Source organism: Pseudomonas sp. 39004 (genome assembly GCF_028682155.1).
GTDB classification, from domain to species: domain Bacteria; phylum Pseudomonadota; class Gammaproteobacteria; order Pseudomonadales; family Pseudomonadaceae; genus Aquipseudomonas; species Aquipseudomonas capeferrum.
On the sequence record NZ_JANIAG010000006.1, the window covers coordinates 1 to 55,042 of the forward strand.

Annotated in this window: 51 protein-coding genes (1 of these 51 cut by a window edge); 28 read left to right on the plus strand and 23 right to left on the minus strand. The window is 64.0% G+C overall.

Translation table 11 applies throughout. The features are described 5' to 3' along the window. Window positions 1-112: 112 nt before the first annotated feature. Complete coding sequence (locus NP534_RS01805) at window positions 113-745, plus strand: 2OG-Fe(II) oxygenase (RefSeq protein WP_033702087.1); 633 nt, start codon at window positions 113-115, stop codon at window positions 743-745. Beyond that, window positions 732-1,229, plus strand: coding sequence for a DUF523 domain-containing protein (locus tag NP534_RS01810; RefSeq protein ID WP_274097555.1), 498 nt, complete (start codon window positions 732-734; stop codon window positions 1,227-1,229). The genes NP534_RS01805 and NP534_RS01810 overlap by 14 nt, the downstream gene beginning before the upstream one ends. Before the next feature lie 6 nt (window positions 1,230-1,235). Here the strand turns inward: NP534_RS01810 and NP534_RS01815 are convergent, their stop codons facing one another. Continuing rightward, window positions 1,236-1,724, minus strand: a complete 489-nt coding sequence (locus NP534_RS01815) for a transporter substrate-binding domain-containing protein (protein ID WP_274097556.1) — start codon at window positions 1,722-1,724, stop codon at window positions 1,236-1,238. A gap of 199 nt (window positions 1,725-1,923) precedes the next feature. Here NP534_RS01815 and NP534_RS01820 point away from each other — a divergent pair, with 199 nt between their 5' ends. Beyond that, a complete protein-coding gene (locus tag NP534_RS01820) occupies window positions 1,924-2,403 on the plus strand; it encodes a DUF4399 domain-containing protein (protein ID WP_047582145.1) in 480 nt (159 codons plus the stop codon). 82 nt (window positions 2,404-2,485) lie between these two features. Here NP534_RS01820 and serA read toward each other — a convergent pair whose 3' ends face one another. Continuing rightward, window positions 2,486-3,715: a phosphoglycerate dehydrogenase gene (serA, locus tag NP534_RS01825; RefSeq protein ID WP_027592284.1), complete on the minus strand. Its 1,230-nt coding sequence runs from the start codon at window positions 3,713-3,715 to the stop codon at window positions 2,486-2,488. A 171-nt stretch (window positions 3,716-3,886) separates the two neighbouring features. On the opposite strand from serA, the gene NP534_RS01830 reads away from it, so the two are divergent. The 4 genes from NP534_RS01830 to NP534_RS01845 all read left to right on the plus strand — a co-directional run bounded on the left by NP534_RS01830 (window position 3,887) and on the right by NP534_RS01845 (window position 8,135). Continuing rightward, window positions 3,887-5,284, plus strand: coding sequence for an FAD-binding oxidoreductase (locus NP534_RS01830; RefSeq protein WP_274097557.1), 1,398 nt, complete (start codon window positions 3,887-3,889; stop codon window positions 5,282-5,284). Window positions 5,285-5,309: 25 nt separating this feature from the next. After that, complete coding sequence (locus NP534_RS01835) at window positions 5,310-5,975, plus strand: fumarylacetoacetate hydrolase family protein (RefSeq protein WP_274097558.1); 666 nt, start codon at window positions 5,310-5,312, stop codon at window positions 5,973-5,975. 239 nt (window positions 5,976-6,214) lie between these two features. Continuing rightward, window positions 6,215-7,141 carry an SdiA-regulated domain-containing protein gene (locus NP534_RS01840; RefSeq protein WP_274097559.1) on the plus strand — a complete coding sequence of 309 codons (927 nt, stop codon included), beginning with the start codon at window positions 6,215-6,217 and terminating at the stop codon, window positions 7,139-7,141. 91 nt (window positions 7,142-7,232) lie between these two features. Continuing rightward, window positions 7,233-8,135: an SdiA-regulated domain-containing protein gene (locus NP534_RS01845; protein WP_274097560.1), complete on the plus strand. Its 903-nt coding sequence runs from the start codon at window positions 7,233-7,235 to the stop codon at window positions 8,133-8,135. A gap of 120 nt (window positions 8,136-8,255) precedes the next feature. On the opposite strand, the gene rpiA is transcribed toward NP534_RS01845, so the two are convergent. Then, window positions 8,256-8,930, minus strand: a complete 675-nt coding sequence (gene rpiA / locus NP534_RS01850; protein WP_033702077.1) for a ribose-5-phosphate isomerase RpiA — start codon at window positions 8,928-8,930, stop codon at window positions 8,256-8,258. A 133-nt stretch (window positions 8,931-9,063) separates the two neighbouring features. On the opposite strand from rpiA, the gene ilvA reads away from it, so the two are divergent. Both ilvA and NP534_RS01860 read left to right on the plus strand, forming a co-directional pair. Then, window positions 9,064-10,578, plus strand: coding sequence for a threonine ammonia-lyase, biosynthetic (gene ilvA / locus NP534_RS01855; protein ID WP_274097561.1), 1,515 nt, complete (start codon window positions 9,064-9,066; stop codon window positions 10,576-10,578). A 44-nt stretch (window positions 10,579-10,622) separates the two neighbouring features. Beyond that, window positions 10,623-11,048, plus strand: coding sequence for a DUF2269 family protein (locus NP534_RS01860; protein WP_274097562.1), 426 nt, complete (start codon window positions 10,623-10,625; stop codon window positions 11,046-11,048). A 51-nt stretch (window positions 11,049-11,099) separates the two neighbouring features. Here the strand turns inward: NP534_RS01860 and NP534_RS01865 are convergent, their stop codons facing one another. Continuing rightward, window positions 11,100-11,756 carry an HAD family hydrolase gene (locus NP534_RS01865; RefSeq protein ID WP_274097563.1) on the minus strand — a complete coding sequence of 219 codons (657 nt, stop codon included), beginning with the start codon at window positions 11,754-11,756 and terminating at the stop codon, window positions 11,100-11,102. 141 nt (window positions 11,757-11,897) lie between these two features. On the opposite strand from NP534_RS01865, the gene NP534_RS01870 reads away from it, so the two are divergent. Continuing rightward, entirely contained in the window at window positions 11,898-12,377 is a 480-nt protein-coding gene (locus tag NP534_RS01870; RefSeq protein ID WP_003249017.1) for an RNA pyrophosphohydrolase, read from the plus strand. 22 nt (window positions 12,378-12,399) lie between these two features. Beyond that, window positions 12,400-14,679 carry a phosphoenolpyruvate--protein phosphotransferase gene (ptsP, locus tag NP534_RS01875; protein WP_274097564.1) on the plus strand — a complete coding sequence of 760 codons (2,280 nt, stop codon included), beginning with the start codon at window positions 12,400-12,402 and terminating at the stop codon, window positions 14,677-14,679. 68 nt (window positions 14,680-14,747) lie between these two features. Here the strand turns inward: ptsP and NP534_RS01880 are convergent, their stop codons facing one another. Beyond that, entirely contained in the window at window positions 14,748-15,494 is a 747-nt protein-coding gene (locus NP534_RS01880; RefSeq protein WP_274097565.1) for an NRDE family protein, read from the minus strand. Between the two features lie 130 nt (window positions 15,495-15,624). Between NP534_RS01880 and NP534_RS01885 the strand changes: the two genes are divergently transcribed. The 3 genes from NP534_RS01885 to NP534_RS01895 are packed head-to-tail and all read left to right on the plus strand — an operon-like array spanning window position 15,625 to window position 18,267. Next, the gene (locus NP534_RS01885; RefSeq protein WP_274097566.1) at window positions 15,625-16,407 is read left to right on the plus strand and encodes a sulfite exporter TauE/SafE family protein; all 783 of its coding nucleotides are present in this window, start codon (window positions 15,625-15,627) and stop codon (window positions 16,405-16,407) included. A 29-nt stretch (window positions 16,408-16,436) separates the two neighbouring features. Further along, a complete protein-coding gene (gene lgt, locus NP534_RS01890; protein WP_274097567.1) occupies window positions 16,437-17,246 on the plus strand; it encodes a prolipoprotein diacylglyceryl transferase in 810 nt (269 codons plus the stop codon). A gap of 49 nt (window positions 17,247-17,295) precedes the next feature. Next, window positions 17,296-18,267, plus strand: coding sequence for a thymidylate synthase (locus NP534_RS01895; protein WP_274097568.1), 972 nt, complete (start codon window positions 17,296-17,298; stop codon window positions 18,265-18,267). Window positions 18,268-18,306: 39 nt separating this feature from the next. Here NP534_RS01895 and cadR read toward each other — a convergent pair whose 3' ends face one another. Continuing rightward, window positions 18,307-18,750: a cadmium resistance transcriptional regulator CadR gene (gene cadR, locus NP534_RS01900; RefSeq protein ID WP_047582153.1), complete on the minus strand. Its 444-nt coding sequence runs from the start codon at window positions 18,748-18,750 to the stop codon at window positions 18,307-18,309. Window positions 18,751-18,833: 83 nt separating this feature from the next. Here cadR and NP534_RS01905 point away from each other — a divergent pair, with 83 nt between their 5' ends. The 5 genes from NP534_RS01905 to NP534_RS01925 all read left to right on the plus strand — a co-directional run bounded on the left by NP534_RS01905 (window position 18,834) and on the right by NP534_RS01925 (window position 25,872). After that, complete coding sequence (locus NP534_RS01905; RefSeq protein ID WP_274097569.1) at window positions 18,834-21,047, plus strand: heavy metal translocating P-type ATPase; 2,214 nt, start codon at window positions 18,834-18,836, stop codon at window positions 21,045-21,047. Between the two features lie 9 nt (window positions 21,048-21,056). Beyond that, a complete protein-coding gene (locus tag NP534_RS01910; RefSeq protein ID WP_033702061.1) occupies window positions 21,057-21,926 on the plus strand; it encodes a LysR family transcriptional regulator in 870 nt (289 codons plus the stop codon). Between the two features lie 117 nt (window positions 21,927-22,043). Beyond that, the gene (locus tag NP534_RS01915) at window positions 22,044-23,102 is read left to right on the plus strand and encodes a putative 2-aminoethylphosphonate ABC transporter ATP-binding protein (RefSeq protein WP_095063915.1); all 1,059 of its coding nucleotides are present in this window, start codon (window positions 22,044-22,046) and stop codon (window positions 23,100-23,102) included. 1 nt (window position 23,103) lies between these two features. After that, a complete protein-coding gene (locus tag NP534_RS01920) occupies window positions 23,104-24,828 on the plus strand; it encodes a putative 2-aminoethylphosphonate ABC transporter permease subunit (protein WP_274097570.1) in 1,725 nt (574 codons plus the stop codon). Between the two features lie 18 nt (window positions 24,829-24,846). Then, on the plus strand, window positions 24,847-25,872 hold the full coding sequence (locus tag NP534_RS01925; protein ID WP_274097571.1) for a putative 2-aminoethylphosphonate ABC transporter substrate-binding protein: 1,026 nt from the start codon (window positions 24,847-24,849) through the stop codon (window positions 25,870-25,872). Between the two features lie 99 nt (window positions 25,873-25,971). On the opposite strand, the gene NP534_RS01930 is transcribed toward NP534_RS01925, so the two are convergent. Beyond that, a complete protein-coding gene (locus NP534_RS01930) occupies window positions 25,972-27,336 on the minus strand; it encodes a GTPase/DUF3482 domain-containing protein (RefSeq protein WP_274097572.1) in 1,365 nt (454 codons plus the stop codon). Beyond that, window positions 27,329-28,720 (minus strand): DUF2868 domain-containing protein, encoded by a 1,392-nt coding sequence (locus NP534_RS01935; RefSeq protein ID WP_274097573.1) that lies wholly within the window; start codon window positions 28,718-28,720, stop codon window positions 27,329-27,331. Before NP534_RS01935 ends, NP534_RS01930 begins: the two co-directional genes overlap by 8 nt. A gap of 54 nt (window positions 28,721-28,774) precedes the next feature. Here NP534_RS01935 and NP534_RS01940 point away from each other — a divergent pair, with 54 nt between their 5' ends. Further along, on the plus strand, window positions 28,775-29,293 hold the full coding sequence (locus NP534_RS01940; RefSeq protein ID WP_274097574.1) for a dihydrofolate reductase: 519 nt from the start codon (window positions 28,775-28,777) through the stop codon (window positions 29,291-29,293). Between the two features lie 33 nt (window positions 29,294-29,326). Here NP534_RS01940 and NP534_RS01945 read toward each other — a convergent pair whose 3' ends face one another. Next, window positions 29,327-30,718 (minus strand): L-cystine transporter, encoded by a 1,392-nt coding sequence (locus tag NP534_RS01945; protein WP_274097575.1) that lies wholly within the window; start codon window positions 30,716-30,718, stop codon window positions 29,327-29,329. 240 nt (window positions 30,719-30,958) lie between these two features. Between NP534_RS01945 and NP534_RS01950 the strand changes: the two genes are divergently transcribed. Then, window positions 30,959-32,014: a haloacid dehalogenase-like hydrolase gene (locus NP534_RS01950; protein ID WP_274097576.1), complete on the plus strand. Its 1,056-nt coding sequence runs from the start codon at window positions 30,959-30,961 to the stop codon at window positions 32,012-32,014. Window positions 32,015-32,025: 11 nt separating this feature from the next. Here NP534_RS01950 and NP534_RS01955 read toward each other — a convergent pair whose 3' ends face one another. Beyond that, window positions 32,026-32,694: an FMN-dependent NADH-azoreductase gene (locus NP534_RS01955; RefSeq protein WP_274097577.1), complete on the minus strand. Its 669-nt coding sequence runs from the start codon at window positions 32,692-32,694 to the stop codon at window positions 32,026-32,028. A gap of 140 nt (window positions 32,695-32,834) precedes the next feature. On the opposite strand from NP534_RS01955, the gene NP534_RS01960 reads away from it, so the two are divergent. Continuing rightward, on the plus strand, window positions 32,835-33,695 hold the full coding sequence (locus tag NP534_RS01960) for a LysR family transcriptional regulator (protein ID WP_274097578.1): 861 nt from the start codon (window positions 32,835-32,837) through the stop codon (window positions 33,693-33,695). Window positions 33,696-33,792: 97 nt separating this feature from the next. On the opposite strand, the gene ilvD is transcribed toward NP534_RS01960, so the two are convergent. Continuing rightward, a complete protein-coding gene (gene ilvD / locus NP534_RS01965) occupies window positions 33,793-35,634 on the minus strand; it encodes a dihydroxy-acid dehydratase (RefSeq protein ID WP_033702050.1) in 1,842 nt (613 codons plus the stop codon). Between the two features lie 478 nt (window positions 35,635-36,112). On the opposite strand from ilvD, the gene mgtE reads away from it, so the two are divergent. Continuing rightward, window positions 36,113-37,168 (plus strand): magnesium transporter, encoded by a 1,056-nt coding sequence (mgtE, locus tag NP534_RS01970; RefSeq protein ID WP_274097579.1) that lies wholly within the window; start codon window positions 36,113-36,115, stop codon window positions 37,166-37,168. Window positions 37,169-37,207: 39 nt separating this feature from the next. On the opposite strand, the gene NP534_RS01975 is transcribed toward mgtE, so the two are convergent. Continuing rightward, window positions 37,208-38,404, minus strand: a complete 1,197-nt coding sequence (locus NP534_RS01975) for a class I SAM-dependent rRNA methyltransferase (RefSeq protein WP_274097580.1) — start codon at window positions 38,402-38,404, stop codon at window positions 37,208-37,210. A 191-nt stretch (window positions 38,405-38,595) separates the two neighbouring features. Between NP534_RS01975 and NP534_RS01980 the strand changes: the two genes are divergently transcribed. Together NP534_RS01980 and mutM are read left to right on the plus strand one after the other, a co-directional pair. After that, window positions 38,596-39,414 (plus strand): HDOD domain-containing protein, encoded by an 819-nt coding sequence (locus NP534_RS01980; protein WP_274097600.1) that lies wholly within the window; start codon window positions 38,596-38,598, stop codon window positions 39,412-39,414. A gap of 3 nt (window positions 39,415-39,417) precedes the next feature. Then, window positions 39,418-40,230, plus strand: a complete 813-nt coding sequence (gene mutM, locus NP534_RS01985; RefSeq protein ID WP_027592314.1) for a bifunctional DNA-formamidopyrimidine glycosylase/DNA-(apurinic or apyrimidinic site) lyase — start codon at window positions 39,418-39,420, stop codon at window positions 40,228-40,230. Between the two features lie 32 nt (window positions 40,231-40,262). On the opposite strand, the gene NP534_RS01990 is transcribed toward mutM, so the two are convergent. From NP534_RS01990 to NP534_RS02010, 5 genes are all read right to left on the minus strand, one after another. Then, complete coding sequence (locus NP534_RS01990; protein WP_027592315.1) at window positions 40,263-40,514, minus strand: YfhL family 4Fe-4S dicluster ferredoxin; 252 nt, start codon at window positions 40,512-40,514, stop codon at window positions 40,263-40,265. A gap of 109 nt (window positions 40,515-40,623) precedes the next feature. Then, window positions 40,624-41,103 carry a pantetheine-phosphate adenylyltransferase gene (gene coaD / locus NP534_RS01995; RefSeq protein WP_016489662.1) on the minus strand — a complete coding sequence of 160 codons (480 nt, stop codon included), beginning with the start codon at window positions 41,101-41,103 and terminating at the stop codon, window positions 40,624-40,626. A 111-nt stretch (window positions 41,104-41,214) separates the two neighbouring features. After that, window positions 41,215-42,813 carry a GMC family oxidoreductase gene (locus NP534_RS02000; protein WP_274097582.1) on the minus strand — a complete coding sequence of 533 codons (1,599 nt, stop codon included), beginning with the start codon at window positions 42,811-42,813 and terminating at the stop codon, window positions 41,215-41,217. Between the two features lie 20 nt (window positions 42,814-42,833). After that, window positions 42,834-43,319 (minus strand): twin-arginine translocation pathway signal protein, encoded by a 486-nt coding sequence (locus tag NP534_RS02005; protein WP_274097583.1) that lies wholly within the window; start codon window positions 43,317-43,319, stop codon window positions 42,834-42,836. Between the two features lie 9 nt (window positions 43,320-43,328). Then, on the minus strand, window positions 43,329-44,759 hold the full coding sequence (locus tag NP534_RS02010) for a coniferyl aldehyde dehydrogenase (protein ID WP_274097584.1): 1,431 nt from the start codon (window positions 44,757-44,759) through the stop codon (window positions 43,329-43,331). 151 nt (window positions 44,760-44,910) lie between these two features. Here NP534_RS02010 and NP534_RS02015 point away from each other — a divergent pair, with 151 nt between their 5' ends. Together NP534_RS02015 and NP534_RS02020 are read left to right on the plus strand one after the other, a co-directional pair. Further along, complete coding sequence (locus NP534_RS02015; protein ID WP_033702040.1) at window positions 44,911-45,576, plus strand: TetR/AcrR family transcriptional regulator; 666 nt, start codon at window positions 44,911-44,913, stop codon at window positions 45,574-45,576. 35 nt (window positions 45,577-45,611) lie between these two features. Further along, window positions 45,612-46,466, plus strand: coding sequence for a sulfurtransferase (locus NP534_RS02020; protein ID WP_274097585.1), 855 nt, complete (start codon window positions 45,612-45,614; stop codon window positions 46,464-46,466). A gap of 12 nt (window positions 46,467-46,478) precedes the next feature. Here NP534_RS02020 and NP534_RS02025 read toward each other — a convergent pair whose 3' ends face one another. From NP534_RS02025 to NP534_RS02050, 6 genes are all read right to left on the minus strand, one after another. Continuing rightward, on the minus strand, window positions 46,479-47,471 hold the full coding sequence (locus tag NP534_RS02025; protein WP_274097586.1) for a hydrolase: 993 nt from the start codon (window positions 47,469-47,471) through the stop codon (window positions 46,479-46,481). Between the two features lie 60 nt (window positions 47,472-47,531). Then, window positions 47,532-48,893 carry a M16 family metallopeptidase gene (locus tag NP534_RS02030; RefSeq protein ID WP_274097587.1) on the minus strand — a complete coding sequence of 454 codons (1,362 nt, stop codon included), beginning with the start codon at window positions 48,891-48,893 and terminating at the stop codon, window positions 47,532-47,534. Continuing rightward, window positions 48,886-50,172: a M16 family metallopeptidase gene (locus tag NP534_RS02035; RefSeq protein WP_274097588.1), complete on the minus strand. Its 1,287-nt coding sequence runs from the start codon at window positions 50,170-50,172 to the stop codon at window positions 48,886-48,888. The genes NP534_RS02030 and NP534_RS02035 overlap by 8 nt, the downstream gene beginning before the upstream one ends. 107 nt (window positions 50,173-50,279) lie before the next feature. After that, window positions 50,280-50,882, minus strand: a complete 603-nt coding sequence (rsmD, locus tag NP534_RS02040; protein ID WP_274097589.1) for a 16S rRNA (guanine(966)-N(2))-methyltransferase RsmD — start codon at window positions 50,880-50,882, stop codon at window positions 50,280-50,282. Continuing rightward, a complete protein-coding gene (locus tag NP534_RS02045) occupies window positions 50,882-52,372 on the minus strand; it encodes a M16 family metallopeptidase (RefSeq protein WP_274097590.1) in 1,491 nt (496 codons plus the stop codon). Before NP534_RS02045 ends, rsmD begins: the two co-directional genes overlap by 1 nt. Then, window positions 52,365-53,720, minus strand: a complete 1,356-nt coding sequence (locus tag NP534_RS02050; RefSeq protein WP_274097591.1) for a M16 family metallopeptidase — start codon at window positions 53,718-53,720, stop codon at window positions 52,365-52,367. The genes NP534_RS02045 and NP534_RS02050 overlap by 8 nt, the downstream gene beginning before the upstream one ends. 231 nt (window positions 53,721-53,951) lie before the next feature. Between NP534_RS02050 and ftsY the strand changes: the two genes are divergently transcribed. After that, window positions 53,952-55,042, plus strand: partial view of a signal recognition particle-docking protein FtsY gene (gene ftsY / locus NP534_RS02055; RefSeq protein ID WP_274097592.1) — the 5' portion only. The gene runs 511 nt beyond the window's last position; 1,091 of the gene's 1,602 nt are visible here — the first part of the coding sequence; the start codon lies at window positions 53,952-53,954; its stop codon lies off the right edge, out of view.

Below are 55,042 nucleotides of genomic sequence, written 5' to 3' on the forward strand. Positions count from 1 at the left end.
GTTCTCCCCTGTCGGCAGGCTGCCATTGTCCTTGTCCCAGCGTCGGTTTGTCGAGATACCCGCGCGCTTCTCAGCCAAGTGGCGCTGTGCGAGTGCAGGGCTAATGGATATGATGCGCGCCATGCACACCTCCCCTGAACACCCGATGCTTGCGGCCGTCGTCGACGATCTGGCCACCCATGGCTGGTCCCAGCAGGCGCTCTTTCTGCCTGCCGACCTGGTGCGCGCGCTGGCGGCCGAGTGCCGGCGCCGTGATGCCGAAGGCGAACTCAACCCGGCTGGGGTCGGGCGCGGGGCTTCACAGGAGGTACGCGAGGCGATCCGCGGCGACCAGATCCAGTGGATCGACCCCGGCCAGGCCGCTGCCTGCGACCAGTACCTGGCAGCCATGGACCAGCTGCGCCTGGCCATCAACCAGGGGCTGTTTCTCGGCCTGGAAGACTTCGAATGCCATTTCGCCCTGTATCCACCAGGGGCGTTCTACCGCCGTCACCTGGATCGCTTCCGTGACGATGACCGGCGCATGGTCTCGGCGGTGTTCTACCTGAACGAAGGCTGGCAGCCGCAGGATGGTGGCCAGTTGCGCATGTTCCTGGCCAATGGTGTCGAGCACGATGTGCAGCCTGTGGCCGGCTGCCTGGTGGTGTTTCTGGCGGGCGATGTGCCCCATGAGGTGTTGCCGGCCGGGCGTGAGCGCCTGTCATTGACCGGCTGGTTCCGCAGGCGTGGCAATGACCCGTTCTGAGCTGCCCAAAGTACTCGTCAGCGCTTGCCTGCTGGGGCAGCCGGTGCGCTATGACGGCCGCGCCAGTGGCCACCCGGGCCTGTTGCAGTGCTGGCAGGGCGAAGGGCGGGTGGTGCCGTTGTGCCCGGAAGTGGCCGGCGGCCTGCCGACCCCGCGCCCGCCTGCGGAGATCCCCGGCGGGCAGGGCAGCGAAGTGCTCGACGGCCAGGCACAGGTGTTGACGGTGACCGGTGAGGACGTCAGCGACGCCTTCCTGGCGGGTGCTCAACTGGCATTGGCGCTGGTGCGCCGGCACGGGATTCGGGTCGCGGTGCTCAAGTCCGGCAGCCCCTCATGCGGTAATCGCCTGACCTACGATGGCACCTTCAGTGGGGTGAAGGTGCCGGGGGAAGGGGTGACCACAGCCTTGCTGCGGCGCGAGGGGGTGCTGGTGTTCAGTGAGCTGGAGCTGGATGAAGCGCAGCAGGCGCTGGCGAACGTCTAGGCGCGGTCACTGGCCTGCAGCCGTCTCCTGCACACCCTTGAACCACTTCTGCTCAAGCTCCGCTGTGCGCCCGCTGTCCTTGAGGCGCTGCAAGGCGTTGTTCACCGCGCTCTCGAATGCCGGGTTGTCCTTCTGGAACGGGATGACCAGCTTTTTCTCGCCAAAAGGCTGGCTCAGGTCGAACGGTGTATCGGCTTTGGGCGCGTTGTCCGACGGGGTCAGGGTGATGTCGTACTTGCCGCTTTCGACACCTGGCAGCACTTCGGCCGCAGGCGTTTCGATGAACTCGGCACGCAGGTCCAGTTGCTTGGCCAACGCTTGGCCGAAGTCGATTTCAAAGCCCGTCAGGTGGTCGTTTTCCTTGAACGCATACGGCGAGTTGTCGGCCTGCACGGCAATGCGCAGTTCGCCCCGGTCGGCGATTTCGTCGATCAGCTCGGCTTGAGCCAATGGCGTGATCAGTACTGCCAGCAGTACACCTATGGTCGAACGCATGTAATGCCCCTTTTTCCTTTGGCAATTGAATAACTTTCGCCACGACTTTCTTCCTCGTCGTGGTCGAGCGCAGCCTATGACCTTGAAGCCTTGGCGAGGTTTAACCCTAACTGAAATATTTCTCTTTGTGGGCTATGGTGAACTACCGCCGCCGATCGTTTGCAGGTGGCGGTCAATAAGTGAATCACAGGAGAAGTGAATGAACAGCCTATTTTCGCGTGCTGCCGTAGCCGGTCTGCTGATGGGGGCCTCGGTGTTCGCCAGTGCCGCGGATGCCCTGAAGAGCCAGGAGCCGCCCAAGGATGCCAAGGTCTTCATCGTTTCCCCCGCCGATGGCGCAACGGTCGACAAGACCTTTACCGTGAAGTTCGGCATCGAGGGCATGGGGCTAAAACCTGCGGGTGACCAGACCCCGCATACCGGGCATCACCATTTGCTGGTGGATGTCGACAAGCAGCCGGTGGCCGACATGCCGCTGCCAACCAGCCTGATGCCGGAGAACAACGCGCCGCTGCCGGCCGGCCCGCAAGTGCTGCACTTCGGCAAGGCACAAACCGAGGCGACCATTACCCTGACGCCGGGCAAGCACACCTTGCAGCTGGTGCTGGGTGACCAGTATCACGTGCCGTTCAAGCCGAGCGTCGAATCGAAGAAGGTCACTGTCACTGTGAAAGAGTGAAAAAAGGCCTGCGCAGCAGGCCCAGGATCCAAACGAAAAAGGGAGGCCACCAGGGCCTCCCTTTTTCATGATGCAGTGAAACTTAGAACAGTACGCGGGAGCGGATGGTGCCCTTGACGTGCTGCAGTTTCTCTTGCGCCAGGTCCGAGTATTCGGCGTCGACGTCGATTACCACGTAACCCACTTTCTCGTTGGTCTGCAGGAACTGACCGGAGATGTTGATGCCGTTCTCGGCGAAGACCTTGTTGATCTCGCTGAGCACGCCCGGGATGTTTTCGTGGATGTGCAGCAGGCGGTGTTTGCCTGGGTGCGCCGGCAGGGCAACTTCCGGGAAGTTGACCGAAGACACCGAAGTACCGTTGTCGCTGTACTTGACCAGCTTCTCGGCAACTTCCAGGCCGATGTTGGCCTGGGCCTCGGCGGTGGAACCACCGATGTGCGGGGTCAGGATCACGTTGTCCAGGCCGCGCAGCGGGCTTTCGAACTCTTCGTCGTTGGAGCGCGGCTCGACCGGGAATACGTCGATGGCGGCGCCGATCAGGTGCTTGTCCTTGATCGCGGCGGCCAGGTGATCCAGCTCGACCACGGTGCCGCGGGCGGCGTTGATCAGGATCGAACCCTTCTTCATCGCGCGGATTTCCTTCTCGCCGATCATCCACTGGGTGGATGGCAGCTCAGGCACGTGCAGCGACACGATGTCGGCCAGGCCCAGCAGCTCGTGCAAGCTGGCGACCTGTACAGCGTTGCCCAGCGGCAGCTTGGTCAGCGGGTCGAAGAAGTAGACCTGCATGCCCAGGTTCTCGGCCAGGACCGACAGTTGGGTGCCGATCGAGCCGTAGCCGACGATGCCCAGCTTCTTGCCGCGGATCTCGAAGGAATTGGCCGCGCTCTTGATCCAGCCGCCACGGTGGCAGGAAGCGTTCTTCTCAGGGATGCCGCGCAGCAGCAGGATGGCTTCGGCCAGCACCAGCTCGGCCACCGAACGGGTGTTGGAGTACGGTGCGTTGAACACGGCGATACCGCGCTCGCGGGCCGCTTCCAGGTCGACCTGGTTGGTACCGATGCAGAAGCAGCCAACCGCGACCAGCTTCTTCGCACAGTCGAAGATCTCTTCGGTCAGTTGCGTGCGCGAACGGATGCCGATGAAGTGGGCATCGGCGATCTTTTCCTTCAGCTCGGCTTCCGGCAACGAACCAGTGAGGTATTCGATGTTGGTGTAGCCGGCAGCCTTGAGGGTATCGACCGCGTTCTGGTGCACACCTTCAAGAAGAAGGAACCTGATCTTGCTCTTGTCGAGAGAAGTCTTGCTCATCTGCGTAAACCTGTATCCCGGAGAAAAAATGGCGAGGGGTGATGCTAGGCGCGGCATCGGCCTTAGCATGAACAGCGGGAGGGCTATGCTAGCATACGCGACACAATCTGAGCTTATCCCGACAGGTGAAGAGTGCTCAGGGTGACTATGAATAAGTCGAGAGTTCCAGCGATGAACCACCCCGCTGTTATTGATGAACTGATGACCCTTGTCGACCCTGGCAAGGTCCTGACCGACGCGGCTTCCCTCGAAGCCTATGGCAAGGACTGGACCAAGCATTACCCGCCCGCGCCGACTGCCATTGTGTTGCCCAAGACTGTCGAGCAAGTGCAGGCGATTGTGCGCTGGGCCAATGCGCACAAGGTGGCCTTGGTGCCATCTGGTGGGCGCACCGGGCTTTCCGGTGGCGCGGTGGCCGCCAATGGTGAAGTCGTGGTCGCCTTCGACTACATGAACCAGATTCTCGATTTCAATGCCTTCGACCGCACCGTGGTCTGCCAGCCAGGGGTGATCACGCGGCAGCTGCAGGCCTATGCCGAAGAACAGGGCTTGTATTACCCGGTGGACTTCGCTTCCAGCGGCTCCAGCCAGATTGGCGGCAACATCGGTACCAATGCCGGCGGGATCAAGGTCATTCGTTACGGTATGACCCGCAACTGGGTGGCCGGGCTGAAAGTGGTCACCGGCAAGGGCGAGCTGCTGGAACTGAACAAAGACCTGATCAAGAACGCCACCGGCTACGACCTGCGCCAGCTGTTCATTGGCGCCGAGGGTACGCTGGGCTTCGTGGTCGAGGCGACCATGCGCCTGGACCGCGCCCCGCGCAACCTCACCGCGATGGTGCTGGGCACGCCGGACTTCGACTCGATCATGCCGGTGCTGCATGCCTTCCAGGGCAAGCTCGACCTGACCGCCTTCGAGTTCTTCTCCGACAAGGGCCTGGCCAAGATCATGGGCCGTGGCGACGTGCCGGCGCCGTTCGAGACCGATTGCCCGTTCTATGCGCTGCTGGAGTTCGAGGCCAGTACCGAGGAGGTCGCCAACGAAGCCTTGGCTACCTTCGAGCACTGCGTCGAGCAGGGCTGGGTGCTGGACGGGGTGATGAGCCAGAGCGAAACCCAGTTGAAGAACCTGTGGAAGCTGCGCGAGTACCTGTCCGAAACCATCTCGCACTGGACGCCGTACAAGAACGACATTTCCGTCACCGTGTCGAAAGTGCCTGCGTTCCTGCGTGATATCGACGCCATCGTCGCAGAGCATTACCCGGATTACGAAGTGGTCTGGTACGGCCATATCGGCGACGGCAACCTGCACCTCAACATCCTCAAACCCGACGCCATGAGCAAGGATGACTTCTTTGCCTCGTGCGCCAAGGTCAACAAGTGGGTGTTCGAGATCGTCCAGCGCTACAACGGCTCGATCTCCGCCGAGCATGGTGTGGGCATGACCAAGCGTGACTACTTGGGCTACAGCCGCTCGCCCGAAGAAATCGCCTGCATGAAGGCAATAAAGGCCGTCTTCGACCCTAACGGCATCATGAATCCGGGTAAGATCTTCGCACCTGAATAAAAAGCAGTATCCAGAGGAGTCGGCCATGAGTTACCAGCACCAGTACGTAGACGGCACGCGCATTCACTTCCCCTTGGGCAAGGTGGTGTGCATCGGCCGCAACTATGCCGAGCATGCCAAGGAACTGGACAACCCGATCCCCAGCGAGCCGTTGCTGTTCATCAAGCCGGGTAGCTGCGTGGTGCCGCTGGAAGGTGGTTTCAAGATCCCGACCGACCGTGGCGTTGTGCACTACGAGGCCGAAATCGCCGTGCTGATTGGCAAGCCGCTGTCGACCAAGCCGAGCGAAGAGGAGGTGCTCGACGCCATCTCCGGTTTCGCCCCGGCACTCGACCTGACCCTGCGCGATGTGCAGGCCAAACTCAAGGAAAAGGGCCTGCCGTGGGAGCTAAGCAAGAGCTTCGACGGTGCCTGCGTGCTGCCGCCGTTCGTTTCGGCGTCCAGTTTCGAGGACGTGACTGACATCCCGGTGCGCCTGACCCTCAATGGCGAAGTGGTGCAGGACGGCACCAGCGCGATGATGCTCAACCCGATCGTGCCGATCATCCAGCACATCGCTGCGCAGTTCTCGCTGCAGGCCGGTGACGTGATTCTGACCGGTACACCCGCTGGCGTAGGCCCGTTCAATGTCGGTGATGAGCTGGTGTTGGAACTGCCGGGTGTCAGCCGCTTCGAAAGCCGGGTGCTCTAACCTGGCACCGCCTTGTGTAGGAGCGGCCTTGCGTCGCGAACGGGCCGCAAAGCGGCCCCTCGATTTCAGCGTCGCCGCCAATACCCGGGGCTGCTTCGCACCCCTTTCCGACCGGTCCGGCGCCCCGGCAAGGCCGCTCCTACACACACACCGATGTAACCTGGCGGGTTTTTACCGTTTTTTCACACGGCATCTGGATAATGCGCAAACCTTCGCCCATTCACCCAGGATAACTCTGCATGGCATTGCCTTCCGGCGCCCCCGTTTCTGCAAAGCCCAAGCGACGCTTCTACCTGCGCTGGCCCTTTGGCCTGGCAGTTGCTGCGGTCATCGGCTATGGCGTCGCCGTGGCCATGCACTGGGACGACCGCGGGGCACTGTGGGTCCAGGAAAGCTTTGAAAGCACGGCCGAGCAGAGCGAGAGCGTGTGGTTGCCGGCCTACCAGGTCGATATCGACGCCAAACCCCTGCCAGGTATGGACGATGACGAAGCCTCGGACATCGCCTTCAACCCGCAAACCCGCACCCTGTTCGCCGTCATGGGCAAGAACCCGTTCCTGGTCGAGCTGAGCCTGGACGGCAATGTGCTGCGCCAGATCCCGCTGCAGGGCTGGAACAACCCGGAAGGGGTGGCGGTGATGGAGGATGGGCACCTGGCGATCGTCGACGAGCGGCTGCACGACCTGACCGTGGTCAAGGTGGATGCGCACACCACGTCGCTCAACCACGACGATTTCCCAAGCTACGACCTGGGCAAGTCGGTGAAGAGCAACAAGGGCTTCGAAGCCGTGGCCTGGGATCCTTCGCGCCAACGCCTGGTGATCGGCGAAGAGCGCCCGCCCAAGCTGTACACCTGGAGCACCGATGGCCGTAGCCCGCTCAAGGGCGATAAACAGCCGCTGCCCAGTGATGAACTCGACCTGCGCAACCTTTCGGCCCTTGGCGTCGACCCGCGTACCGGGCACATGCTGGTGCTGTCGGCAGACTCCAACATGTTGCTGGAGCTGGATGAGCAGGGCCAGCAAGTGAGCTTCATGACCTTGCTGGGTGGTTTCAACGGACTTGAAGACACCATTCCGCGTGCCGAAGGCGTGGCCATGGACGACAAGGGCAACCTGTACATGGTCAGCGAGCCGGCGCTTTTCTATCGTTTCAAGAAAAACTGACACGATCATCTGATTTTTCGGATGATGGCATTAAGCTTTAGTTCAGTTGTTCGTGGTTAGATTCGCCACCCCTTCGTCGAGTCTGCCTCAAATGCGTCGTTTTCTTCGCCTGTCACTGATCCCGGTCTTCATTGGCCTGCTCTTGCTCGGTTGGGCCGGGCAAGAGTTTCGCCTGTTCGAGCGGGGCTGGTTCAACCTCAAGACCTGGTGGCAGCCTGCCGAACAAGGCATTGGCCTGGACCGCTATCGGGTAGTGGTCGAGGCGCAGCCTGTCGAGGGGCTGGATGACGACATTTCGGCCCTGACCTACGACCCCGACCGCAAGACCCTGTTCACCGTCACCAATGCACGCTCGGAGCTGATCGAGCTGTCGCTGGACGGCCGCATCCTGCGGCGGGTGCCGCTGACCGGCTTCGGCGACCCGGAAGCGGTGGAGTACGTGGGGCCCAACAGCTATGTGATCACCGATGAGCGCCAGCAGCGGCTGATTCGCGTGCGCCTTGACGACGACACGCTGTTCCTCGATGCCGGCGATGCCGAGCAGTTGACCTTGGGCATTGGCCTGAACGGCAACAAGGGCTTCGAGGGGTTGGCTTACGACTCGGCCGGTAAGCGCTTGTTCGTGGCCAAGGAGCGTGACCCGATGCTGATCTACGAAGTGCATGGCTTCCCGCATGAAAACCCCGAGCAGCCTTATGCCGTGAATGTGGTGCAGGATCGCAAGCGTGATTCGCGGTTGTTCGTACGGGATCTGTCCAGTTTGCAGTTTGATGAACGCAGCGGCCATCTCCTGGCGTTGTCGGACGAATCGCGGCTGGTGCTGGAGCTGGACGTGAAGGGCAGGCCACTGAGCACCCTGTCATTGCGCAAGGGGTACCAGGGGTTGAAGCAGACGGTGCCGCAGGCGGAAGGGATCGCGATGGACGAGGCCGGGACCATTTACCTGGTCAGTGAGCCGAACTTGTTCTATGTGTTCAAACAGCCGGCAGATTGATTGGCCTTGAGGGCCGCTTCGCGGGGCAAAGCCCGCCCCACGGCCGCCCCGCTGGATTGAAGGGGCGGGGATCTGTGGGCGCGGCGGTGCGGCGATCGGACTTGCCCCGTGAAGGAGGGGTTACTCGGCCTTCAGGCTCTGCACGCCTTCAGCGGTGCCCAGCAGCAGCAGGTCCGCCGGACGTGCCGCGAACAGCCCGTTGGTGACCACGCCGACGATCGCATTGATCTGCGCTTCCAGCTCGACCGGGTTGGTGATCTGCAGGTTGTACACATCCAGGATCACGTTGCCGTTGTCGGTCAGCACGCCTTCGCGGTACACCGGGTCACCGCCCAGTTTGACCAGCTGGCGCGCCACGTGGCTGCGGGCCATCGGGATCACTTCGACCGGCAGCGGGAAGGCGCCCAGCACCGGCACCAGCTTGCTGGCGTCGGCAATGCAGATGAAGGTCTTGGCCACGGCCGCGACGATCTTCTCGCGGGTCAGGGCCGCGCCACCGCCCTTGATCAGGTTCAGGTGCGCGTCGCTCTCGTCGGCACCGTCCACATAGAACTCCAGCTCGCTGACGCTGTTCAGCTCGTAGACCGGGATACCATGGCCCTTCAGACGCTGGGCAGTGGCCTCGGAGCTGGCGACCGCGCCGTCGAAGGCGGTCTTGTGCTGAGCCAGGGCGTCGATGAAGAAGTTGGCGGTCGAACCGGTACCGACGCCGACGACGCTCTTTTCATCCAGCTTGGGCAGAATGAAGTCGACAGCGGCCTGGGCGACGGCCTGTTTGAGTTGGTCCTGGGTCATGCGGGCTCCGAGAGGGGCGGGGGAGGTTTCAAAGGGGCTTAGTATAACGGCTTGCGCGGCTTTGCTGTGGTCGCCCGACGTAGCGCTGGGGTAGACTCGCAGCCCTTGTCCTGCGGCCAGTGATGCTTTCCCGATGCTCGAACAGTACGTCAAGAAGATCCTCACCTCGCGCGTCTACGACGTCGCTGTCGAAACCCCGCTGCAAAGCGCCGGGCAGCTGAGCAAGCGCCTGGGCAACCAGATTTTGCTCAAGCGTGAAGACCTGCAGCCGGTGTTCTCGTTCAAGATCCGTGGGGCGTACAACAAGCTGGCGCAATTGAGCCCGGAAGAACTGGCCCGCGGTGTGGTCACCGCTTCGGCTGGCAACCATGCCCAGGGCCTGGCCCTGGCGGCCCGCGAGCTGGGCATCAAGGCCACGATCGTGATGCCCAAGACCACCCCGGAGATCAAGATCGAAGGCGTGCGTTCGCGTGGCGGCAAGGTGGTGCTGCATGGCGATTCGTTCCCCGAGGCGCTGGCCTACTCGCTGAAGCTGGTCGACGAAAAGGGCTTCGTCTATATCCACCCTTATGACGACCCGCACACCATCGCCGGCCAAGGCACCGTGGCCATGGAAATCCTGCGTCAGCACCCAGGCCGGCTGGACGCGATCTTCGTGCCGGTCGGTGGCGGCGGCCTGATCGCCGGTATCGCCGCCTACGTGAAGTACCTGCGCCCGGAAATCAAGGTGATCGGCGTCGAGCCGGACGACTCCAACTGCTTGCAGGCCGCGATGGCAGCGGGCGAGCGCGTGGTGCTGCCGCAGGTCGGGCTGTTCGCCGACGGTGTGGCGGTGGCGCAGATCGGCCAGCACACGTTCGATATCTGCCGCCTGCACGTGGATGAGGTGGTTACCGTCAGTACTGATGAGATCTGCGCAGCAATCAAGGATATCTACGACGATACCCGCTCGATCACCGAGCCTGCCGGGGCCCTGGGTGTTGCCGGCATCAAGAAGTATGTCGAGCTGTACGGTGTGTCCGGCCAGACCCTGGTCGCCATCGATTCGGGCGCCAACGTCAACTTCGATCGCCTGCGCCATGTGGCCGAGCGGGCCGAACTGGGCGAGAAGCGCGAGGCGATCATCGCCGTCACCATCCCCGAGCGCCCTGGCAGCTTCAAGGCCTTCTGCGAAGCGATCGGCAAACGCCAGATCACCGAATTCAACTACCGCAAGCACACCTCCGACGAGGCGCATATCTTCGTCGGCGTGCAGACCCACCCGGACAACGACCCGCGCGCGGTGCTGGTGCAGCAGTTGATAGAGCAGGGCTTCCCGGTCACCGACCTGACCGACAACGAACTGGCCAAGCTGCACATCCGGCACATGGTCGGTGGCCATTCGGCCGGTGCCAGTGATGAGATCGTGCTGCGCTTCGAGTTCCCGGAGCGCCCGGGTGCGTTGTTCAACTTCCTCAACAAACTGGGCGGGCGCTGGAATATCTCGATGTTCCACTACCGTAACCACGGCGCGGCCGACGGGCGTGTGGTGGCGGGGCTGCAGGTACCGGAGGACGAGCGCCACCTGGTGCCGGCGGCCTTGGCGAAGATCGGCTACCCGTATTGGGACGAAACCGAGAACCCGGCTTACCGGCTGTTTCTGGGCTGAGCGGCTAAGCTGGGGCTGACGGCCTGCACAAGGACAATCGAAACATGGAACACCTGACCACACTCAAAACCTTGCACATCCTTGCCACCGCGCTGCTGCTTCTGGGCGCGCTGGGCCTGGCGATCTGGACGGTTCGCGCCCGCAGGCTGGGTGATGTCGAGGCTTACGGCAAATTGCTGCGGCGGCCGCTGGTGTTCGTCTGGCTGGTCATGGGCCTGTGCCTGGTGAGCATGCCGTTCACGGGCTGGTGGCTGGTGCACCTGGTGGGTTGGCCGCTGGGGCAGACCTGGGTGCTGGCCTCCAGCGTCATCTATACCTTCGGGGCATTGGCGGTGTGGTGGCTGCTGGTGCGCTTGAATCGGCTGCGCAAGGCTGAGGTGGTGGGGTTGCGGTTTACCTTGGCCTTGGCGGTGTTCAGCGGGGTGTGCTTCCTGTCGATTGCCGGGCTGATGGGCGCCAAGCCGGTCTGAACCTGCCGGCCGCTTCGCAGGTATCCGCCAAGCGGCCGGCACAGAAAAACATCAATCCCTCAGCGAAATTACCGGCCACCCGCGCTGCTGCGCCTCCGCCTGCAGGTTAGGGTCCGGGTCCACCGCCACCGGGTGGGTTACCTGCTGCAGCAACGGCACGTCATTCATCGAGTCGCTATAGAAATAGCTGTCTGCCAGGTCATAGTCGTTTTCCAGCATCCAGCGCTGCAACCTCGTCACCTTCCCTTCACGGAAACACGGTATATCGGTACTGCGCCCGGTAAAGCGGCCATCACGGGTTTCGCATTCGGTCGCCAGCAGGGTGCGCACGCCCAGGCGGCGGGCAATCGGCGCGGTCACGAAACGGTTGGTGGCGGTGATGATCACCAGTTTGTCGCCCGCTTCGCGGTGCTGCTGCAGCAATGCCAGGGCCTTGGGCAGGATGATCGGCTCGATGCAGTCGCGCATGAAATCGCGGTGCCACGCGTCGAGCTGGGCCGTAGGCGTTGCCGCGAGAATCTCCATGGAAAAGGCCAGGTAGGCCTGCAGGTCCAGGGTGCCGTGCAGGTAGTCCTGGTAGAAGGCATCGTTGCGTTGTTTGTAGGCAACCGGGTCGAGGATGCCGCGCTCACACAGATAGTCACCCCAGGCATGGTCGCTGTCGCCACCGAGGAGGGTATTGTCCAGGTCGAATAAAGCCAGGCGCATCGCGTTCACTCGCATCAGCCACAGGGTAGGCCCGCAGAATACGGAGTTTTCACCTCGCTGCACATAAGCTTGGCGGGCGCGTTGCTGCGCTCGCAGGCTTTGTGGAACAATGCGGTGACATGCGTTTGCGAGGTTGCTGCCGTGATCGACCCGGATGGTTTTCGCCCCAATGTCGGGATCATTCTCACGAATGATGCCGGGCAGGTGCTATGGGCTCGACGGATCAACCAGGATGCCTGGCAATTCCCCCAGGGTGGTATCAACCCTGACGAGACGCCGGAAGATGCCCTGTACCGCGAGCTGAACGAAGAAGTTGGCCTTGAACGCGATGATGTGGAAATTCTTGCCTGCACCCGCGGCTGGTTGCGTTATCGTTTACCCCAGCGTCTGGTGCGTACGCACAGCCAGCCGCTGTGCATCGGCCAGAAACAGAAGTGGTTTCTGCTGCGTCTGGTCAGCAATGAACAAAGGGTACGGATGGACCTGACGGGCAAGCCGGAGTTCGACGGCTGGCGCTGGGTCAGCTATTGGTACCCGCTGGGCCAGGTTGTGACATTCAAGCGCGAGGTCTACCGTCGCGCCCTGAAAGAGCTAGCACCGCGTCTGCTGACGCGCGACTGACGACGGAGTTCGACCCCGAGCCATGCTCAATACGCTGCGCAAGATCGTCCAGGAAGTGAACTCCGCCAAAGATCTCAAGACGGCGTTGGGGATCATTGTCTTGCGCGTCAAGGAGGCCATGGGCAGCCAGGTCTGCTCGGTCTACCTGCTCGACCCGGAAACCAACCGCTTCGTGCTGATGGCCTCCGAGGGCCTGAACAAGCGTTCGATCGGCAAGGTCAGCATGGCCCCCAACGAGGGCCTGGTCGGCTTGGTCGGTACCCGGGAAGAGCCGCTGAACCTGGAAAACGCCGCCGATCACCCGCGTTATCGCTACTTTGCCGAAACCGGTGAAGAAAAATTCGCCTCCTTCCTGGGTGCGCCGATCATTCACCACCGTCGTGTGGTTGGGGTATTGGTCATCCAGCAGAAGGAGCGCCGCCAGTTCGATGAGGGCGAAGAAGCCTTCCTGGTTACCATGAGCGCCCAGCTCGCCGGGGTTATCGCCCACGCCGAGGCGACTGGCTCGATTCGTGGCCTGGGCCGCCAGGGCAAGGGCATCCAGGAAGCTCGCTTCGTCGGTGTGCCAGGTTCGCCAGGCGCCGCCGTGGGGCGTGCGGTGGTGATGCTGCCGCCGGCCGACCTCGAAGTGGTGCCGGACAAGGCCGTCGAAGATATCGATGCTGAACTCAAGCTGTTCCAGAATGCCCTTGAAGGCGTGCGCGCCGACATGCGCAAGCTGTCGGCCAAGCTGGCCACCCAGCTGCGCCCCGAAGAGCGCGCCTTGTTCGACGTGTACCTGATGATGCTCGAGGACGCCGCCCTGGGTGGCGAAGTGACCGAGGTCATCAAGACCGGCCAGTGGGCCCAGGGCGCGTTGCGCCAGGTGGTCGGCGAACACGTCAACCGCTTCGAACTGATGGACGACGACTACCTGCGTGAGCGGGCTTCGGACGTCAAGGACCTTGGCCGCCGACTGCTGGCCTACCTGCAGGAGGCACGCTCGCAGTCGCTGGTGTACGCCGACAACACCATCCTGGTCAGCGAAGAACTGACCCCGGCGATGCTCGGCGAAGTGCCTGAAGGCAAGCTGGTCGGCCTGGTTTCGGTACTGGGCTCGGGCAACTCCCACGTCGCTATCCTGGCCCGGGCCATGGGTATCCCCACGGTGATGGGCCTCGTCGACCTGCCTTATTCGAAGGTCGACGGCATCGAGCTGATCGTCGACGGTTACAAGGGTGAGGTGTTCACCAACCCCAGCGACGTGCTGCGCAAGCAGTACAGCGAAGTGGTCGAGGAGGAGCGCCAGCTGGCGCAGGGCCTGGATGCGCTGCGTGAGCTGCCTTGCATCACCCCCGACGGCCACCGTATGCCGCTGTGGGTCAACACCGGCCTGCTGGCCGACGTCGCACGTGCCCAGCAGCGCGGCGCTGAAGGGGTAGGCCTGTACCGCACCGAAGTGCCGTTCATGATCAACCAGCGCTTCCCCAGCGAGAAAGAGCAGCTGGCGATCTACCGTGAGCAACTGGCGGCCTTTCACCCGCTGCCGGTGACCATGCGTACCCTGGATATCGGCGGGGACAAGGCGCTGTCGTACTTCCCGATCAAGGAAGAAAACCCCTTCCTGGGTTGGCGCGGCATCCGCGTCACCCTCGACCACCCGGAAATCTTCCTGGTCCAGACCCGCGCGATGCTCAAGGCCAGCGAAGGCCTGAACAACCTGCGTATCCTGCTGCCGATGATTTCCGGCATCCATGAGCTGGAAGAAGCCCTGCACCTGATTCACCGCGCCTGGGGCGAGGTGCGTGACGAAGGCACCGATGTGCCGATGCCGCCGGTTGGGGTGATGGTCGAAATCCCCGCGGCGGTATACCAGACCAAGGAGCTGGCGCGGCAGGTGGACTTCCTGTCGGTCGGTTCCAACGACCTGACCCAATACCTGCTGGCAGTCGACCGTAACAACCCACGGGTCGCCGACCTGTACGACTACCTGCACCCGGCGGTGCTGCAGGCGCTCAATACCGTGGTGCGCGATGCCCACGGCGAGGGCAAACCGGTGAGCATCTGCGGTGAGATGGCCGGTGACCCGGCGGCGGCGGTACTGTTGATGGCCATGGGCTTCGACAGCCTGTCGATGAACGCCACCAACCTGCCCAAGGTGAAGTGGATGCTGCGCCAGATCAACATGAGCAAGGCCAAGGAACTGCTGACCGATGCCATGAGCCATGACAACCCGCAGGTTATCCACAGCTCGTTGCAGCTGGCGTTGAAGAACCTTGGGCTGGCGCGGATGATCGGGCCTGGGGCCAACAAGACCCTCTGACACCTGCAGCGGCCTCTTCGCGGGGCAAGTCGGATCGCGAATGGGCCGGTACTGGCGAAACACTTCTATCAGACCATTAGCTCAACTTCCCCCAAATGCCCACCAAAAGGCCCGAAACTGCGTTCAATCAGCCGCCTTTCACCCTGATCATCCACGATCAGCACCGTACTGGCCCGCGTCCCATAGTTCTGGCTGGCAATAAACACACTCGACAGCAGCTTCTCGGTCGCCACCCCCACGCCAGTCTCCGGCAGCTCAGCCTCAGGCGCCGTCTCGCCATCGGCCAGCAACGCCAGCAAACGCTGCGGGTCAGCTGAGCCCAGCAACCCTTCCAGGCCGTCGCGCGCCTTGACCAGCTTGGGCCACGGCGTATCCAGCCCGGCATTGGAAAGTCCGTACACCCCAGCCTCCAGCAAGCGCGGCGCCGCGTCTCGAGCGTGCAGATACCCCAGCCGCGTACCATCGCCCACCAGCAGGTTGAACCCCGAATACTGGCTGCTACGGCTGGCCACCTGGTCTAGATACGCTTCAACGCCAAGCTTACCCTGCAGAAACGCCGCCACCAGCTCACCACGGGAACGCGCACCCAGCGCCTGCCCGGGGTCGCGAATATTGGTCAGCGCAGCGAAGCGCCCCTGCGGCCCCACGCCGAGCCACGTGCCGCCGGCCTCCAGGTCACGCCCGGCATACACCCCAGGCGCATCCTCCCAGACCGCCAGGGCCTGCGTGGGGCGGGCATAGAACTCGTCGCGGTTGGCCGCCACGATCAGCGGCAGGGCATGCCCCGGCCGCCAGGCGAATACGATCAGGCACATCGGTTGGGCCTCTGTGTTTTGTGCCACTGTACCCACTGCGGCGGTGCTGATCCATCCTGTCACGAAGTTCACTAGAGCCTCGAGCCCGGCTTCCGTTACCATGCCGGATTGATTTGCTCAGGGGCAACGAATGGAGTTCGTACTCTATCTGCTGTTAGGCGCATGCGCTGGCGTGCTGGCCGGGCTGTTCGGCGTGGGCGGTGGCATCATCATCGTGCCGGTACTGGTGTTCAGCTTCACCTTGCAGGGCTTCGACCCTTCGGTATTGACCCACCTGGCAGTCGGCACTTCGCTGGCAACCATCATTTTCACCTCGATCAATGCGGTGCTCGAGCACCATCGCCGTGGTGCGGTGCAGTGGCCGATCTTCGCCTGGATGACCCTGGGCATCCTGCTCGGCGCCGGCGTTGGCGCCAAGACCGCATCCTTGATCCAAGGCCCGCTGCTGCAGAAGATCATCGGTGTGTTCGCCCTGATCATCGCCGCGCAAATGGCCCTGGACCTCAAGCCCAAGGCCAGCCGCGGCATCCCTGGCAAGCCCGCGCTGACCGCAGCAGGTGGGGTGATTGGCTGGGCTTCGGCTATCTTCGGCATCGGTGGCGGCTCGTTGACCGTGCCGTTCCTGACCTGGCGCAGCCTGCCCATGCAGCAGGCGGTGGCAACGTCCTCGGCCTGTGGCTTGCCGATTGCTCTGGCCAGTGCCCTGAGCTTCATGTGGCTGGGCTGGCACGAACAACACCTGCCGGCACACAGCCTGGGCTACGTGTACCTGCCAGCGCTGCTCGGCATTGCCGTGACCAGCATGTTTTTCGCCCGCTTCGGCGCGCGCTTGGCGCACAAGCTGTCGCCACGCCTGCTCAAGCGTCTGTTCGCCGCGCTGCTGTTCTGCGTTGGCCTCAGCTTTTTGATTTAGCTCGCTGATTTGAAACTAGAGGAATATCCATGCTGCCTTACCCGCAGATAGACCCCGTGGCCGTGGCCCTCGGGCCACTGAAAATCCACTGGTACGGCCTGATGTACCTGGTCGGTATCGGCGGCGCCTGGCTGCTCGCCTCGCGTCGGCTGAACCGCTTCGACCCCACCTGGTCCCGTGAAAAGCTGTCCGACCTGGTGTTCTGGTTGTCGATGGGGGTGATCGTCGGCGGTCGCCTGGGCTACGTGCTGTTCTATGACCTGCACGCCTACCTGGCCAACCCGACGCTGATTTTCGAGGTATGGAAGGGCGGCATGTCGTTCCATGGCGGCTTCATCGGCGTAATGCTGGCGGCGTTGTGGTTCGGCAAGCGCAACAACAAGACCTTCTTCGAGCTGATGGACTTCGTCGCGCCGATGGTACCGATCGGCCTGGGCGCCGGGCGTATCGGCAACTTCATCAATGCCGAGCTGTGGGGCAAGGCCACCGACGTGCCGTGGGCAATGGTGTTTCCGCCGTTCAGCGACCCTGCACAACTGCCACGCCACCCGTCGCAGCTGTACCAGTTCGCCCTGGAAGGCGTGGCGCTGTTCCTGATCCTCTGGCTGTATTCGCGCAAGCCGCGGCCAACCATGGCGGTCTCCGGGATGTTCGCGCTGTTCTACGGCATCTTCCGCTTCATCGTCGAATTCGTCCGGGTACCCGATGCCCAGCTGGGCTACATCGCTTGGGGCTGGCTGACCATGGGTCAGATACTCTGCATCCCGATGATTCTGGCCGGCCTCGGATTGATCTGGTGGGCTTATAATCGCAAACCCACGGCGACACCCGCCATCTGATTCCCGACGGCAGGGGCGATCCCCCTGCCGTTCTTGCTACAGGTAAGCCATGAAACAGTATCTTGACCTGGTCCGTGACGTCATCGAAAACGGTACCCTGCAGGAAAACCGCACCGGCATCCGCACCATCAGCCTGCCGGGCGCCATGCTGCGCTTCGACCTGCAGAAGGGTTTTCCAGCCATCACCACGCGCAAGCTGGCGTTCAAGTCGGCCATCGGCGAGATGGTCGGTTTTCTGCGTGGCGTGAAGAACGCCGGTGAATTCCGCGACCTGGGCTGCAAGGTCTGGGACCAGAACGCCAACGAAAACGCCCAGTGGCTGGCCAACCCGTTCCGCCAGGGGCATGACGACCTGGGTGAGATCTACGGCGTTCAGTGGCGCCAGTGGCCGGGCTACAAGCGGGTACCGCTGAGCAACCCGGCGGCCATCGAAATGGCTGAAAAGCAGGGTTTCCGCAAGATTGCCCAGGACGAGGAAGACGGCCAGGCGTTTGTCATCCTCTACAAGGCCATCGACCAGGTGCGCCAGTGCCTGGACACCATCGCCAACGACCCGGGCAGCCGGCGCATCCTGTTCCACGGCTGGAACTGCGCCCAGCTGGATGAAATGGCCCTGCCGCCGTGCCACCTGCTGTACCAGTTCCACCCGAATGCGCAGACTCGGGAAATTTCCCTGACCCTGTACATTCGCTCCAACGACCTGGGCCTGGGCACGCCGTTCAACCTCACCGAGGGCGCGGCCTTGCTGTCGCTGTTCGGCCGCCTGACCGGCTACACGCCGCGCTGGTTCACGTATTTCATTGGCGATGCCCATGTGTATGAGAACCACCTGGACATGCTCAACGAACAGCTCAAACGCGAGCCGCTGGAAGCGCCGAAGCTGGTGATCAGCGACCGCGTGCCAGCGTTTGCCGAGACCGGCAAGTATGAGCCGCAGTGGCTGGAGAAGATCGAGCCGAGTGATTTCAGCCTGGAAGGGTATGAGCACCATGCGCCGATGACGGCGCCAATGGCGGTTTAACCTTCGCAATTGCTGGGGCGCAAAGCGCCCCCAGCATGCTCAATGCCCGTGGCTTCGTCCCACATGCGAATGCTCACCTTCCGGCACCGATACCGCCCCGTTCACCTCCAGTTGCTGCAAGATCGCGCACTCATCCCCTTGCGCATTGCACCGCTGCCGCAGTTCCACCAACTGCTCCTGCAACGCCACCAACCCATCGATCCGCGCCTGCACATGGGCGATATGCTCATCGATCAACGCATTGACGCTGCCGCACGACCCTTCGGGGCTGTCGCGCAGGCGTAGCAGGCTGCGGATCTCGTCCAGGGTCATGTCCAGGGTGCGGCAGTTGCGGATAAAGGTCAGCCGCTCGACGTGGGCCTGGGTGTAGAGCCGGTAATTGCCGTCGGTGCGCGCCGGCTCTGGCAACAGCTGCTCGCGCTCGTAATAGCGGATGGTTTCCACGGCACAATCGGTGGCTTTTGCCAGTTCTCCAATCTTCATCGCGAAATCTCCAGCGGATGGCTTGACCCTATAGTGGCTACAGGGTGTTCACTTGGCAACAGGCTCACTTTAAGGATGACCCAATGAACCAGCCTGCCAGCCCCCACCACAAGCATGACCACCACGCCCACAGCTGCTGCGGTAGCACCGCCGCCCCGGCGTTGGTGCAGTTGAGCGAAAAAGCCAGCGGCGACGCACAGCTCAGCCGCTTCCGTATCGAGGCCATGGACTGCCCCACCGAGCAAACGCTGATCCAGGACAAGCTGGGCAAGTTGGCGGGCATCGAGCAGTTGGAATTCAACCTGATCAACCGCGTGCTTGGCGTGCGTCACACGCTGGACGGCACCGCCGAGATCGAACGGGCCATCGACAGCCTGGGCATGAAGGCCGAACCCCTCACTGAAGGGGACGCGGCAACGGCCGCCAGCGCCTCGCCAAGCAAGACCCGCTGGTGGCCGCTGGGGTTGTCCGCTGTTGCCGCCATTGCCGCGGAAGTGGTGCATTTCACCGGGCTGGCGCCTGAGTGGCTGGTGGCCGCGCTGGCCTTGGCGGCAATTCTGGGTTGCGGCCTGGGCACCTACAAGAAGGGCTGGATCGCCCTGAAAAACCGCAACCTCAACATCAACGCCTTGATGAGCATTGCCGTGACCGGTGCGGTGCTGATCGGCCAGTGGCCGGAAGCGGCCATGGTGATGGTGCTGTTCACGGTCGCCGAGTTGATCGAGGCGCGCTCCCTGGACCGGGCCCGCAATGCCATCAGCGGCCTGATGCAACTCACCCCCGACATGGCGACGGTACAGCAGGCCGATGGCCAGTGGCGTGAAGTGGAGGTGCGTGAGGTGGGCATCGGTGCCCAGGTGCGGGTACGGCCAGGTGAGCGCATCGGCCTGGACGGTGAAGTCACCAGCGGGCAATCCAGCGTTGATCAGGCGCCGATTACCGGTGAAAGCCTGCCTGTGGAAAAGGCCATGGGTGACAAGCTGTTCGCCGGCACCATCAACCAGGCCGGTGCCCTGGAGTACCGCGTAACTGCCGCCGCCGGGCAATCGACGCTGGCGCGCATCATCAAGGCCGTCGAGGAGGCCCAGGGCGCCCGTGCGCCCACCCAACGCTTTGTCGACCAGTTCTCGCGCATCTACACCCCGGTGGTCTTTGCCCTGGCCTTGGCCGTGGCGCTTATCCCGCCGCTGTTCCTCGCTGGCGCCTGGTTCGACTGGGTCTACCGTGCGCTGGTGCTGCTGGTAGTGGCCTGCCCGTGTGCACTGGTCATTTCTACCCCGGTTACCATCGTCAGTGGCCTGGCCGCAGCGGCGCGCAAGGGCATCCTGATCAAGGGCGGGGTTTACCTGGAGGGCGGGCGCAAGCTGGATTACCTGGCCCTCGACAAGACGGGCACCCTCACCCACGGCAAGCCGGTGCAGACCGACGCCAAGGTGCTGGAGCCTCTGTTCGAAGGCCGTGCCCAAGCCTTGGCTGCCAGCCTGGGTGAGCGTTCGGACCACCCGGTGTCGCGTGCCATTGCCCAGTTCGGCAAGGCACAAGGGCTGGCCTTGAGCGAGGTGGGCGATTTCGCCGCCCTGGCCGGGCGTGGTGTGCGCGGGGTGATCGAGGGCGAGGTCTACCACCTGGGTAATCACCGCCTGGTGGAGGAGCTGGGCCTGTGCTCGCCGGCGCTGGAGGCGCAACTGGATGCACTGGAGCGTCAGGGCAAGACCGTGGTCCTGCTACTCGACCGCAGCGGCCCGCTGGCCTTGTTCGCCGTGGCCGACACGGTCAAGCAAAGCAGTCGCCAGGCCATCGCCGAGCTGCATGAGCTGGGTATCAAGACGGTCATGCTGACCGGTGATAATCCCCATACCGCCGAAGCCATCGCCGCCCAGGTCGGCATTGATCGCGCCGAAGGCAACCTGTTGCCGGACGACAAGCTCAAGACCATCGAAGCGCTGTACAGCCAGGGCCATCGGGTGGGCATGGTCGGCGACGGTATCAACGATGCGCCGGCCCTGGCCCGTGCCGAAATCGGCTTTGCCATGGCCGCTGCTGGTACCGACACCGCCATCGAGACGGCCGATGTGGCGTTGATGGACGACGACTTGCGCAAAATCCCGGCCTTCGTCAGGCTGTCGCGCCAAAGTGCGGCGATTCTCAGGCAGAACATCATTCTGGCCCTGGGCATCAAGGCGATTTTCCTGGCGATCACCTTTGCCGGCATGGCCACCTTGTGGATGGCAGTGTTTGCCGACATGGGCGTGAGCCTGCTGGTGGTGTTCAACGGCTTGCGCCTTTTGCGCAAATAGAGGACGTGCATGCAGAGTTCCGAGCTCAAAGCCTTCTACATGGTGGCCCGCCTGGGCAGCATCACCCTGGCGGCGAAGAAGCTCGGGCTCAGCCAGCCCACGGTGACCACGCAGATCCGCAACCTCGAAGCCCAGTACGCGGTGGAGCTGTTCTACCGTGGCGGGCGGCGCCTGGTGCTGAGCGAGGAGGGCGTGCGCCTGCTGCCGATGGTCAAGGCGCTGCTGCAGCAAGAGGCCGACATCGAGTTCGAACTGCGCAACAGTGGCCAGGCCCAGGGCAGCCTGCGCATCGCGGCCACTGCGCCTTACTACATTCTCGACCTGGTGAAGATCTTCCGTGAGCGCCTGCCCCAGGTGGATGTGACGGTGGAGATCGGCAACTCGCAGCAAGTGCTGGAAATGCTCGAAGACTACCGGGTCGATATCGCTGCCTCGTCGCAACTGCTGGAGGATGCACGCCTGGTGCGCCGCGTGCTGGGCACCGACCCGCTGGTGGTGGCGGTACACCGTAACCATCCGTTGGCCCATCGCCAGGCGGTGTCCATCGACGTGGTGGCCGGGCATTGCCTGTTGATGCGCGAGCAGGGCTCGACTACGCGCAAACTGACCGAGCAGATGCTGCAGGAGGCGGGCGTCAAGGCCGCAACATTGCTGGAAATCGGCAGCCGCGAGTCGATCCGTGAGGCGGTGTTGCGCAACATCGGCATCAGTGTGATCGCCCGGCATGAAGTGCCGCACAACCCCGAATTACGGGTGTTGGTGCTGGAGGGGGCGCCGCTGATGCATGAATACCTGTACTGCCTGAAGGAGCGGCGCCAGGCGCGTTTGCCGGCAGCGTTTCTGGGGGTTGCACAAGAAGTGGCCGGGTCACAGTTCTAGGTCAGTGGTGCAGATACAAAATCTGCCTATACCACTATCGCCAGCTTTTGCCTGAACGCCACAGAACCGTCGCACAGCCTTCCTAGCATGGCCCCATCTCTTCGATGAGGCCCTGCCATGAACAACGCCACCTCGGGCGCACAAATGAAAGTGCGCAATATCCACAAGCGCTTCGGCGCCTTCACGGCGCTCAACGATGTCTCCCTGGACATCGCCGCGGGCGAGCTGGTGTGCCTGCTCGGCCCATCCGGTTGCGGCAAGACCACGTTGTTGCGCTGCATCGCCGGCCTCGAACGCCAGGACCGCGGCGAGCTGTACATCGGTGAGCGCGACATCTCCGAGCTGCCACCCCAGGCCCGGGACTACGGCATCCTGTTCCAGTCCTACGCGCTGTTTCCCAACCTCACCGTCGAAGCCAACATCGCCTACGGCCTGATGAGCAGTGGCCGTGAGCAAGCGCGCCAGCGGGTGGTTGAGATGCTCCAGCTGGTCGGCCTGTCCGGTAGCGAAAAAAAGTACCCCGGCCAGCTTTCCGGGGGCCAGCAGCAGCGTGTGGCCCTGGCGCGTGCCCTGGCGCCGGCACCTTCGTTGTTGCTGCTGGATGAGCCGATGTCGGCGCTGGACGCGCGGGTTCGTGAGCACCTGTGCACCGAACTGCGCCAACTGCAACGCCAGTTGGGTATCACCACCTTGATGGTCACCCACAACCAGGACGAGGCCATGCTGATGGCCGACCGCATCGCGGTGATGAACAACGGCCAGGTCGAGCAGTACGCCACGCCGCAGGAAATCTACGACCAGCCCGCCACGCCCTTCGTGGCCGAGTTCGTGGGCCAGGGCAACTGGCTGCCGTTTCAGCGCAGCAGTGACAACCAGGCCCAGGTCGGTGGCATGCGCATGCGCCTGACCCCCGGCTCGGCGCGGGCCAGCAGCGGCCGGCTGTTCTGCCGGCCGGAGGCGATCACCGTCAACCCGGTGGTGCACGAAGAAAACCTGTTTGCGGCCAAGGTTCGCGAGATCACGTTCCTCGGCAACCGCTGCCGCATGAGCTTCGAACTCAAAGACCTGCCCGGCCATGCATTGCTGGCCGAACTGGCCCCCGAGGCCATGCCGCGGCTGGGCTCGCAGGACATCTGGGTGGCGCTGCCACCGCAGAGCCTGCAGGTGTTTGCCTGAGATGGCCGCGCCAATGTCCCTGCCGCTGGCCCCGGCCAAGGCCACGTCCGACCGTGGCGTCGCCCTCGGTGACCGATTGTTCGTCGTCGGTGGCAAGTGGTTGCTGCTGATGTTGCTGGTGCTGGCCGTGCTGATGCCGCTGCTGGCGATCTTCTGGCGCGGCTTCAGCGGTGAGGCTGGCCAGGGTGGCGGCCTGGCGGCAGCGCGTGAGCTGTTCACCAGCGAGAGCTTTCACTGGCTGCTCGGCAATAGCCTGTCGGTAGCGCTCACCGTTGCCGCCATCGTGGTACCGCTGGCGTACCTGTTCGCCTACGCCTTGCAGCGCACCCTGATCCCGGCCAAGGGCTTGTGGCGGGGTATCTCGTTGCTGCCGCTGCTGGCGCCGTCGATGCTTCCGGCCATTGCGCTGGTCTACCTGTTTGGCAACCAGGGCCTGCTGCGCGGGCTGCTGAGCGACAACATCTACGGCTTCTGGGGGATCGTGCTGGGCGAGGCCATCTACACCTTCCCGCATGCGCTGATGATTCTGCTGTCAGCCCTGTCGCTGGCCGATGCACGCCTGTTCGACGCTGCCTCCAGCATGGGGGCCGGGCCTTGGCGGGCGTTTTCCAGCATTACCTGGCCTGCCACACGCCAGGCAGTGTTCGCGGCGTTCTGCCTGGTGTTCACCCTGACCATCACTGACTTCGGCGTCCCGGTCGTGGTCGGCGGCGACTATCAGGTGCTGGCTCTGGAAGCCTACAAAGCTGTCGTGGGCCAGCAGCAGTTTGGCCGCGGTGCACTGATCGGCATGGTCTTGCTGCTGCCGGCACTGTTGAGCTTTGCTGTCGATGCCTGGTTGCGCCGGCGCCAGGGCGAGGCCATGAGTGGGCGTGCGCAAGTGTTCGAGCCCAAGCCCTCGCGCCGCCGCGATGCCTGCTTCCTGGCCATCGTCGTGCTGGTCTGCGCGGCCCTGTTGCTGGTGATCGGCATGGCCGTGTACTCGTCGCTGGTCACGTTCTGGCCCTATAACCTCTCGCTGTCGCTCAAGCACTACATGTTCGAGGACACTGCCGGTGGCGGCTGGCTGGCTTACCGCAACAGCGTGACCATGGCGATCGGCACGGCGCTGATCGGCAGCATCGTGATCTTCAGCGGTGCCTACCTGATGGAGAAGACCCAGGGCCAACGCCTGCTCAACCAGGCGCTGCGCTTGCTCAGCTTCATCCCTATGGCGGTGCCGGGCCTGGTGCTGGGCTTGGGCTACGTGTTCTTCTTCAACCTCAGCGGCAACCCGCTGCATGTGCTGTACGGCAGCATGGGGCTGCTGGTCATCTGCACCATCGCCCATTACCTGACCACCGCGCAGATGACCGCCACCACCGCCCTGCGCCAGCTCGACGGCGAGTTCGAGGCCGCCGCGTTGTCGCTCAAGGCGCCCTTGTACCGGCACTTCCTGCGGGTGACGGTGCCGATCTGCCTGCCGGCGCTGCTGGACATCATTCGCTACCTGTTCGTCTCGGCGATGACCACTGTGTCGGCTGCGATCTTCCTGTACAGCCCCGACACCATCCTTGCCGCCGTCGCCGTGTTGAACATGGACGACGCGGGCAACGTCGGCGGTGCCGCCGCCATGTCGACCCTGATTCTGCTGACCAGTGCCAGCGCTTCACTGCTGCTGGCCGCAGCCTCGCGCGGCCTGCTGCGCCGCTCCCAAGCCTGGCGCCAACGCGCCGCGACCGCCTGACCTGTAAGGAACCCCACCATGTTCAAGCACCTTGCACTTGCCGCTGCCGTTTCTGCCGTGTTCAGCCTGCAGGCTTCTGCCGCCGAGACCCAGCTCACGGTCTATACCGCCCTGGAAGCCGAGCAGCTCAAGACCTACAAGCAGGCCTTCGAAAAGGCCAACCCGGATATCGAGATCAAGTGGGTACGCGACTCCACCGGCATCATCACCGCCAAACTGCTGGCCGAGAAAGACCGCCCGCAGGCCGATGCCGTCTGGGGCCTGGCGGCGTCCAGCCTGGCCATCCTCGACCAGAACGGCATGCTCGAAGCCTATGCGCCAAAGGACCTGGGCAAGATTTCGGCGAACTACCGCGACGCCGCCAACCCGCCGGCATGGGTGGGCATGGACGTCTGGGCCGCGACCATCTGCTTCAACACCATCGAGGCCGAAAAGCAGGGCCTGAGCAAGCCGGTAAGCTGGCAGGACCTGGCCAAGCCTGAGTACAAGGGCAAGATCGTCATGCCCAACCCGGCCTCGTCCGGTACCGGCTTCCTGGATGTCAGCGCCTGGCTGCAGACCTTTGGCGAGCCGCAGGGGTGGGCCTACATGGACGCCTTGCACCAGAACATTGGCCAGTATGTTCATTCGGGTTCCAAGCCGTGCAAGTTGGCGGCGGCGGGCGAGTTCCCGATTGGTATCTCGTTCGAATACCCTGCCGTGCAGCTCAAGCGCCAGGGGGCGCCGCTGGACATCGTGCTGCCGAAAGAGGGCCTGGGCTGGGAGATCGAGGCGACGGCAGTGATCAAGGGCACGCCAAAGGGCGATGCGGCCAGGCGGCTGGCGGATTTCTCGGCAAGCCCCGCGGCGATGGAGTTGTACAAGGAGAACTTCGCGGTGCTGGCTGCACCGGGGATTGCCAAGCCGCAGACCGAGTTGCCAGCGGATTACGAGCAGCGTCTGATCAAGAACGACTTTGCCTGGGCTTCGAAGCACCGCGACGAGATTCTTGCCGAGTGGCGCAAGCGCTATGACGGCAAGTCGGAGAAGGTGGCGCAGCAGTGAAGGGGTAGGGGCTGGAGGGGCATGCCTTGATGGGTGTGGCGCCTGGTAGATCGAGCGCCACACCTCTCAAGGCGAACACCTCCCGCCCACTCACAACACTCAAATCTGCAAAACCAACGCCTCCAACTGCTCCTGCCGTTCTGCCTGATTCACCCGTGCCCCTGGGTTCAGCGTCGACCATTGCGGATGCGCCCGCGCCTTGATCAAGGCCTCAGGCAACTTGCCCTCGCGCCAGGCCTTCTCATCCAGTTCGTCCAGGCGAATGCTGTCTTGCGCCGCATGCCCGCGGTTATCCAAAGCCACCATCAACTGCTGCTGGCGCAGCGCCAACAGCCGCAACACCGTATCGTCGACGGTCAGCTCGCGCTGGCCCTTGAGTTTGCCCATCAACCTCGACCCATAATTGCGTGCCGTCTGTAGCGCTCCGCCGGCGATGGCCCCGGCCAGGGCGGCGGCGCCAAGGGTGAGGCCGCCGACCAGCAGGTCGACCCCGGCACCCGCCGCAGCACCCGCCGCAACGCCACTGCCCAGGCGCACACCCAGCAGCTTCAAGGTCTCGGGGTTGAACAGGTCATCGCCCCAGCGCCCGTCCAACAACGGCAAATCGCTGGCATGGGCGTCCTCGCGGCGGAAGGCGTACAGCTTGAGCAGCGCCTCGACACAGCGCTGTTCACGCTGGCGCACGTCCTGGCGCAGCGCCTCGATGGCCTTGGCTTCGGCAGCAGGCTCGGGCACCACGCTGCGCCGGCAGGCGGCGCAATCGAGCAGCAGCTCGGCGATCAGGCGTTTACCGCTGTGGTGGCGGGCCTGGCGTTGCGCCTGCTGGTCGTCGATCAGCCGTTGCAGGGCAGGGCGGGCGTCTTCCAGCAACAGGGCCAGGCTTTCGTACAAACGGCGTTCGCCGTCTTCCGGCGGCGCCACGCTGTCGAACCGCACCAAGGCGTGCAAGCCAAGGCGGGCGAGGGCTTCACGCCATTCTGGCTCGCGGTGCTGGTTGCTGGCAACGAAGTTGAGCACCGGCAGCAGGGGCTTGCCACAGCTGGCCAGCACTTCCAGCTCGTCGCGGTATTTGGCCAGCACCGGTTCGCGGGCATCGATCACATACAGGCCAGCATTGCTGGCCAACAACTGGCGCAGCACCTTGGCCTCCTGCTCGAAGCGCTGGCGCGCCTCGCTGCCCTGAAGGAAGCGCGCCAGACGGGCCGGGCCGTCCAGGCGCTCGCCCGGGCGCTCCAGCCGCTCAAGGTAGTCGAGCAGGGCGATGGCGTCTTCCAGGCCGGGGGTGTCGTACAGCTCCAGCAACGGCTCGCCGTCCACCGACAGGCGCGCCCCTTCCACATGGCGCGTGGTGCTGGGGCGGTGAGACACCTCGCCAAAGCCCACATCGCGGGTCAAGGTGCGCAGCAGTGAGGTTTTGCCAACGTTGGTATGGCCGACCACGGCCAGTTTCAGCGGCTCAGTCATGGCCATGCTCCAACCAGGTCAGGGGCGAGGTGTCGGCGTGGGGCAGGCCGAGACGGTCCAGGGCTTCGTGCCAGTCGCCCAGGCGCTCGGCATCCAGGGCTTGACCTGGCGCGGCCTGCAGCAACCAGATACGGGTGGCGCCGGCATTGCGTGCCAGTTCGGCGAGCAGCGCCAGGCTGCCGCGGTCGGGGGAGCGGCGCGGGTCGCAGGCGATGGCCAGTCGCGCAGGCGGGAAGCGGCTCAGTTGTTCGAGCAGCTTGTTGCGTGACTCGCGGCTATCGAGCACACCGGCATCGGTCACGTTCCTGGGCAGGGCGGGCGGCCAGGGGCGCTGGTCGTCCAGCTCCAGGCCGACCAGCAGAGCACCGCTGCTACCGCTTTCCAGTTGGCCGGCAGCGAAGTGAGGCAAGGTTTCGGGCGCGGCATCCTGCACACCGATGCGTTCGCTGCGGGGCATCAGGCTTTCGCGCAGGGCTGCGTAGCCGGGCAGGCTGAGGTCCAGCGCCAGGCGCGCGCGGCCCTGGCGCCAGCGCCACAGGCACAACCCGGCCAACAGCAGGCGCGGCAGCAGGCCATACACCAGCACCACGCCGAGCAGCCAGCTGGCCCACGCCTGGCGCGCCAGGTCCAGGGCCGGCAGCGTGTCGCCGCTGGCGCGGATCAGGGTTTCGTCCGGCACCGCAAAGCCCAGCAGCGAAGGCAGGGCGCCGAGCACCTGCGTCAGGTGGATGAACGGTTCGGCGGCGAGCAGGGTGGTTTCCCAGACAAAGCCATAGCGCCGGGTAGCCAGCAAGACCACGAGCATACCCAGCGCTGTGCTCATCGCCAGCAGCCACAAGCCGTGCACCAGCACGCCCAGCAGCCAGCGGTTCAGGCGCTGGCGCTGCAGCAGCACCAGCAGCGCCGGCGCAAGGTGCGCGGCCTTGGCATCGCGGGCAAAGCGTTCGCTCAGCCACAGCCACAGGCGGCCCAGGCCTGCACCGTGTTCGCCGCTCAGGCCCAGGCCTATCGCCCAGCCCAGCAACATCAGCAGGTTCAACCCAAGCAGGCTGCCCAGCGCCCAGAACACATTCACCGGGCGTTGGCCGTCCCCCAGGGCCGCGAAGGCCAGGCCCGCGCCGCTGAAGGCAGCGACGATCAGCAGGGCCAGCAGTGCCAGGCGTGCGCCCTGTTTCCAGTGCCGCAGGGCAGTCGCCATGCCGTCGCGTTCGGCCAGGAACAGCGCACGGGTCTCGATACGGGCCGCCAGGTCGCCGCCGACTTGGCGGGCGCGGCGGTTGGCCTCCTGGTCTTCCAGGGGGCCGGCGTGTTCCTCGCGCAGGCGCACCGCTTCGGTGAGCCAGCGTTTGTCCAGTGGCGTCGGTCCAGTCACAAGGTCTTCCATTGCACAGGTCAGGGCAGAAGCATAACCCACGGCGGGTTTGCTATCCTCGCCAGCATGACTAGCACACTCCCTCTCAGCCTGATCGCGGCCCTCGCCGAGAACCGCGTGATCGGCATCGACAATTCCATGCCCTGGCACCTGCCGGGGGACTTCAAGTACTTCAAGGCCACGACCCTGGGCAAGCCCATCATCATGGGGCGCAAGACCTGGGACTCGCTGGGCCGGCCATTGCCGGGGCGGTTGAATATCGTGGTCAGCCGCCAGCCGGGGCTGCAACTGCCTGGCGCCGAGGTGTTTGCGTCACTGGAAGCTGCGCTGGTGCGGGCTGGCCAGTGGGCGCGCGAGCAGGGCGTCGATGAGTTGATGCTGATTGGCGGTGCGCAACTGTATGGGCAGGCGCTGGAGAAGGGGCTGGTGAGCCGCATGTACCTGACCCGTGTGGAGCTATCGCCTGAGGGCGATGCCTGGTTCCCGGCGTTCGACGAGCACCAGTGGCGACGGGTATCGAGTGAGCCGCAGGCGCCTGAAGGGGCTGGGCCGGCTTACCATTTCGACGTTTGGGAAAGGGTTTGAGAGTGTGGGGCTGCGATGCAGCCCCTAGCCATCTCAGCTATGGCTCAACTCTGCATGCTGATCATCGGCCAGCACACCTTTGTCGGTCTCTTTCAACAGCTGGCTGGTAACCACCCCAGCCGTCATCGAACCATTCACGTTCAGCGCCGTCCGCCCCATATCGATCAACGGCTCCACCGAAATCAGCAGCGCCACCAACTCGACCGGCAAGCCCATGGCCGGCAGCACGATCAGCGCGGCGAAGGTGGCACCGCCGCCAACCCCGGCAACCCCGGCCGAGCTCAGGGTGACGATGGCGACCAGGGTCGCGATCCACAGCGGGTCAAAGGTATCGATACCAACCGCCGGGGCAACCATCACCGCCAGCATCGCCGGGTACAGCCCAGCGCAACCGTTCTGGCCAATGGTGGTGCCGAACGAGGCGCTGAAGCTGGCGATCGATTGCGGCACGCCCAGGCGGCGGGTCTGTGCTTCGATATTCAGCGGGATGCTGGCTGCGCTGGAGCGGCTGGTGAAGGCGAACGTCAGCACCGGCCACACTTTGCGGAAGAAGCGCAGCGGGCTTACCCCGGTCGCAGCCAGGATGAGGGCATGCACGACGAACATCAGCCCCAGGCCGATGTACGACACCACCACGAAGCTGCCCAGCTTGAGGATGTCGTCCAGGTTGGAGCTGGCCACCACCTTGGTCATCAAGGCCAGCACGCCATAGGGGGTGAGCTTCATCACCACGCGTACCAGGCGCATCACCCAGGCCTGCAGGGTGTCGATGGCCGACAGGGCGCGCTCGCCTTTTTCGGCATCGTCCTTGATCAGTTGCAGGGCGGCCAGGCCGACGAACACGGCGAAGATCACCACGCTGATGATCGAGGTCGGCTTGGCCCGCGCCAGGTCGCCCACCGGGTTGCTGGGGATGAACGACAGCAGCAACTGCGGGATATTGAGGTCGGCGACCTTGCCCGCGTAGTCACTGTGGATCGCTTGCAGCCGGGCGCTTTCCTGCACGCCGGCCACCAGGCCGTCGGCAGTGAGGCCGAACAGGTTGGTCAGGACGATGCCGATCAGCGCGGCGATGGCCGTGGTCAGCAGCAGGGTACCGATGCTCAGCACGCTGATGCGCCCGAGCGAGGAGGCGTTGTGCAGGCGCGCCACCGCGCTGAGGATCGAAGCGAAGATCAGCGGCATGACGATCATCTGCAACAGGCCGACGTAGCCGTTGCCGACCAGGTCGAGCCAGGCGATGGTGGCTTTCAGTACCGGGTGGCCAGCGCCATAGATCGTGTGCAGGACCAAACCGAATACCACGCCCAGCACCAGGCCCAGCAGGACTTTCTTGGCCAGGCTCCATTGGGTATGGCGGGTTTGTGCCAGGCCCAGCAACAGGGCCAGGAACGCCAGCAGGTTGAGTGACAGCGGCAGGTTCATTGAAGCTCCAACAAGAACAGAAGAGGCATCGCCTCTGTGAGCGATTGCGAACGGAAATGCTAACAGCCTGAAAACAAACGAATTTATACCCAAATGGAATTTGCTTAGTCGTTAATGGAATAACTGCATGTCGCAAAAAGCAATGAACACGACGTTTCAAGCTGCCTGGGCGTCGTTGTCAGGGCTGGCGGGTGCGGCATGTTGGGCTAGCGTTGCCTTGTCATTTCAGGAGATTCGTACATGCAGCTTGCTCCGAAAGCCTTCGCCGTCGGTCTTTCCCTGCTGTTCAGTGTCCAGGCCTGGGCCACCGAACTCAAGCACTGGCCCGCCGAGGCCGCCAAACAGCTCGACAGCATGATCGCCGCCAACGCCAACAAAGGTAACTACGCGGTGTTCGACATGGATAACACCAGCTACCGCTACGACCTTGAAGAGGCGCTGCTGCCGTTCATGGAGAACCAGGGCCTGCTGACTCGCGACAAGCTCGACCCTTCGTTGAAGTTGATCCCGTTCAAGGACACGGCCGAGCACAAGGAAAGCCTGTTCAGTTACTACTACCGCCTGTGCGAAATCGACGACATGGTCTGCTACCCGTGGGTGGCCCAGGTGTTCTCGGGCTTTACCCTGAAAGAGCTGAAGGCCCAGGTCGATGCCTTGATGGCCTCGGGCAAGCCCGTGCCCAGCACCTACTTCGAGGGTGACCAGGTCAAGGCCATCGAGGTGCAGCCGCCCAAGGTCTTCGCCGGCCAGGCCGAGCTGTTCAACAAGCTGACGGAGAATGGCATCGAGGTGTATGTGATTTCTGCCGCCTCCGAAGAACTGGTACGCATGGTCGCATCCGACCCAAAGTACGGCTACAACGTGAAGCCGCAGAATGTCATTGGTGTCAGCCTGCTGCTCAAAGACCGCGCCAGCGGCCAGCTGACCACGGCGCGTAAGCAGATTGGCGCCGGCCACTATGACCCCAAGGCCAATGAAGGCCTCGAACTGACGCCGTACCTGTGGACACCGGCAACGTGGATGGCAGGCAAGCAGGCGGCGATCCTCACCTACATCGATGAATGGAAGAAACCAGTATTGGTCGGGGGCGACACGCCGACCAGCGATGGTTACATGCAGTTCCACGGCGTGGATGTGGGCAAGGGGGGCATCCACCTGTGGATAAACCGCAAGGCCAAGTACATGGACCAACTCAACGGGATGATCGCCAAGCATGCAGCCGCCCAGGCCAAGGAAGGGCTGCCGGTGATGGCTGACAAGAACTGGGTGATCGTCACGCCGGAGCAGATCCAGTAACGGGGCGCACCTTAGCCGCTGCGGCCGACGATGATGGTGCGAGCCTGTGCCTGATCGATGTTGCGCGCCAGCAAGCTCACTTCTACGAGGGCGCTGGCACGGACGCTGGCGCCCGCAGGGCTTAGCGTTTGTTCGGCCACGATGCTGTGCACCCGGTTGATGCCGACAAAGCGGAACCACGCATCGAGGAAGGGCTTTTCCAGGCCGAACGCCTGGTCGGGCGTTTGCGAGTCGGGGCCATACCCCAGCCCGCGGGTGTAGATGGCCACCGCCCGCCGCCCACCGAGCATGCCGTTCAAGCCTTGCTCGTCGAAGGTGAACAGAACACCCTTGTGCGAAATCGCGTCTATCAGGTGCTTGAGCTTGTACGGTATGCCGAAATTCCACAGCGGCACGCTGAACAGCAACGTATCCGCCCGGTGGAAGCGCTTGGCGAGCGCTGTGATCTTGGCCCATGCAGCGGTTTGCGCGGGTGAAAGCGGGGCATCGGCAAGCCCTGCGTATTTGGCTGCAAGCAGGTCGCCATCCACCTCGGGCAGCGCGCACTCCCAAGGGTCGAGGCGGTCAACCTCTACGGCTTTGCGCTCTGCCAGCGCCGACAGAAAGACTTCGGCAATCTGAGCGGAAACCGAGCGCTCTCCTCTCGGTGAGGCGCACACATACAAGACACGTTCAACCACGGGTGCTTCTCCTTGGCAGCGTTGATGACACGTCCCCTGGTGCTTGAGTGCACAGGCGGGCTGCGCAAAGTCTGATTGAGGATGATCCATTATAGAAATAACGTATGCTCGCCTCATTGAGTGAGATAGGTGATCAATCCGTGTTCGATACTGTCCTTCTGCGTAGCCTGCTTGCCGTTGCCGACAGCGGTGGTTTTACCCGTGCTGCCGAGCGGCTGCACCTGACGCAATCGGCGATCAGCGCGCACATTCGCCGGCTCGAGAGCGAAGCCGGGCACAAGTTGCTGGAGCGCACCACCCGCTCGGTCAGCCTGACGCCAGCAGGTGCGCGGTTGGCAGGCTATGCGCGTACCATCCTGGCGCTGCATGACGATGCCCGCGCAAGCCTTGGCGTGGGGCGGCGGGTTTCAGGCACGGTGCTCGTGGGCTTGAGCGAGGAGATGGTCAAGGCGCCGGTGATCGACTGCCTGCGCCGATTCTCGGTCGCTCACCCGGATACTGAGCTTGTGCTGAAAGTCGGCCTGACCGGGGAGTTGCTCCCGCTGGTGCAGTCCGGTGGGCTGGATTTTGTCCTGGGTAGCCGCTGCAACGGTGATGAGCCTGGTGAGGTGTTGTGGTCCGAGCCGCTGGTCTGGGCGAGAGGGCCGCTGGCGTTGCTTGCAGATGATGAGTCCAGCGCTGTTCCCTTGGCCGTGTTTTCTGACCAGTGCCCCTATCGGGCTGCTGCCATCGAGGCGCTGGCGCGTGCGGGGCGGCAATGGCGTATCGTCTGCCAGAGCCCAAGTGCCGGAGGCTTGATGACAGCCGTGAGCGGCGGTCTTGGGGTCACACCGGTCACTCGCACGGCCGCCCTGGCCGCAGGGCTGCTGGAAGTGCCAACGCTGCCGCCCTTGCCCCATGCGCAGTTTGTGCTGACAGCGGCGGCGAAACCGAAACGCTCGGTTGCCCTGCTGCTGGCGCAGTTGCGCCAATGTGTTGCCAGGGTCGGCACACACTCGTAAGCAAGGTAGTTGCTCTCGTCGCTCGGCGCTGGCTTTGATCCTTCAGGCATAAAAAAACCGGCGCACAGGGCGCCGGCTTTTCAAACGCTAGAAAGCCTTACAGCCCGTCGAGCATCGCCTTGTTGCGTACCGCACCCTTGTCGGCACTGGTCGCCAGCAGGGCGTAGGCCTTGAGGGCGGTGGTCACCTTGCGCGGGCGCACTTCAACAGGTTTCCAGCCTTTCTTGTCCTGCTCGACGCGGCGCTCAGCCAGTTCTTCGTCGCTGACCAGCAGGTTGATCGAACGGTTGGGGATGTCGATCAATACCTTGTCGCCGTCGCGCACCAGGCCAATGGCGCCGCCAGCGGCGGCTTCCGGCGAGGCGTGGCCAATCGACAGGCCCGAGGTACCGCCCGAGAAGCGACCGTCGGTGAGCAGGGCGCAGGCCTTGCCCAGGCCTTTGGACTTCAGGTACGACGTCGGGTAGAGCATTTCCTGCATGCCCGGGCCGCCTTTCGGGCCTTCGTAGCGAATGATCACGATATCACCGGCCTTCACTTCGTCGGCGAGGATGCCGCGCACGGCGCTGTCCTGGCTCTCGAAGATCTTGGCGCTGCCTTCGAACACGTGGATCGACTCGTCGACACCGGCGGTTTTCACCACGCAACCGTCGAGGGCGATGTTGCCGTACAGCACGGCCAGGCCGCCCTCTTGCGAGTAGGCGTGCTCGAAGCTGCGGATGCAGCCGTTTTCACGGTCGTCGTCGAGGGTTTCCCAGCGGGTCGACTGGCTGAACGCGGTCTGGGTCGGGATGCCCGCCGGGCCGGCCTTGAAGAAGGTGTGCACCGCTTCGTCGTCGGTCTGGGTGATGTCCCACTTGGCGATGGCTTCTTCCATGCTGCGGCTGTGCACGGTCGGCAGGTCGGTGTGCAGCAGGCCGCCACGGGCCAGCGAGCCGAGGATGCTGAAGATGCCGCCGGCGCGGTGCACGTCTTCCATGTGGTACTTCTGGATGTTCGGCGCCACCTTGCACAGCTGCGGCACCACGCGCGACAGGCGGTCGATGTCACGCAGGTCGAACGCCACCTCGCCTTCCTGGGCCGCGGCCAGCAGGTGCAGGATGGTGTTGGTCGAACCGCCCATGGCGATGTCGAGCATCATGGCGTTTTCGAACGCCTTGAAGTTGGCGATGCTGCGCGGCAGCACCGACGCATCGTTCTCACCGTAGTAGCGCTTGCACAGCTCGACGATGGTGCGGCCAGCCGTGAGGAACAGCTGCTCGCGGTCGGAGTGGGTGGCCAAGGTCGAACCGTTGCCCGGCAGGGCCAGGCCCAGTGCTTCGGTCAGGCAGTTCATCGAGTTGGCGGTGAACATGCCGGAGCACGAACCGCACGTCGGGCAGGCGCTGCGCTCGTATTCGGCGACCTTCTCGTCGGAAGCCGAGGAGTCGGCGGCGATGACCATTGCGTCGACCAGGTCCAGGCCGTGGCTGGCCAGCTTGGTCTTGCCCGCTTCCATCGGGCCGCCGGAAACGAAGATCACCGGGATGTTAAGGCGCAGGGCGGCCATCAGCATGCCGGGGGTGATCTTGTCGCAGTTGGAGATGCAGACGATGGCGTCGGCGCAGTGGGCGTTGACCATGTATTCCACGGCGTCGGCGATGATCTCGCGGCTAGGCAGCGAGTACAGCATGCCGTCGTGGCCCATGGCGATGCCGTCGTCGACCGCGATGGTGTTGAATTCCTTGGCCACGCCACCGGCGCGCTCGATCTCGCGGGCAACCAGCTGGCCCAGGTCCTTCAGGTGCACGTGGCCCGGGACGAACTGGGTGAACGAGTTGGCGATGGCAATGATCGGTTTCTTGAAATCTTCGTCCTTCATCCCGGTGGCGCGCCACAGGGCACGAGCGCCGGCCATGTTGCGGCCATGGGTGGAAGTCTTGGAACGATAATCAGGCATGAAGCGCTCCTGGCGGCTTAATCAGGTCACAAAAAGGGGAGTGAGCTTCTCTTGTCCTATGCGCCTTAGGCCGGTTGCCACTGGCACGGATGGGGCCGAAGACACCACGGGATCGCCGCGTGCTCGACCAGAGCTCATAAACCCGCCGGGGATGACTGGCGATGAATAGCCCGATTCTACACCGCTGGCGCGGCGAGGGAATGGCGATGTGTCTGGGCGGTGGCTTTGGCCGAATAGCCGGTAGTTTGTAGGACCCTTCCGAAACGGCGCTTCAAGGGCTGACCTGCCGGCCCAGGCTGACTATGATCCGCCCGCCGCATGTGCGGCTTCACGAGATACACCCTCAATGGACCTTCCCAGTTTCAGTTCATACCGAACTCGTAAATTGGCACTGAGCGCGTCGCCGCCAGGGCCTGCGAAGGCTTGAGCCCGTGTGGCTGAGGTTTGCAGGTGCCTGCGTCGGCGCCTGGAGAACCTCATGCAACACACTTCCGATCTCTGCGTTTCCCCCCTCGACCTGCGCCAGGCCGCCCAGGCGCGTCGCGACGACCTGCTGCACCCGCACGGCTACCGCGAAGGCACGGCCGGTTACCTGATGACCAGCGAATATTCTTGCCTCGATGCCGGCCTCACTGCCAGCCAGGCCATCGACATGTTGCGCCGCGAGGCCGCCGACGCCGAAACCATCTATCAGTCCTATGTCCTCGATGAGCAGCGCAACCTGCGCGGTACCTTGTCCCTGCGCGAGCTGATCCTGGCCGCCCCCGAGCAGCCGATCGAGCAGATCATGGTGCACAAGGTCATCTGCGTGTGTACCGCGACCCGCCAGGAGGAGGTGGCCCGCCTGATACGCCAGCACGACCTGCTGGCCGTGCCGGTGCTGGACGAGGGCGGGCGCCTGGTGGGGCTGGTGACGTGCGACGATGCGCTCGACGTGGTGGTCGATGAGGCCACCGAGGACTTCCACAAGGGCGCATCCATCACCAACCACGTGGGCAACCTGCGGGATGCCACGGTCAGCCTGTTGTACCGCAAGCGGGTGTTGTGGCTGGTGCTGCTGGTGTTCGGCAACCTGTTTTCGGGGGCGGGCATCGCCGCGTTCGAAGAGACCATTGCCGCGCATATCGTGCTGGTGTTCTTCCTGCCGCTGTTGGTGGACAGCGGTGGCAATGCCGGGGCGCAGTCGGCGACCTTGATGGTGCGGGGCCTGGCGACGGGCGAGGTGGTGATGCGTGACTGGCTGCGGATGCTGGGGCGCGAATGCGGTGTGGCGTTGGCGCTGGGGTTCACCATGGCGGTGGCGGTGGCATCGCTGGGTGCGTTGCGCGGTGGGATGGACGTGGCCATCATCGTTGCCAGCAGCATGCTGGTGATCGTGTTGCTGGGTAGCCTGATCGGCATGAGCCTGCCGTTCATGTTTACCAAGCTCAAGCTCGACCCGGCGACTGCCAGCGGGCCGCTGGTGACGTCGATTGCAGATGCGGCGGGGGTGCTGGTGTATTTCGGGATTGCTTCGTACGTGCTGGGTATCTGATGTGCCTTTGGGGCCGCAAGGCGGCCCCAGGGCAGTGCATCAGCTGTTTGGCAGCAACCGGCAGGTAATGCTCTTGATGTAGCGGGTTTCGGCAATGGCCGGGTGCACCGGGTGGTCCGGGCCTTGGCCGCCGCGCTCGAGCAGTTGCAGGTTGCGATCCAGGTGACGGGCGCTGGTCAGCAGGATGTTGTTCAGGTCATCTTCGGGCAGGTGCATGGAGCATGAGGCGCTGACCAGGATGCCGTCCTTGTTGAGCATGCGCATGGCCTGTTCGTTGAGGCGACGGTAGGCCGCTTCGCCGTTTTTCAGGTCTTTCTTGCGCTTGATGAACGCGGGTGGGTCGGCAATGATCACGTCGAAGCGCTCTTCGGCGGCCTTCAGCTCGCGCAGTGCCTCGAACACGTCACCTTCGATGCAGGTGAGTTTGTCGCTGATGCCGTTGAGTGCGGCGTTGCGCTCGACGCCGTCCAGGGCGAACGCCGAGGCATCCACACAGAACACTTCGCTGGCACCAAATGCGCCGGCCTGCACACCCCAGCCACCGATGTAGCTGAACAGGTCGAGCACGCGTTTGCCTTTGACGTATGGGGCCAGGCGCGCGCGGTTCATGCGGTGGTCATAGAACCAGCCGGTCTTCTGCCCTTCGCGTACCGGGGCCTCGAATTGCACGCCGTTTTCTTCCAGCGCAACCCAGTCCGGCACTTCGCCGTAAACGGTTTCGACGTAGCGCTGCAGGCCTTCGGCATCACGCGCAGCGGAATCGTTCTTGAACAGGATGCCGCTTGGCTTGAGCACCTGGACCAGGGCGGCGATCACGTCGTCCTTGTGCAGCTCCATGGTGGCCGAGGCCAGCTGAACCACGAGGATGTCGAAGAAACGGTCGACCACCAGGCCTGGCAGCAGGTCGGAATCGCCGTAGACCAGGCGGTAGCACGGCTTGTCGAACAGGCGCTCACGCAGCGACAGGGCGACGTTGAGGCGGTGCACCAGCAGCGACTTGTCCAGTGGCAGCTTGACGTCGCGCGACAGCAGGCGCGCGCAGATCAGGTTGTTCGGGCTCAGCGCCACGATGCCCAGCGGCTTGCCGTTGGCGGCCTCGAGGACCGCCTGCTGGCCGGCCTGCAAGCCTTGCAGCGGGGTCGCGGCGACGTCGACTTCATTGCTGTAGACCCACAGGTGGCCAGCGCGCAGGCGGCGGTCGGCATTGGCTTTGAGGCGAAGGCTGGGCAGGGACATGACGTCGCTCCGGGAAAAAAGAGCGGGAGTATACCGTGTTGGCCCTTGCTGCGGTGCTGGGTGCGACAAAGTGCTGGCCAGCCGTAAAGCCAGACGATCCGGTGTTAGAATTCGCCGTCCTCAACGAGTGTGTACGCATGTCCCAAGAACTCAGCGCCGAACAGATCCAGCAAGCCTTGCAAGGCATTACCATCCCGCCGCAACCGCAGATCATGGTTGACCTGCAGTTCGAGCAGTACATGCCTGACCCGGATCTGGAAACCATCGCCAAGCTGATTTCCCAGGACCCGGGCTTGTCCGGCGCCTTGCTCAAGCTGGTCAACTCACCGCATTTCGGCCTCTCCAACAAGATTGGCTCGATCCAGCGTGCGGTGAACCTGCTGGGCAGCCGTTCGATCATCAACCTGATCAACGCCCAGTCGATCAAAGGCGAAATGAGCGACGAAACCATCGTCACCCTGAACCGCTTCTGGGACACCGCGCAGGATGTGGCAATGACCTGCCTGACCTTGGCCAAGCGCACCGGCATGCAGTCTGCGGACGAGGCCTACACCCTTGGGCTGTTCCATGATTGCGGCGTGCCGCTGATGCTCAAGCGCTTCCCCAACTACATGGAGGTGCTGGAAGAGGCCTACGCCAAGGCCGACGGCGAAACCCGTGTGGTCGATACGGAAAACCGTGCGTTCAATACCAACCACTCGGTAGTGGGGTATTTCACCGCCAAGTCCTGGCGCCTGCCCGAGCACCTCACTGCGGCCATCGCCAACCACCACAATGCCTTGGCTGTGTTCCGCGACGAGTCTTCGCGCAATGCCCAGAGCCAGATGAAAAACCTGCTGGCGGTGCTGAAGATGGCCGAGCACATCTGCGCGTCCTACCGGGTACTGGGCAGCCAGAGCGTCGACCACGAATGGGAGGTGGTGGGGCCGCTGGTGCTCGACTACATTGGCTTGTCGGACTACGACTTCGAAAACCTCAAGCAGAATATCCGAGAGCTGGGCGGGCACTGACACATGCCGGAACTACCCGAAGTAGAAACCACCCGGCGCGGTATCGCGCCCCACCTGGAAGGCCAGCGGGTCAGCCGCGTGGTGGTGCGTGACCGGCGCCTGCGCTGGCCGATCCCCGAAGACCTGGATGTGCGCTTGTCGGGGCAGCGTATCGTCAGCGTCGAGCGGCGCGCCAAGTACCTGTTGATCAATGCCGAGGTCGGCACCTTGATCAGCCATTTGGGCATGTCGGGTAATTTGCGCCTGGTCGAGCTGGGCTTGCCGGCGGCCAAGCACGAGCATGTCGACATCGAGCTGGAGTCGGGGCTGATGCTGCGCTACACCGACCCGCGCCGTTTCGGCGCCATGCTTTGGAGCCTCGACCCGCTCAACCACGAGCTGCTGCTGCGTCTGGGGCCAGAGCCGCTGACCGACCTGTTTGACGGTGAACGCCTGTTCCAGCTGTCGCGCGGGCGCTCGATGGCGGTCAAGCCGTTCATCATGGACAACGCGATCGTGGTCGGTGTGGGCAACATCTACGCCACCGAAGCGTTGTTTGCCGCAGGCATCGATCCACGCCGGGAGGCGGGCGGTATATCGCGGGCGCGGTATCTGAAGCTGGCCATCGAGATCAAGCGGGTGCTGGCGGCGGCCATCGAGCAGGGCGGCACGACCTTGCGCGACTTCATCGGCGGGGATGGGCAGCCGGGGTACTTCCAGCAGGAACTGTTCGTCTACGGGCGGGGTGGCATGCCGTGCAAGCTGTGTGGCACGACCTTGCGCGAGGTGAAGCTTGGGCAACGGGCCAGTGTGTTCTGCCCGCGCTGCCAGCGCTGAATCGGGGCCGCTTGGCGGCCCATTCGCGGGGCTCAGGCCTTGCCAGTAATCAGACGATACTTGGCCATCAGCTGTTCTTCGGTCTCCGGGTGCGCTTCATCCAGCGGGATGCAGTCGACCGGGCAGACCTGCTGGCACTGCGGCTCGTCGTAGTGGCCCACGCACTGAGTGCACAGGTTAGGGTCGATCACGTAGATCTCTTCGCCTTGGGAGATGGCCTCGTTCGGGCACTCGGGTTCGCAGACGTCGCAGTTGATGCAATCGTCGGTGATGATCAGGGACATGGGGACTCCGGCCGGGGCTCACCGCCCGGGCATGTTCAACGCAATGGGCACAATTGTGCCGCATTCGCGCCCGCAGTGCACGCGGGCGCGATATTCAGGCGATCAGGCGTTACTTCTTGAAGCGTTCGGTCAGCGCCTCTGCCACCACGGGGTGGACGAACTTGCTGATATCGCCGCCCAATGCCGCGATTTCCCTGACCAACGTCGAGGAAATAAACGAATAGCGCTCCGAAGGCGTCAGGAACAGGCTCTCGACATCGGGGGCCAGTTGCCGGTTCATGTTCGCCAACTGGAACTCGTACTCGAAGTCGGACACCGCACGCAGGCCGCGCAAGAAGACGTTGGCGCCCTGTTCCTTGGCGAAATGCGCCAACAGGGAAGAGAAGCCGATGACTTCGACATTGGGCAGGTGCTTGGTGACCTCACGGGCCAGCGCCACCCGTTGTTCCAGCGGGAACAGCGGGTTTTTCTTGGGGCTGGCCGCCACCGCGATAATCACATGGTCGAACAGCCGCGAGGCGCGCTCGACCAGATCGCCATGGCCCTTGGTAATGGGGTCGAAAGTACCCGGGTACAACACTCGGTTCATCGCGTCATCCTGGCTGGAGTGCGTTGGGGAGTCGGATGGTAGCGCAGCGATTGCGCCCGGCCAAGTCGTGCGGCCGGCTGATGGCACTATAGACAGTGGGTGCATTTGTTGTCATGCGTTGTGTGCCAGGCGGGTGATCAGGGCATCGGTAAGCTTTGCGCTGAGGGCGTAAACCGATAATTGCGGGTTGGCGCCGATGCTGGTGGGGAAAAGCGAGCCGTCGTGAATCGACAGGTTTTCCAGCTGGTGGTGCTGGCCCAGGCTGTTGCACACCGCCTGGCGCGGGTCTTCACCGAGGGCGCAACCGCCCATCACGTGGGCGCTGCCCAGGCGTGTGCGGTACGGCGCCAGTGACAGCTCGTCGATCATCGTCAGGGCTTCGCTCAGGCTGCTGGCGTAGCGGGCATCGCCGTGCACCGGCAGCACCCGCGTGGCACCGGCGGCAAACTGGATGTGCGCCATGCTGCGGTAGGCGCGACGCAAACCGTCGCGCAGGTAATCGTTGACCGGGTAATCCAGCACCGGTGAACCATCGCCGCGCAGCTCGACGGCGCCCCCCTGGCTTTGCGGGTGGAAGCCATCGCGCAGCAACGCCAGCATCACGTGGGTGTGCGGCAGCTCGGCCATGCGCTGGGCATTGTCGTTGCCATGCCCGCCCAGCAGGGTGCTGGCCAGGGCCGGGTGCAGGGGCGGCACTTCGAGTTTGTAGCCGATCGGGCCGTCGCTGCCGCCCAACCATTGAAAATGGTCGCTGTAGATCGATTGCGGGGCGCCGTAGTAGGGGTCGATGCGCGCGTTGAAACGTGCCGCGCTGAAGTTGACCAGGTGCAGGAAAGTGCGTTTGCCCAGGCACGCGTGCGGGTCGGGAGCGTTGGAGCGCAGCAACAGCGCCGGGCTGTTGATACCGCCCCCAGCCAAAATGTAGTGCCGGGCGCGCACGCTGATCTGCTTGCCGGTGGTGTTTATCCCGTTGGCGTCCAGGGCGCTGCACTGCAACCCGGCGATGCGTTCGCCGTCGTGCTCGAAGCGCTCTGCCCGGGCCAGGTACAGCAGCTCGCCACCCTGGTCTAGGGTGGCCGGTATGCTGGTCACCAGCATCGACTGCTTGGCATTGACCGGGCAGCCCATGCCGCAATAGCCAAGGTTCCAGCAACCGCGCACATTGCGCGGTATCACCGCCCAACGATAGCCGAGCTGTTCGCAGCCACGGCGCAGCACTTCGTTGTTGGCATTTGGCGGCAAGGCCCAGGGGCTGATGCCCAGCTGCTGTTCGATGCGTTCGAACCATGGGGCTAATGCTTCGTTGCCCAAACCGCTGACCTGGTGCTCCTGGGCCCAATGGGCCAGGGTCTGTGGCGGTGTGCGAAAGCTCGAGGTCCAGTTGACCAGCGTGGTGCCGCCCACGGCGCGGCCCTGCAGAATGGTGATGGCGCCGTCCTTGCTCATCCGCCCCAAGCCCTCCTGATACAGGCTGGCGTAGGCCTCGCTTTCCAGCAGGTGGAAGTCGCTGCTGGTCTTCAGTGGGCCTTCTTCGATCAGCAATACCTTGAACCCGGCAGCGCTGAGCAACTGCGCACTGGTGGCGCCGCCAGCGCCGCTGCCGATCACGGCGATATCGGCTTGCAGGGCCAGGTCCTGCGCCAGGCGCGAGCCGTCGTGGGTGATCCAGCCGCGTTCGAGGCCTTGGCGAAACGGGTCGATTACAGGCATTGGCGGTGCTCTTGTTGTCGTCAGATCTTCGGTGGCCCAGGGTAGCCGCAGGCCGCCCAGGCTTCCGGGCGCTCGTACCAGGCCATCAGCAGCAGTTGCAGCAGCGATGCATGGCCCATGCGCAGCAGGTTCAGCGAGCTGGCCTGCCAGCGTTGCAGAAACGCGTTGATCTGCTCGGCGCTGGCTTGCTGCCAGGCGCCCCAGATACCGGTCAGGGGGCCGCGGGTCAACGGCAGGCTGAGCACGTCGAACAATTGCCGGGTGAGCTTGAGCATCTCTGGCGACAGCGCCGCCAGTTTGTGATCCAGGCTGTGCAGCACCAGCGCTTCGACGGCCTGGGTGCCGGCAAGCACTACCGGGATCAGCGCGTTCAGCAGGTGCAGGTCGTCGTCGCGCAGCGCCCGATAGCCAGTTGCGGGCGACTGCGCCGTGCAGCCGACCAGGCTGGTGGTGGCGAGGAACGCACTGGCACCCAGGCTGAAACGGAGCAGGTCGCGTCGCTGCATGGCCCGGGCTCAGCGGATGAACAGCTTGTAGACCAGGCGCTGCAAGGCCTTGCCGTAAGGCGGGTAGATCAGGCGGGCAGCGTTCAGGCGTTGCTTGGCCAGCACCGCCTTGGCTTTGCTGAAGGTCAGGAAGCCGTCGTGGCCGTGGTAGTGCCCCATACCGGAAGGCCCTATACCGCCAAAGGGCAGGTCGTCCTGGGCGACATGCAGCAGGGTGTCGTTCAGGCACACGCCACCGGAGTGGGTGTGGCGCAGTACGTGCTCCTGCTCGGTGCGCTCGTAGCCGAAGTAGTAGAGGGCCAGGGGGCGTGGGCGCTGGTTGATGTAGGCCAAGGCTTGGTCGAGGGTGTCATAGGGCACCAGCGGCAACAGCGGGCCGAAAATTTCGTCCTGCATCACCTGCATGCCGTCGGTCACCCCCAGCAGCAGGTGAGGGGGCAGGCGTCGTCCCTGGCGGGGTTCGCCGGGGTACAGGTCGAGCACCTCGGCGCCTTGGTCGCGGGCGTCGTCCAGCAGGTGCTGCAGGCGCTGCAGCTGCCGCGGGTTGATGATGGCGGTGTAGTCGGGGTTGTCGGCGATATGCGGATACAGGCGGCGAACGGCGAGCTGGTAGGCGTCACTGAAGGCCTGCAGCCGTTCGCGCGGCACCAGCACGTAGTCGGGGGCTACGCAGGTCTGGCCGGCGTTCAGGGTCTTGCCGAAGGCAATGCGCTCGGCCGCGCTGTCCAGCGGCACGCTGGCCGAGACGATGGCCGGCGATTTGCCGCCCAGTTCCAGGGTCACCGGGGTCAGGTTATGGGCCGCAGCCAGCATGACCTGGCGGCCCACACTGGTAGCGCCGGTGAACAGCAGGTGGTCGAACGGCAGGCGAGCAAAGGCCTGGCCAACCTCGACCTCACCCAGCACCACGCTGACCAGGTCTTCGGGGAACACGCGTGCCAGCAACTGCTTGAGCGCCTGGGCACTGGCCGGCGTTGCTTCGCTGAGCTTGAGCATGACCCGGTTGCCCGCCGCCAGGGCACAGGTCAGCGGGCCAATGGCGAGAAACAACGGGTAGTTCCACGGCACGATGATGCCAACCACCCCCAAGGGTTGGTAGCGCACCTGCGCGCTGGCGGGCTGGAAGGCCAGGCCGACCCGGCGCCGACTGGCGCGCATCCAGCGTTGCACATGCGTTTCGGCATGGCGCAGGCCCTGGATCGAGGGCAGCAGTTCGGCCAGCAAGGTCTCGTCGGCGCTGCGCCCGTCAAAGTCCTGGTCGATGGCTTCGATCAGTTGCGCCTGGTCCGCCAACAGTGCCTCGCGCAGGCTCTTCAGCCACTGGCGGCGCTGGGCCGCCGGTGGCGTGGGGTTGCCGGCAAAAGCCTGGCGTTGAGCGGCGAACCTCGCCGTCAGGTCGAGGTCGGAATGCACAGGAGGCAAGGCAACGGGCGAGGTCATATCGGCGCGAGTCCGGGCGTGGGAGTCCCTAGAGCCTATACTCTAATCGGTACCATGGTGCGAATTTTTCCTGGCGTTCGAGCGGTGCATTCCACAGCGGATAAGCCGTAAGATGACCCTTTGACCAAGGCCCGCAGACTGGGAGCTGAGCATGGCCCCGCGCATGAAGACCCGAGAGCGCATCGTGCAGAACAGCCTGGAGCTGTTCAACCAGCAGGGCGAACGTAGCGTCAGCACCAACCATATTGCCGCGCACATGGAAATCTCGCCCGGCAACCTCTATTACCACTTCCCCAACAAGCAGGCGATTATCGCCCTGTTGTTCAGCCAGTACGAAGCGCTGGTGGACAGTTTTCTGCGCCCGCCTCAAGGGCGAGCCGCAACGGTGGAAGACAAGCGTTTCTACCTCAAGGCCCTGCTCGCGGCGATGTGGAACTACCGCTTCCTGCACCGCGACCTGGAACACCTGCTGGACAGCGACCCCGAGCTGGCCGCGCGCTATCGGCGGTTTTCCGAGCGCTGCCTGCGCCAGGGCCAGGCGATCTACCGGGGCTTCGTCGACGCCGGGATCCTGGCCATGGCGCCGGCGCAGATCGAGTCGCTGACCATCAACGCCTGGATCGTGCTGACCTCATGGGTGCGTTTTCTCAGCACCACGCGTGAGCACTCCGCGCACCTGGGTGAAGAAGCCTTCAAGCGCGGCGTCTATCAGGTACTGGTGCTGGAGCTTGGCTTCGTCACCGTTGACGCCCGCAATGCCGTGGACGCGCTGTGCCAGGAATTCCATGTACCGTTCAACCAGGCCCTGGAACTGTGAACCAGGGCACGAGTGCCATCGATCAGGAGATAGTCATGCCCCTTGCGCAATTGATCACCCCGCAACAGCTGGCCGAGCGTCTGGGCTCGCCCGATCTGGTGATCCTCGACTGCCGCTTTGCCCTCGAGGATGTGGACTATGGCCAACGCAGCTATGCCGAGGGGCATATTGCCGGGGCCCACTTCGCCGACCTTGAGCGCGACCTCAGTGGCCCGGTAAGCAAGGGACGCACGGGGCGCCACCCATTACCGGATGCGGGGCGGCTGGTTGAGCGCCTGCGCGAGTGGGGGCTGGACAACGACAGCCAGGTGGTGCTCTACGACGACGGCCCCGGTGCATTTGCCGCGCGCGCCTGGTGGTTGCTGGCCTGGTTGGGCAAACGCAGTGGCGTGTCGATTCTCGATGGCGGCCTCAAGGCATGGCATGCAGCGCATCTGCCGTTGAGCCTGGACCCACCCCTCAAGCGCGAGGGTACGTTCACAGGTGAGCCGGATAACACGTTGCTGATCGATGCCGAGCACTTGGCCAAGCACCTGGGCGATGCGGGGCTGACGTTGATCGACGCCAGAGGCTTGCCGCGCTTTCGCGGTGAAGTCGAGCCTATCGACCCGGTTGCTGGGCATATTCCTGGTGCGCAGTGCGCGGCGTTTACCGACAACCTGGGGGCCGACGGGCGTTTTCTACCGGCCGACGCACTCAAGCAACGGTTTGCCGAAAAGCTGGCGGGGCGCTCGCCGGAGCAGTTGGTGGCCTACTGCGGGTCGGGGGTGACGGCTTGCCACAATCTGTTTGCCCTGGCACTGGCGGGCTATCCGCTGGGGCGGCTGTATGCAGGGTCATGGAGCGAGTGGATCAATAACCCGGCGCACGGAGTGGCAACCGGGGATTGACCCGGGCTGCTGCTACGCGCCTTCTACCAGCCACTGCGGAATCCGCCGTTCCAGGTAATACCCCGGGTTGCGCAGGCTGCCATCGACAAAACCCACATGGCCACCGCGATTGTGCAGTTCAAACTGCGTCTGCGCTGCCAGTTCGCTGGCCAAGGGCAAGCTGTGGCTGGACACGAACGGATCGTCGTTGGCGTGGATGATCAGGGTCGGCGTGCGGTTTTCGCCCAGGAAGAAGCGGCTCGATGAACGCCGGTAGTAATCGTGCGCATCGTTAAAACCGTTGAGCGGCGCAGTGACCTTGCCGTCGAAGTCCCAGAAGGTGCGCAGTTTGGTCAGGGGCCCGAGCCGTTCCAGGGCTGCTAGCCGCTCGTGTTCGCCCTTCTCATGGAAGTGGCGTTGCTTGAGCTGCACGTAGGCCAGCATCTCGCGCATGAAATGGGCCTGGTAAACCTTCGAAAAACCCTGGCCGATACGGTCGGCACACTGGTCCAGGCGAAACGGCACCGACACCGCGACCGCAGCTTCCAGCTGGCTGGCCGAGCCGCTTTCGCCCAGGTATTTGAGCAGCACATTGCCACCCAACGAATAACCCACTGCATAAAGTGGCGCCAATGGGCGCTGGGCGCGCAGGTGAGCGACGATTTCTGCCAGGTCCTCGCTGGCGCCGGAATGGTAGCTGCGCGGCAGCAGGTTCGGCTCGCCCGAACAACCGCGCCAGTTCACCGCCACGCTGGCCCAGCCGCGGCTCTGCAGGGCTTGCTGCAAGCCTTTGACGTAGGGCGAGTGGGAAGACCCGGTCAGCCCGTGCAGCACCAGCACCAGCGGCGCATCCGCCTGGTGCGGGCCATGCCAGTCGAGGTCGATGAAGTCGCCATCGGCCAGCCACAGCCGCTCGCGGTCGCGCTGCAGCGCTGGCAACTTGCGCCAGAGCGGGCCCCACAAGGTTTGCAGGTGCGGGTTGGACAGGCCGACGGCCGGGCGAAAATGGGCAGTGAGGCTGGGCATGCTGGGCGACTCGTGATGTGCCTGCCTAGAGTGCCATGAAACACTGCCCCTGTACCTGCGCTATTGGTCGATGGCCGGCAGCGGTTGCTGGTCCACCATGGGGCCGACGCTGACAAGCACCTGGCGCGTCAGGTCGAACCTGCGTTGCATGACTTCGCGGACCACCTCCGGGGTCAGCTGGGTCAAGCGTTCGATGTAGGTATTCGGGTAGTCATCCGCTTGCCGTTGATAGGTGGTGTTGGTGAGCAGTGCGGCCAGGCTGTTGTTCCTGGCAACACCACGCAACAACTGCCCTGCCAGCTGTTGGCGAGCCAGTTGCAGTTCGGCTTCGCTCGGCCCTTGCCGGATAAAGTCGGCAAGCAAGGTGGATACCCGGTCCTGCGTGCCGGCCACGAAATGCGGGGCGATCTCCCACTCGATGACGAACAGCCCTCCAGCACTCATGGGCACCAGTTGGCTACGGATGTCGTAGGTGAGGCCACGACGTTGGCGCAGTTCTTTCATCAGCCGTGAGTCGAGCCCCGAGCCCAGCACTTCACTGGCCATTACCAGAGCAAGGTACTCGGGTTCGTTGGCCGGTACGTTCATCGGCAACGCCAGAAGCACTGCGTTGCTCGCCCCAGGCTGTTCAACGTTGATCGTTGCACTTGTTGTTTCAGGGGTGACTGGCAGCTCGGCGGCGGCCCAGCCTTGGGGCAGTGCCTGGCTGATGCGCTGTGCAATGCCTTGCGCCTCAGTGCGCGACAGGTCGCCGACAACGACCATTTCCAGGTTGGTGGCACTGTAGGCACGTCGGTGAAACGCTTTCAGGTCGTCGCGCGTGACCGTGGCCAGCCCTTGCGCCGTGCTGCCCTGCGGGTTGGCGTAGGGATGCCCGCTGAACAGGTGGTGAAAGACCTCGCGGCGCGCCCTGAGCACCGGCTGCTTCGCGCGGGATGCGTCGTGCTGCAAGAGTTGGCGTTTGACAGTCTCCAGCGAGGTGTCGTCAAAGGCCGGCTGAGCGACCATTTCGGTGAACAGTTCGATGGCAGGGTCGAGCAACGCCGGGGTGCTCAGGCTGCGCAGGCTCAAGGTCGCGTGCTCACGGCGTATCTGTTTATCCACAACCGCACCCAGCCGCTCCATACGCTGAGCATGCTCGATCGCGTCAAAGCGCTGGCTGCCCTCGTCGAGCATGTACAGGGTCAGCGCGGCCAGATTGGGCTGGTCACCCTGAAGGCTACCCGCCTTGAAGCGCAGCATCACATCGACGATGGGTAAACCGCGGGCCTCGACGAACGTCACGCCTGTACCCGCGTCGGTTCTCCAGACCTCTACTTGCGTCTTGATGGTTTCGAAATGGTTCAGGTCCAGCCCTTGGGCGCTGAGCAGACCGTTGCCTAGGTCCGGTGCCGCCAGAGGGGCCTCTGTTCTCTCATTCATGAGGGGTCTCCTGAGGGTGCAGGAAGGTGGTCGCCATGCGAGGTGGTGTCAGGTAATCGTGCGCGGCTTGGCGAACCTGCTCGGCGGTCACTGCCTCGATGGCTTCTCGATCATCATCCAGCGCGATGGGGTCCAGCCCGCAGACCGCCTGCCTGCCGATGGCTTCTGCCTGCTCCTCGATGTCGTCTCGTGCAAACACTTGCCTGGCCAGCAGGCGCGCCTTTGCGCGTTGAAGGTCTTGCGGGCTGGGCAGGGTCTGGCGAAAGGCTTCGATTTCAGCCATCAGTCTGTCGGCTGCTGCCTCGGGCGTGACGTTGCAGTAGGCATAGAGGGTCAGCAGGCTGTCGCCACGCCGATACGGCTCGTAGCTTGACTTCAGGCCTTGCAGTACCGGTTCGTCTATCAGCAGCCGACGTTGCAGCGTTGCGGCCTGGCCTTCGGTAAGCAAATCGGGCAGCAGCCGCAAGGCATGCGCTTGCGTGCTGGAGCTGGCGGTGCGTTGGCTGGGCAGGTTGAAGCTGAGGACCAGGCCGGGCCTCACGCCTTGCAGGCGCAATGTTTGCGAGCGTCGCGCCAGGTCGGGGGCTTCGACGGGGGCTTGCCGCGGCGGCAGGCGATGGGCGGGGATTGCCGCGAAATGCCGCGTGACCAGTGTTTGCAGTTGTTGCAGGTCGATGTCGCCAGCGACTGCAAGGGTGGCGTTGTTCGGGTGATACCAGGTTTGGTACCAGGTGCGGGCGGCCGCAGGCGTCATGGCCGCGAGGTCGGCCTTGTAGCCGATCACCGGCGTTGCATAGGGGCTGGTGCCGTGGGCCAGCAACTGGTGCTGTTCCAGTGCGAGCGCCAAAGGGTTGTTGTCGACATCGGCACGCCGCTCGGCCATTACCACCGCAAGCTCGCGAGCAAAGGATGCATCGCCGAGGGTGGCTGTGGCCATGGTGTCGGCCATGGCTTCCAGGGCAACCTCCAGCCGGCTGACGGGCAAGGTCAGTGGGAAGACCGTGGCCTCGGCATGGGTGAACGCATTCGGGTCACCGCCGAGGCGGGTCATGAGGGTCGCATACTGCCCGCTGGCCAGTTTGCTGCTGCCCTCGAACAGCAAGTGCTCCAAAGCATGGGACAGGCCAGTGTGCCCCTCGGGCTCGTAGCTGGCGCCAATGTGATACCACAGTTGCACGCTTGCCAACGGGGCGCGACGGTCTTCGCGTAAATAAACGCGCAGGCCATTGGCGAGGGAGAAGGCCTGTACCGAGGGTACAGGCGTTGGGTGTTCGGTCATGGCGCAAGTGCTCCTGCAAGAAACGAAGGAGCAGCTTCAGCCATGGCGCCGGTTACTGTGCTGTAACTAATTACGCCAACACAGTAAACCGGCGTGCCGGCGGGCGGTCAGCCGCGCTGCCAAAGCGCGTAATGCACCTGGCCGGTTTTTTTCTCGCGGTGCAGGCGCCAGTTACCGGGCATTTGCAAGGCCGAGGGTGCGGTTTCGCTCTCGGTGTAGATCCACGCCTGTTCACGCAGCCACTGGTTCTGTTCCAGCAGGTTGCAGGTGTTGGCCAGCAAGTCCTGATGGAAGGGCGGGTCGAGGAACACGACGTCGAACTGCTGCTTGGCCGGGTTCTGCAGGTAGCGCAGCGCGTCGGTCTGCAGGATTTGCCCGCGTGGGCAGCGCAGCAGCTCGAGGTTGTCCTTGAGGTTACTGATGGCGGCCGGGTTGCTGTCCAGGGCCACGGCATCTTCGGCGCCGCGAGACAAGGCTTCGAGCACCAGGGCGCCGCTGCCGGTAAAGGCATCCAGCACTCGGGCGCCTTCGATGTAAGGCGCAAGCCAGTTGAACACGGTTTCGCGCACGCGATCAGGCGTTGGCCGCAGGCCGTCGCCTTCAGGCACCGTCAGACGGCGGCTGCGCCACTCGCCGGCGATGATGCGCAGGTGGCCCTGGCCCTTGCTTTGGCCCGTTTGAGGGCGGGCGGGAGGGGTGGATCTTGGCATTAGTGCTCCGGTACGCCGGGCGGTTGCTCGGCGGGCTTGTCAGTGGGGGCTGGCAGCGGTTTTTGCGGCACCTTGGGGCCAGCGGTGACGATCACCAGTTTATCGGCCGACAGGTGTTTGTTCATGGCGGCCTTGACCTGTTCGACGGTAAGGGCCTGGGACTGCTGCATGAAGTCCTCGAGCCAGGTCAGCGGCAGGTTGTAGAAGCCGATGGCCCCCAGTTGGCCGACGATACTGGCATTGCTGGCATTGGACAGCGGGAAGCTGCCGGCCAGCTCGCGCTTGGCGTCGTCCAGCTCTTGCTGGGTCGGGCCGCTTTTCAGGTAGTCGGCAAGAATGTCCTGGACCAGCTTGAGCGTGCCTTCGCTGAGTTCGGCGCGGGTTTGCAGGTTGATCATGAACGGGCCGCGCACCTGCATCGGGCTGAACACCGAGTAGACGCCGTAGGTGAGGCCGCGCTTTTCACGTACTTCACTCATCAGACGGGTGCCGAACGCGCCACCGCCAAGGATCTGGTTGCCCAGCGACAGGGCTGGCCAGTCTGGGTCCTGACGGTCGATACCCAGTTCAGCCAGCATCAGGTGGGTCTGCTTGGACGGGAAGTCGATGTGGGTCAGGCCCGCCTTGGGCTCAACGGGCTGGGGCGGTGCCACCAGCGCCGGGCCCTTGGGCAGGCCGGCGGATACCTGGGCGGCAATGGCCTCGGCTTCGGCGCGGCTGAGATCGCCGACCAGGGCGATGACTGCGTTGCCGGCGGTGTAAGCCTCGGCATGGAAGGCGCGCAGCTGTGCCAGGGTGATGCCGTTGATGCTTTCGGCGGTGCCGTCGCTCGGGTGAGCGTAGGGATGGTCGCCGTAGAGTTTGCCGAACAGTGCCTTGCCAGCGATCTTGCCGGGGTTCTGCTTCTCGTATTCGAAGCCGGCCAGCATCTGGTTCTTGATGCGCTTGAGGGCGTCCTCCGGGAACGTGGGCTTGCCAGCGACCTCGGCGAACAGCTTGAGCGCCGGCTCACGCTTGTCCTGGGTGCTCAGGCTGCGCAGCGAGGCCACGGCCATGTCGCGGTACGAGCCGTTGCCGAAGTCTGCGCCGAGGCCTTCGAAACCTTCGGCAATGGCGGTCACGTCCTTGCCGGCAACGCCCTCGTTGAGCATGGCGTTGGTCAAGGCGGCCAGGCCTGGCGTAGCGCCGTCCTGGCTGCTACCGGCGGCGAAAGTGACGCGCAGGTCGAACATCGGCAGTTCGCGGGCTTCGACGAACAGCACCCGAGCGCCTTCGGCGGTGGTCCAGTTCTGGATGTTCAGCTGACGCCGGCTGGGGGCTTTGCCATCCAGCTCGGCCAGTGACTGCAGGGTATTGGCCGGGCGGGCCGCAGTACTGTCGGCCTTCGGCGCGTTGTCGGCCAGGGCCGGGGCCGCCAGCACTGCCGCCAGCGTAAGGGCGCGGATGCCCGTAGCCAGCAGGGTGTGGCGTGGTGCGCGACGATCACTCATGAGCGGACTCCTCGGGCAGTACATGGGCAACGCTCAGGCGTTCGCGGGTGAAGTAGGTGCGCGCAGCGTTCTGGATGTCTTGCGGGGTCACGCGCTTGAGCTCGTCAAGCTCGCTGTCGATCAGCTTCCAGGACAGGCCCACGGTCTCCAGCTGGCCGATGGTGGTGGCCTGGCTGCTGATGGAGTCGCGGTCGTAGACCAGGCCGGCGATCACCTGGGCGCGCACGCGTTCGAGTTCTTCGGCGCTAGGGGGCGTGGTCTTGAGCTCTTCGAGCAGTTGCCAGATGCCCTTTTCCACGTCTGCCAGGGTTTTGTGCTTCTGCACGTTCGGCGTGGCCGAGATCAGGAACAGGCTGTCGCCACGGGTGAAGGCGTTGTAGCTGGACGACGCACCGGCCACCAGCTCCTGACCGCGCTCCAGGCGGGCCGGCATGCGGGCGCTGTAGCCGCCGTCGAGCAAGGCCGAGATCAGGCGCAGGGCGTGCACCGTGCTCGGCTCCTGGGTGGTCGCCAGGCCGGGTACATTGAAGCCGTAGATCAGGCTCGGCAACTGGGTGCGCACGTGCAGGGTCAGTTGGCGTTGGCCTGGCTCGGCCAGCTCCAGCGGCAGCTTGGCTGGTGGGACCGCGCGCTTTGGAATGCCGGCGAAGTACTTTTGCGCCAGGCCCTTGACCTCATCGACGGTGACATCGCCGACCACCACCAGGGTGGCGTTGTTGGGCGCGTACCAGGATTCGTACCAGTGCCGCAGCTCCTCGACCTTCATGCGTTCGAGGTCGGCCATCCAGCCGATGGTCGGGGTGTGATAGCCACTGGCCGGGTAGGCCATGGCGCGGAACAGCTCGAATGCTTTCGAGTTGGGTTGATCATCGGTGCGCAGGCGGCGCTCTTCCTTGATCACTTCGATTTCGCGGCTGAACTCGTCGGCGGGCAGGCGCAGGCTGGCCAGGCGGTCGGCTTCGAGTTCCAGGGCCACTGGCAGGCGGTCGCGGGCCAGCACCTGGTAATAGGCCGTGTAATCGTCGCTGGTGAAGGCGTTTTCTTCGGCGCCCAGGTCCCGCAGGATGCGCGAGCCCTCGCCGGGGCCGACTTTGGCGCTCCCCTTGAACATCATGTGTTCCAGGGCGTGGGACAGGCCGGTCTGGCCCGGGGTCTCGTAGCTGGAGCCGACCTTGTACCAGATCTGCGAGACCACGACCGGTGCGCGGTGGTCTTCGCGCACGACCACCTTGAGGCCGTTGTCGAGGATGAATTCGTGAGTCGGTTGCACATCGGCGGCGAAGGCCGCGAGCGGCAGGCAGAGCGTGCCGAGCAACAGGCCAGCGGCGCGGCGGGCTAGAGCATTCATACGGTGTTTAACCTGTTCGGCGGCCCGCAGGGTTTAGCGTCGGCGGGCCAGGAGGTGCTAGGATACTGATCCGGTTGCCTGGCGACCATGCCTGTCGCCGTTCTGGCCCGCAGGACACTAAGACAAAACGTTGCGCATGAACCAGCCGGCTTCAAGATAGTCTGTTCTGCGTATAGAGAATTCCCGATGCGCCATTGCTGGCGCATCGCTACCCTGAGATAGCCGTCCTCCATGTTTGGTTCCAACGACGACAAAAAAGCGCCGGCCGAGTCTGGCGAAAAGAAAGGCCTGTTCAGCTGGTTTCGCAAGAAGCCGCAGCAACCTGTCGCCGAACAGCCGCAAACGCCCGAGCCACAGCCTGCTGAACCGGTAGCGCCGCAGCCTGCCGTCGAACTGCCTGAAGCGCCGCCGCTCGCGCCTTTGGCCGCACCGGCCCCGGTTGCTCCCGAGGTGCCCCAGCCTGCGCTGCCGCCTGCTGCCTTCGTGGCCCCCGAGCCGGCGCAGGCGCCTGCTGTTACCTCAGCTCCCGAGCCTTTGCCTGCTGTTGCTCCGGCCCCCGAGCCTGAGCAGCCAGCAGTAGGTGCGGGCTTGCCCGCGAATCCGCAAGCCGCCGCCACACCGGTCGAAAGCCCTTCGCCGCTGGTGCAAGCCCCTGAAGCCCCGGTAGTTCGCGCCGCAGAACCGCCTGTCAGCAACCTGGTGCTGCCGGTCGCCGAAGAGCCCGTGGCCCTGGTGCCGGACCTGGAGCCTATCGCCCCGCCAGCGATCCCTGAGCGCCCGGAAGCCGCAGCGCCTGCCGCGCCTCAGCCGGCGCCCGTGGTTGTCGAGCCAGCAGCGGTCGCCGCGCCTGCCCCGATCGAAGCTGAACCGGTTGCCGTACCGGTCGCCACCGAACAGTCCAAACCCGGCTTCTTCGCCCGCCTCAAGCAAGGCCTGTCCAAGACCAGTGCCAGCATCGGCGAAGGCATGGCCAGCCTGTTCATGGGCAAGAAGGTTATCGATGATGACCTGCTCGACGAGATCGAAACCCGCCTGCTGACCGCCGACGTCGGCGTTGAAGCGACCTCGGCCATTGTCCAGAACCTGACCCAGAAGGTTGCCCGCAAGCAACTGGCCGATGCCGATGCATTGTACAAGTCGCTGCAGGAAGAACTGGCCGCGTTGCTGCGCCCGGTCGAGCAGCCGCTGAAGATCCAGGCGCAGAACAAGCCCTATGTGATCCTGGTGGTCGGCGTGAACGGCGCTGGCAAGACCACCACCATCGGCAAGATGGCCAAGAAGCTGCAGCTGGAGGGCAAGAAGGTCATGCTGGCCGCGGGCGA

What these genes read in the sequence shown, in the direction of transcription:
- NP534_RS01805 (WP_033702087.1), top strand. Translation starts at nt 113, where the DNA reads ATGCGCGCCATGCACACCTCCCCTGAACACCCGATGCTTGCGGCCGTC.
- NP534_RS01810 (WP_274097555.1), top strand. Translation starts at nt 732, where the DNA reads ATGACCCGTTCTGAGCTGCCCAAAGTACTCGTCAGCGCTTGCCTGCTG.
- NP534_RS01815 (WP_274097556.1), bottom strand. Translation starts at nt 1,724, where the DNA reads ATGCGTTCGACCATAGGTGTACTGCTGGCAGTACTGATCACGCCATTG.
- NP534_RS01820 (WP_047582145.1), top strand. Translation starts at nt 1,924, where the DNA reads ATGAACAGCCTATTTTCGCGTGCTGCCGTAGCCGGTCTGCTGATGGGG.
- serA (WP_027592284.1), bottom strand. Translation starts at nt 3,715, where the DNA reads ATGAGCAAGACTTCTCTCGACAAGAGCAAGATCAGGTTCCTTCTTCTT.
- NP534_RS01830 (WP_274097557.1), top strand. Translation starts at nt 3,887, where the DNA reads ATGAACCACCCCGCTGTTATTGATGAACTGATGACCCTTGTCGACCCT.
- NP534_RS01835 (WP_274097558.1), top strand. Translation starts at nt 5,310, where the DNA reads ATGAGTTACCAGCACCAGTACGTAGACGGCACGCGCATTCACTTCCCC.
- NP534_RS01840 (WP_274097559.1), top strand. Translation starts at nt 6,215, where the DNA reads ATGGCATTGCCTTCCGGCGCCCCCGTTTCTGCAAAGCCCAAGCGACGC.
- NP534_RS01845 (WP_274097560.1), top strand. Translation starts at nt 7,233, where the DNA reads ATGCGTCGTTTTCTTCGCCTGTCACTGATCCCGGTCTTCATTGGCCTG.
- rpiA (WP_033702077.1), bottom strand. Translation starts at nt 8,930, where the DNA reads ATGACCCAGGACCAACTCAAACAGGCCGTCGCCCAGGCCGCTGTCGAC.
- ilvA (WP_274097561.1), top strand. Translation starts at nt 9,064, where the DNA reads ATGCTCGAACAGTACGTCAAGAAGATCCTCACCTCGCGCGTCTACGAC.
- NP534_RS01860 (WP_274097562.1), top strand. Translation starts at nt 10,623, where the DNA reads ATGGAACACCTGACCACACTCAAAACCTTGCACATCCTTGCCACCGCG.
- NP534_RS01865 (WP_274097563.1), bottom strand. Translation starts at nt 11,756, where the DNA reads ATGCGCCTGGCTTTATTCGACCTGGACAATACCCTCCTCGGTGGCGAC.
- ptsP (WP_274097564.1), top strand. Translation starts at nt 12,400, where the DNA reads ATGCTCAATACGCTGCGCAAGATCGTCCAGGAAGTGAACTCCGCCAAA.
- NP534_RS01880 (WP_274097565.1), bottom strand. Translation starts at nt 15,494, where the DNA reads ATGTGCCTGATCGTATTCGCCTGGCGGCCGGGGCATGCCCTGCCGCTG.
- NP534_RS01885 (WP_274097566.1), top strand. Translation starts at nt 15,625, where the DNA reads ATGGAGTTCGTACTCTATCTGCTGTTAGGCGCATGCGCTGGCGTGCTG.
- lgt (WP_274097567.1), top strand. Translation starts at nt 16,437, where the DNA reads ATGCTGCCTTACCCGCAGATAGACCCCGTGGCCGTGGCCCTCGGGCCA.
- NP534_RS01895 (WP_274097568.1), top strand. Translation starts at nt 17,296, where the DNA reads ATGAAACAGTATCTTGACCTGGTCCGTGACGTCATCGAAAACGGTACC.
- cadR (WP_047582153.1), bottom strand. Translation starts at nt 18,750, where the DNA reads ATGAAGATTGGAGAACTGGCAAAAGCCACCGATTGTGCCGTGGAAACC.
- NP534_RS01905 (WP_274097569.1), top strand. Translation starts at nt 18,834, where the DNA reads ATGAACCAGCCTGCCAGCCCCCACCACAAGCATGACCACCACGCCCAC.
- NP534_RS01910 (WP_033702061.1), top strand. Translation starts at nt 21,057, where the DNA reads ATGCAGAGTTCCGAGCTCAAAGCCTTCTACATGGTGGCCCGCCTGGGC.
- NP534_RS01915 (WP_095063915.1), top strand. Translation starts at nt 22,044, where the DNA reads ATGAACAACGCCACCTCGGGCGCACAAATGAAAGTGCGCAATATCCAC.
- NP534_RS01920 (WP_274097570.1), top strand. Translation starts at nt 23,104, where the DNA reads ATGGCCGCGCCAATGTCCCTGCCGCTGGCCCCGGCCAAGGCCACGTCC.
- NP534_RS01925 (WP_274097571.1), top strand. Translation starts at nt 24,847, where the DNA reads ATGTTCAAGCACCTTGCACTTGCCGCTGCCGTTTCTGCCGTGTTCAGC.
- NP534_RS01930 (WP_274097572.1), bottom strand. Translation starts at nt 27,336, where the DNA reads ATGACTGAGCCGCTGAAACTGGCCGTGGTCGGCCATACCAACGTTGGC.
- NP534_RS01935 (WP_274097573.1), bottom strand. Translation starts at nt 28,720, where the DNA reads ATGGAAGACCTTGTGACTGGACCGACGCCACTGGACAAACGCTGGCTC.
- NP534_RS01940 (WP_274097574.1), top strand. Translation starts at nt 28,775, where the DNA reads ATGACTAGCACACTCCCTCTCAGCCTGATCGCGGCCCTCGCCGAGAAC.
- NP534_RS01945 (WP_274097575.1), bottom strand. Translation starts at nt 30,718, where the DNA reads ATGAACCTGCCGCTGTCACTCAACCTGCTGGCGTTCCTGGCCCTGTTG.
- NP534_RS01950 (WP_274097576.1), top strand. Translation starts at nt 30,959, where the DNA reads ATGCAGCTTGCTCCGAAAGCCTTCGCCGTCGGTCTTTCCCTGCTGTTC.
- ilvD (WP_033702050.1), bottom strand. Translation starts at nt 35,634, where the DNA reads ATGCCTGATTATCGTTCCAAGACTTCCACCCATGGCCGCAACATGGCC.
- mgtE (WP_274097579.1), top strand. Translation starts at nt 36,113, where the DNA reads ATGCAACACACTTCCGATCTCTGCGTTTCCCCCCTCGACCTGCGCCAG.
- NP534_RS01975 (WP_274097580.1), bottom strand. Translation starts at nt 38,404, where the DNA reads ATGTCCCTGCCCAGCCTTCGCCTCAAAGCCAATGCCGACCGCCGCCTG.
- mutM (WP_027592314.1), top strand. Translation starts at nt 39,418, where the DNA reads ATGCCGGAACTACCCGAAGTAGAAACCACCCGGCGCGGTATCGCGCCC.
- NP534_RS01990 (WP_027592315.1), bottom strand. Translation starts at nt 40,514, where the DNA reads ATGTCCCTGATCATCACCGACGATTGCATCAACTGCGACGTCTGCGAA.
- coaD (WP_016489662.1), bottom strand. Translation starts at nt 41,103, where the DNA reads ATGAACCGAGTGTTGTACCCGGGTACTTTCGACCCCATTACCAAGGGC.
- NP534_RS02000 (WP_274097582.1), bottom strand. Translation starts at nt 42,813, where the DNA reads ATGCCTGTAATCGACCCGTTTCGCCAAGGCCTCGAACGCGGCTGGATC.
- NP534_RS02005 (WP_274097583.1), bottom strand. Translation starts at nt 43,319, where the DNA reads ATGCAGCGACGCGACCTGCTCCGTTTCAGCCTGGGTGCCAGTGCGTTC.
- NP534_RS02010 (WP_274097584.1), bottom strand. Translation starts at nt 44,759, where the DNA reads ATGACCTCGCCCGTTGCCTTGCCTCCTGTGCATTCCGACCTCGACCTG.
- NP534_RS02015 (WP_033702040.1), top strand. Translation starts at nt 44,911, where the DNA reads ATGGCCCCGCGCATGAAGACCCGAGAGCGCATCGTGCAGAACAGCCTG.
- NP534_RS02020 (WP_274097585.1), top strand. Translation starts at nt 45,612, where the DNA reads ATGCCCCTTGCGCAATTGATCACCCCGCAACAGCTGGCCGAGCGTCTG.
- NP534_RS02025 (WP_274097586.1), bottom strand. Translation starts at nt 47,471, where the DNA reads ATGCCCAGCCTCACTGCCCATTTTCGCCCGGCCGTCGGCCTGTCCAAC.
- NP534_RS02030 (WP_274097587.1), bottom strand. Translation starts at nt 48,893, where the DNA reads ATGAATGAGAGAACAGAGGCCCCTCTGGCGGCACCGGACCTAGGCAAC.
- NP534_RS02035 (WP_274097588.1), bottom strand. Translation starts at nt 50,172, where the DNA reads ATGACCGAACACCCAACGCCTGTACCCTCGGTACAGGCCTTCTCCCTC.
- rsmD (WP_274097589.1), bottom strand. Translation starts at nt 50,882, where the DNA reads ATGCCAAGATCCACCCCTCCCGCCCGCCCTCAAACGGGCCAAAGCAAG.
- NP534_RS02045 (WP_274097590.1), bottom strand. Translation starts at nt 52,372, where the DNA reads ATGAGTGATCGTCGCGCACCACGCCACACCCTGCTGGCTACGGGCATC.
- NP534_RS02050 (WP_274097591.1), bottom strand. Translation starts at nt 53,720, where the DNA reads ATGAATGCTCTAGCCCGCCGCGCCGCTGGCCTGTTGCTCGGCACGCTC.